Annotated in this window: 47 protein-coding genes (1 of these 47 running past the window's edge); 24 read left to right on the top strand and 23 right to left on the bottom strand. The window is 63.8% G+C overall.

Annotated elements, in window-relative coordinates:
- Positions 1-221: 221 nt before the first annotated feature.
- From LB536_RS11100 to LB536_RS11120, 5 genes are read left to right on the top strand one after another with little or no spacing between them, the layout of a single operon-like run.
- Positions 222-1,058, top strand: coding sequence for a metallophosphoesterase family protein (locus LB536_RS11100; RefSeq protein ID WP_224591905.1), 837 nt, complete (start codon positions 222-224; stop codon positions 1,056-1,058).
- A complete protein-coding gene (locus LB536_RS11105; protein ID WP_224591909.1) occupies positions 1,055-2,212 on the top strand; it encodes an ABC transporter ATP-binding protein in 1,158 nt (385 codons plus the stop codon). Before LB536_RS11100 ends, LB536_RS11105 begins: the two co-directional genes overlap by 4 nt.
- Positions 2,205-3,128 (top strand): carbohydrate ABC transporter permease, encoded by a 924-nt coding sequence (locus LB536_RS11110; protein ID WP_224591912.1) that lies wholly within the window; start codon positions 2,205-2,207, stop codon positions 3,126-3,128. Before LB536_RS11105 ends, LB536_RS11110 begins: the two co-directional genes overlap by 8 nt.
- Positions 3,125-3,955 carry a carbohydrate ABC transporter permease gene (locus LB536_RS11115; RefSeq protein WP_140759125.1) on the top strand — a complete coding sequence of 277 codons (831 nt, stop codon included), beginning with the start codon at positions 3,125-3,127 and terminating at the stop codon, positions 3,953-3,955. The genes LB536_RS11110 and LB536_RS11115 overlap by 4 nt, the downstream gene beginning before the upstream one ends.
- Positions 3,956-3,981: 26 nt before the next feature.
- Positions 3,982-5,247 (top strand): ABC transporter substrate-binding protein, encoded by a 1,266-nt coding sequence (locus LB536_RS11120; RefSeq protein WP_224591915.1) that lies wholly within the window; start codon positions 3,982-3,984, stop codon positions 5,245-5,247.
- A gap of 47 nt (positions 5,248-5,294) precedes the next feature.
- Here LB536_RS11120 and LB536_RS11125 read toward each other — a convergent pair whose 3' ends face one another.
- From LB536_RS11125 to LB536_RS11180, 12 genes are all read right to left on the bottom strand, one after another.
- Positions 5,295-6,182, bottom strand: a complete 888-nt coding sequence (locus LB536_RS11125) for an amidohydrolase family protein (protein ID WP_224591918.1) — start codon at positions 6,180-6,182, stop codon at positions 5,295-5,297.
- Entirely contained in the window at positions 6,182-7,300 is a 1,119-nt protein-coding gene (locus LB536_RS11130) for a vWA domain-containing protein (RefSeq protein ID WP_224591921.1), read from the bottom strand. Before LB536_RS11130 ends, LB536_RS11125 begins: the two co-directional genes overlap by 1 nt.
- 92 nt (positions 7,301-7,392) lie before the next feature.
- Positions 7,393-8,274, bottom strand: a complete 882-nt coding sequence (locus LB536_RS11135) for an AAA family ATPase (protein WP_224591924.1) — start codon at positions 8,272-8,274, stop codon at positions 7,393-7,395.
- Between the two features lie 9 nt (positions 8,275-8,283).
- A complete protein-coding gene (locus LB536_RS31070; RefSeq protein ID WP_263489001.1) occupies positions 8,284-9,285 on the bottom strand; it encodes a xanthine dehydrogenase family protein molybdopterin-binding subunit in 1,002 nt (333 codons plus the stop codon).
- A 1-nt stretch (position 9,286) separates the two neighbouring features.
- Complete coding sequence (locus LB536_RS31075; RefSeq protein ID WP_263489002.1) at positions 9,287-10,654, bottom strand: xanthine dehydrogenase family protein molybdopterin-binding subunit; 1,368 nt, start codon at positions 10,652-10,654, stop codon at positions 9,287-9,289.
- An 11-nt stretch (positions 10,655-10,665) separates the two neighbouring features.
- The gene (locus LB536_RS11150; protein WP_140811998.1) at positions 10,666-11,148 is read right to left on the bottom strand and encodes a (2Fe-2S)-binding protein; all 483 of its coding nucleotides are present in this window, start codon (positions 11,146-11,148) and stop codon (positions 10,666-10,668) included.
- Positions 11,149-11,202: 54 nt separating this feature from the next.
- Positions 11,203-11,991 (bottom strand): FAD binding domain-containing protein, encoded by a 789-nt coding sequence (locus LB536_RS11155; protein WP_224591926.1) that lies wholly within the window; start codon positions 11,989-11,991, stop codon positions 11,203-11,205.
- A gap of 11 nt (positions 11,992-12,002) precedes the next feature.
- Positions 12,003-12,446: an SRPBCC family protein gene (locus tag LB536_RS11160; RefSeq protein ID WP_224591929.1), complete on the bottom strand. Its 444-nt coding sequence runs from the start codon at positions 12,444-12,446 to the stop codon at positions 12,003-12,005.
- Between the two features lie 115 nt (positions 12,447-12,561).
- Positions 12,562-13,389 (bottom strand): helix-turn-helix domain-containing protein, encoded by an 828-nt coding sequence (locus LB536_RS11165; protein ID WP_224591932.1) that lies wholly within the window; start codon positions 13,387-13,389, stop codon positions 12,562-12,564.
- A 177-nt stretch (positions 13,390-13,566) separates the two neighbouring features.
- A complete protein-coding gene (locus LB536_RS11170; protein WP_224591934.1) occupies positions 13,567-14,565 on the bottom strand; it encodes an ABC transporter permease in 999 nt (332 codons plus the stop codon).
- A 52-nt stretch (positions 14,566-14,617) separates the two neighbouring features.
- A complete protein-coding gene (locus LB536_RS11175) occupies positions 14,618-15,361 on the bottom strand; it encodes an ATP-binding cassette domain-containing protein (protein WP_140759106.1) in 744 nt (247 codons plus the stop codon).
- A 120-nt stretch (positions 15,362-15,481) separates the two neighbouring features.
- Positions 15,482-15,745, bottom strand: a complete 264-nt coding sequence (locus LB536_RS11180) for a hypothetical protein (protein ID WP_140759104.1) — start codon at positions 15,743-15,745, stop codon at positions 15,482-15,484.
- A 64-nt stretch (positions 15,746-15,809) separates the two neighbouring features.
- Here LB536_RS11180 and LB536_RS11185 point away from each other — a divergent pair, with 64 nt between their 5' ends.
- Together LB536_RS11185 and LB536_RS11190 are read left to right on the top strand one after the other, a co-directional pair.
- A complete protein-coding gene (locus LB536_RS11185; protein WP_224591937.1) occupies positions 15,810-16,799 on the top strand; it encodes a sugar-binding protein in 990 nt (329 codons plus the stop codon).
- A gap of 185 nt (positions 16,800-16,984) precedes the next feature.
- The gene (locus tag LB536_RS11190; protein ID WP_140811993.1) at positions 16,985-17,767 is read left to right on the top strand and encodes a FadR/GntR family transcriptional regulator; all 783 of its coding nucleotides are present in this window, start codon (positions 16,985-16,987) and stop codon (positions 17,765-17,767) included.
- A 22-nt stretch (positions 17,768-17,789) separates the two neighbouring features.
- Here LB536_RS11190 and LB536_RS11195 read toward each other — a convergent pair whose 3' ends face one another.
- Entirely contained in the window at positions 17,790-18,728 is a 939-nt protein-coding gene (locus LB536_RS11195) for an NAD(P)-dependent oxidoreductase (RefSeq protein ID WP_224591940.1), read from the bottom strand.
- A 118-nt stretch (positions 18,729-18,846) separates the two neighbouring features.
- Between LB536_RS11195 and LB536_RS11200 the strand changes: the two genes are divergently transcribed.
- The 3 genes from LB536_RS11200 to LB536_RS11210 all read left to right on the top strand — a co-directional run bounded on the left by LB536_RS11200 (position 18,847) and on the right by LB536_RS11210 (position 21,226).
- Entirely contained in the window at positions 18,847-19,743 is an 897-nt protein-coding gene (locus LB536_RS11200) for an NAD-dependent epimerase/dehydratase family protein (protein ID WP_140811991.1), read from the top strand.
- Positions 19,744-19,844: 101 nt separating this feature from the next.
- Complete coding sequence (locus tag LB536_RS11205) at positions 19,845-20,621, top strand: FadR/GntR family transcriptional regulator (protein ID WP_140759094.1); 777 nt, start codon at positions 19,845-19,847, stop codon at positions 20,619-20,621.
- Between the two features lie 161 nt (positions 20,622-20,782).
- A complete protein-coding gene (locus tag LB536_RS11210) occupies positions 20,783-21,226 on the top strand; it encodes an SRPBCC family protein (protein ID WP_027141553.1) in 444 nt (147 codons plus the stop codon).
- 91 nt (positions 21,227-21,317) lie between these two features.
- Here the strand turns inward: LB536_RS11210 and LB536_RS11215 are convergent, their stop codons facing one another.
- The gene (locus LB536_RS11215; RefSeq protein ID WP_263489014.1) at positions 21,318-21,554 is read right to left on the bottom strand and encodes a DUF3175 domain-containing protein; all 237 of its coding nucleotides are present in this window, start codon (positions 21,552-21,554) and stop codon (positions 21,318-21,320) included.
- A gap of 226 nt (positions 21,555-21,780) precedes the next feature.
- Here LB536_RS11215 and LB536_RS11220 point away from each other — a divergent pair, with 226 nt between their 5' ends.
- The 7 genes from LB536_RS11220 to LB536_RS11250 all read left to right on the top strand — a co-directional run bounded on the left by LB536_RS11220 (position 21,781) and on the right by LB536_RS11250 (position 29,755).
- The gene (locus tag LB536_RS11220) at positions 21,781-23,010 is read left to right on the top strand and encodes an MFS transporter (protein ID WP_224591946.1); all 1,230 of its coding nucleotides are present in this window, start codon (positions 21,781-21,783) and stop codon (positions 23,008-23,010) included.
- 161 nt (positions 23,011-23,171) lie between these two features.
- Positions 23,172-24,200, top strand: a complete 1,029-nt coding sequence (locus LB536_RS11225) for a LacI family DNA-binding transcriptional regulator (protein ID WP_140759086.1) — start codon at positions 23,172-23,174, stop codon at positions 24,198-24,200.
- Between the two features lie 290 nt (positions 24,201-24,490).
- Positions 24,491-25,618 carry a sugar ABC transporter substrate-binding protein gene (locus LB536_RS11230; RefSeq protein ID WP_140759084.1) on the top strand — a complete coding sequence of 376 codons (1,128 nt, stop codon included), beginning with the start codon at positions 24,491-24,493 and terminating at the stop codon, positions 25,616-25,618.
- A 78-nt stretch (positions 25,619-25,696) separates the two neighbouring features.
- Positions 25,697-27,244: a sugar ABC transporter ATP-binding protein gene (locus LB536_RS11235; RefSeq protein ID WP_224591949.1), complete on the top strand. Its 1,548-nt coding sequence runs from the start codon at positions 25,697-25,699 to the stop codon at positions 27,242-27,244.
- Positions 27,241-28,221, top strand: coding sequence for an ABC transporter permease (locus LB536_RS11240; RefSeq protein ID WP_140759081.1), 981 nt, complete (start codon positions 27,241-27,243; stop codon positions 28,219-28,221). Before LB536_RS11235 ends, LB536_RS11240 begins: the two co-directional genes overlap by 4 nt.
- The gene (locus tag LB536_RS11245) at positions 28,218-29,204 is read left to right on the top strand and encodes an ABC transporter permease (RefSeq protein ID WP_140811984.1); all 987 of its coding nucleotides are present in this window, start codon (positions 28,218-28,220) and stop codon (positions 29,202-29,204) included. Before LB536_RS11240 ends, LB536_RS11245 begins: the two co-directional genes overlap by 4 nt.
- A 2-nt stretch (positions 29,205-29,206) precedes the next feature.
- Entirely contained in the window at positions 29,207-29,755 is a 549-nt protein-coding gene (locus LB536_RS11250; protein WP_224591953.1) for a gluconokinase, read from the top strand.
- Here the strand turns inward: LB536_RS11250 and LB536_RS11255 are convergent.
- From LB536_RS11255 to LB536_RS11265, 3 genes are all read right to left on the bottom strand, one after another.
- Positions 29,750-30,901, bottom strand: a complete 1,152-nt coding sequence (locus LB536_RS11255) for a hypothetical protein (protein WP_224591956.1) — start codon at positions 30,899-30,901, stop codon at positions 29,750-29,752. The genes LB536_RS11250 and LB536_RS11255 overlap by 6 nt on opposite strands.
- Before the next feature lie 10 nt (positions 30,902-30,911).
- Positions 30,912-31,361 (bottom strand): RrF2 family transcriptional regulator, encoded by a 450-nt coding sequence (locus LB536_RS11260; protein ID WP_140759073.1) that lies wholly within the window; start codon positions 31,359-31,361, stop codon positions 30,912-30,914.
- A gap of 252 nt (positions 31,362-31,613) precedes the next feature.
- Complete coding sequence (locus tag LB536_RS11265) at positions 31,614-32,600, bottom strand: sulfate ABC transporter substrate-binding protein (RefSeq protein ID WP_224591959.1); 987 nt, start codon at positions 32,598-32,600, stop codon at positions 31,614-31,616.
- A gap of 246 nt (positions 32,601-32,846) precedes the next feature.
- On the opposite strand from LB536_RS11265, the gene LB536_RS11270 reads away from it, so the two are divergent.
- Together LB536_RS11270 and LB536_RS11275 are read left to right on the top strand one after the other, a co-directional pair.
- Positions 32,847-33,128, top strand: a complete 282-nt coding sequence (locus tag LB536_RS11270) for a DUF1778 domain-containing protein (RefSeq protein ID WP_224591962.1) — start codon at positions 32,847-32,849, stop codon at positions 33,126-33,128.
- Positions 33,128-33,604, top strand: coding sequence for a GNAT family N-acetyltransferase (locus tag LB536_RS11275; RefSeq protein ID WP_224591965.1), 477 nt, complete (start codon positions 33,128-33,130; stop codon positions 33,602-33,604). Before LB536_RS11270 ends, LB536_RS11275 begins: the two co-directional genes overlap by 1 nt.
- A 66-nt stretch (positions 33,605-33,670) precedes the next feature.
- On the opposite strand, the gene LB536_RS11280 is transcribed toward LB536_RS11275, so the two are convergent.
- The 6 genes from LB536_RS11280 to LB536_RS11305 form a co-directional block, all read right to left on the bottom strand.
- Complete coding sequence (locus tag LB536_RS11280; protein ID WP_224591967.1) at positions 33,671-34,711, bottom strand: sulfate/molybdate ABC transporter ATP-binding protein; 1,041 nt, start codon at positions 34,709-34,711, stop codon at positions 33,671-33,673.
- A 12-nt stretch (positions 34,712-34,723) separates the two neighbouring features.
- Positions 34,724-35,608, bottom strand: a complete 885-nt coding sequence (gene cysW / locus LB536_RS11285; RefSeq protein WP_224591969.1) for a sulfate ABC transporter permease subunit CysW — start codon at positions 35,606-35,608, stop codon at positions 34,724-34,726.
- Positions 35,601-36,452, bottom strand: coding sequence for a sulfate ABC transporter permease subunit CysT (cysT, locus tag LB536_RS11290; RefSeq protein WP_140759061.1), 852 nt, complete (start codon positions 36,450-36,452; stop codon positions 35,601-35,603). The genes cysW and cysT overlap by 8 nt, the downstream gene beginning before the upstream one ends.
- Positions 36,453-36,475: 23 nt before the next feature.
- The gene (locus tag LB536_RS11295; protein WP_224591973.1) at positions 36,476-37,504 is read right to left on the bottom strand and encodes a sulfate ABC transporter substrate-binding protein; all 1,029 of its coding nucleotides are present in this window, start codon (positions 37,502-37,504) and stop codon (positions 36,476-36,478) included.
- Positions 37,505-37,914: 410 nt separating this feature from the next.
- The gene (gene pbpC / locus LB536_RS11300; protein ID WP_224591976.1) at positions 37,915-40,005 is read right to left on the bottom strand and encodes a penicillin-binding protein 1C; all 2,091 of its coding nucleotides are present in this window, start codon (positions 40,003-40,005) and stop codon (positions 37,915-37,917) included.
- Between the two features lie 173 nt (positions 40,006-40,178).
- Positions 40,179-45,677 (bottom strand): alpha-2-macroglobulin family protein, encoded by a 5,499-nt coding sequence (locus tag LB536_RS11305; protein WP_224591979.1) that lies wholly within the window; start codon positions 45,675-45,677, stop codon positions 40,179-40,181.
- A 280-nt stretch (positions 45,678-45,957) separates the two neighbouring features.
- Here LB536_RS11305 and LB536_RS11310 point away from each other — a divergent pair, with 280 nt between their 5' ends.
- From LB536_RS11310 to LB536_RS11330, 5 genes are all read left to right on the top strand, one after another.
- The gene (locus tag LB536_RS11310) at positions 45,958-47,886 is read left to right on the top strand and encodes an autotransporter assembly complex protein TamA (protein WP_224591982.1); all 1,929 of its coding nucleotides are present in this window, start codon (positions 45,958-45,960) and stop codon (positions 47,884-47,886) included.
- A 2-nt stretch (positions 47,887-47,888) separates the two neighbouring features.
- The gene (locus tag LB536_RS11315; protein ID WP_224592000.1) at positions 47,889-53,942 is read left to right on the top strand and encodes a translocation/assembly module TamB domain-containing protein; all 6,054 of its coding nucleotides are present in this window, start codon (positions 47,889-47,891) and stop codon (positions 53,940-53,942) included.
- Positions 53,943-54,194: 252 nt separating this feature from the next.
- On the top strand, positions 54,195-55,853 hold the full coding sequence (locus LB536_RS11320; protein WP_224592004.1) for an ABC transporter substrate-binding protein: 1,659 nt from the start codon (positions 54,195-54,197) through the stop codon (positions 55,851-55,853).
- A 150-nt stretch (positions 55,854-56,003) separates the two neighbouring features.
- Complete coding sequence (locus LB536_RS11325) at positions 56,004-57,038, top strand: ABC transporter permease (RefSeq protein ID WP_140811970.1); 1,035 nt, start codon at positions 56,004-56,006, stop codon at positions 57,036-57,038.
- 11 nt (positions 57,039-57,049) lie between these two features.
- On the top strand, positions 57,050-57,671 hold the 5' portion of the coding sequence (locus LB536_RS11330; protein WP_140759045.1) for an ABC transporter permease. 536 nt of this gene lie beyond the right edge of the window; the window shows 622 of its 1,158 coding nt (coding positions 1-622); the start codon lies at positions 57,050-57,052; the stop codon falls past the right edge of the window.

Here is a 57,671-nt window from a genome sequence, read left to right on the forward strand (position 1 = left end):
CGCCAACTTCATGGGCTTTGTCAAACTTGCCGCTATCGCTATCTGGCTCAGGTAGTTAAATCGTCACTACGCCCTAGGTCTAGGAGCCAGCCGGCCAATCGGCGTGGGAGGAAAATTTGTCCCCAGCCTGTTAAGGAAGTGACATGTAACGGCACTAAGGAGACCCCACGCGAAGTCGCGCCGGTGGTTCTCCGGCAGCCGGCTCTCGCAGTGGAGCCGGCATGAAAATCGTCCAGATCACCGATACCCATTTCAGTCCGACCAAGCCGCATTTCAACGGCAATTGGGAGCCGCTCGCCGCCTGGATCGCGCAAAGCGGCGCCGACCTCGTCATCCACACCGGCGACCTCAGTGTCGACGGCGCCGACAAGGACGCCGATATTAGCTTCTGCATGGAGCTGATGCGGGAAATCTCGGTCCCGATGCTGCTGGTGCCCGGCAATCACGATGTCGGCCATCTGCCCGGCTCGCTGCAGCCAGTCAATGCGGGGCGGCTCGAGCGCTGGCGCCGGTTGGTTGGCCCTGATTATTGGACGGAGGACGCCGGAAACTGGCGATTTATCGGTCTCGACAGCCTGCTGATGGGGTTCAATGATGCTGAGGAAGAGGCCCAGTTCGAATGGCTGCGTGCCGAGCTGGAAAGCCGTGGCGGCCGGCGCGCCGCGCTGTTCGCGCACAAGCCGCTGTTCATCGATGAACCTGGGGAGGGCGATACCGGTTACTGGAGTATCCGCCCGGCACAGCGGCAGCGTCTCTACGATTTGATCGCTGCCCATGATGTGGCGCTGTTTGCGAGCGGCCACCTGCACCGGGCATGGCAAGGCAAATACGAAAACACCGCTCTGGTATGGGGTCCGTCGGCGGCCTTCGTCGTCGGCGACATGGAGCGCGACATGCCGGGCGAGCGGCTGCTCGGCGCGATCGTGCATGAATTCGGCGACACAGTCATCAGCGAGATCGTCGCGATCCCCGGCATGAGCGTCCATGTCCTCGACGACGTGGTCGAGGAGGTTTATCCGCACGAGGCGCACAAGGTTCGCAGGAAGGTCGCGTCATGAGCGCGCTCTCGCTTCGCGATCTGAACAAGTCCTTTGGCGGCAATGCAGTCCTGAACGGCGTCAGCCTCGATGTGGATGCAGGCGAGTTCATTGCTTTGGTCGGTCCCTCGGGCTGCGGCAAAAGCACCTTGCTGCGCATCCTCGCCGGGCTTGATCATGCCGACAGCGGCGAGATTTTCGTCGCTGGCAAGGACATGTCGGCGGTCGCCGCGGCCGATCGCAACATCGCCATGGTGTTCCAGTCCTACGCGCTCTATCCGCATCTGACCGCCGGCCAGAACATCGCGGTTCCGCTGGCCATGAAGCGGCTGAGCCGGACGCAGCGTCTGCCGCTGGTCGGCTCGGCCCTGCCGGGTCAGAAAGAGATCCGCGCCGGAATTTCGCGGGATGTCCGCGAAATGGCGACCGTGCTCAAGATCGACCATCTGCTCGACCGCAAGCCTGGTCAGATGTCGGGCGGGCAGCGGCAGCGCGTGGCCCTGGCGCGCGCCATGGTGCGCCATCCCAGCATCTTCCTGATGGACGAACCGCTCTCCAACCTCGATGCCAATCTGCGCGTCCATGCCCGCGGCGAGATCGTCGAACTGCACCGCCGCGCCGGCGTTCCGACGCTCTATGTGACGCATGACCAGGCCGAAGCGCTTTCGATGGCCGACCGCGTCGCGGTGATGATCGGCGGCAATCTGCTGCAACTCGCCGCGCCCGAGGCGATCTACAACGATCCCGCCCATATCGAGGTCGCCCGTTTCGTCGGCCAGCCGAGGATCAACATCATACCGGCGCTCGCCGAAAACGGTCGAATCAGTTTCGAGGGCATCCGGCTGGCCTTGCTGGAGAAAGTGGCGAACGGCCCGGTCAGCCTCGGTATCCGGCCCGAATTCGTCAAACTGTCTCCCAGCGGGCGAAGCGGCCCTGCCGGACGGATCGAGCGTCTGGAATTCCTCGGGTCGGAGGTCGTTGCCTATTGCCGGCTCGACGCGACCGGCGACAAGGTCATCGCCAAGCTGGTGCCGCACGAGGCGAGGGACCTGATTGCGGGAATGCCGGTGGGTGTCCTTCTGTCACCCGAACAGGCCATGGTCTTCGGGCCGGAGGGAAAGCGGCTGCGCACGGCGAGTGCGGCGCCCGCACGCCAGGAGCCGGCCTATGTCTAGCATCGCGCTGGCGGGCAATGTCCCGAGCGCCGCGGCACTTCACCGACGCAGCGAGGACCGCACCGCCTGGCTGCTGGCGGCTCCGGCGATCGTGCTGTTGCTGCTGTTCGTGCTGCTGCCGGTGGTTGCCGTCATCTTCCTCGGCTTCACAGACTTCGAGCTCGGCTATGGTAAATTCCGCCTGGTCGGCTTCGAGAACTACGCGCATCTCCTGACCGACCGCACCTTCCGCAGATCGCTGTGGAACACATCGGTCTATACGGCGATCGTTGCGCCGGTCTCGATCGTGCTCGGCCTCGGCGTTGCCTTGCTGATCGAAGGCGAACCGCGCGCGCGCGGCTTCTTCCGCACCGTCTACTTCTTGCCGGTCGCGTCGTTGATCGTCGCCATGGCGACTGTCTGGCAATATCTTTTCCATCCGACGATCGGACCGCTCAACGCGCTGCTTGCGCTCGCCGGCATTCCCGGCCCGAACTGGCTCGGCGCCTCGAATACCGTTCTCTTCAGCCTGTCGATCATCGGCGTCTGGCAGTCGGTCGGTTTCAACATGGTGCTGTTCCTGGCGGGCCTGACGGCAATCCCGCGCGAGCTCTATGCCGCCGCTCACGTCGACGGCGCGAAATCGGCGCTCGACCGGTTCTTCCTGGTCACCTGGCCGATGCTCGGGCCGACGACGCTGTTCGTCGTCACCATCAGCATCACCAATGCGGTGAAGGTCTTCGAGACTGTGAAGATGCTGACCGACGGCGGGCCTAACAAGGCCTCCGAAGTGCTGCTGTTCACCATCTACCAGGAAGGCTTCGTCTATCTGCGCGTCGGCTATGCCTCGGCGATGACGGTGGTCTTCCTGGCTATCCTCGTCGTGCTGATGCTTCTCCAATACCGCGTGCTCGACAGGCGGGTGCATTACACATGACCAGCATTCCGGCCGGCCGCATCATCCGCTTCGCCCTGCTTTCGCTCGGCGCGCTGATGATCCTCGCGCCCTACATTTTCATGATCTCGACGGCGGGCAAGACGCAGAGCGACATCTTCACCTCGTCGCTGTCGCTCATCCCCGAGCATTTCTATTTCGCCGAGAATTTCGCCAAGGCGCTGAGCAAGGTGCCGATGGCAACGTTGCTGTGGAACGGCGTCCTTGTGTGCGCCCTCATCTTCTTCTTCCAGGTGCTGGTCGCCATTCCTTGCGCCTACGCCATGGCCAAGCTGAAGTTCCGCGCCGCCCGGCTGATGATGGTGCTCGTCATGCTCGGCCTGCTGGTGCCGATCCATGCCACGGCGCTGCCACTCTATGTCGCCTTCGACAGGATGTCGCTGCTCAACAGCTACACCGCGCTGGTCGCGCCGTTCACCATCTCGGTGTTCGCGATCTTCATGTTCCTGCAGTTCTTCCGCGCCATGCCCGACGACCTCATCCACGCGGCGCGGCTCGACGGCATGTCCGAGCTTGGGATCGTGGCGCGCGTCATCGTTCCCAACGCGTGGCCGGCAGTCACCGCCTTCGCGATCTTCTCGGTTGTCGCGCACTGGAACGATCTCTACTGGCCGCTGATCGCCGTCAGCAAGCAGGCCTACGCCACGCCACCGCTCGGCCTGATGTATTTCCGTGCCGCCGAGGCAGGCGACGACTACGGCGCGCTGATGGCCGCCACTCTGATCATCACCCTTCCACTCGTCGTCGCCTTCCTGTTCGCACAGAAGCGCTTCGTCGAAGGCATCACCATGACCGGTCTCAAAGGCTGACCGGGTCGAACCAGGAGCACCAGCATATGAAGCAACTTCCCAGGATTCTCGCAGCGGCGGCGGTCTCGCTGGCGTTCGCCCTTCCGGCCTATGCCGACACGACGCTGACGGTTCATTATCCGATGCCCGGCTTCTTCAAGAACGTGATGGACACGATCTCGAAGAAGTTCATGGAAGAAAATCCCGACATCAAGATCCAGTTCGCCAGCCCGTCCGCCACCTATGAGGAAGGTATTCAGACCATCCTTCGCCAGGCCGGCACCGACGAGATGCCCGACATCACCTTCATCGGCCTCAATCGCCTCCGCATGCTCAACGAACGCGACGTTGCCGTCGATCTTGGCCCGTTGGTCAAGAAGGAAGGCAACATGGCGGAACTCGGCTTTTCCGACGCGATCCTGAAGCTGGCGCAGGTCAACGGTAAGCAGGTCGGCCTCGCCTTCGCCACCTCGAACCCGATCATGTATTACAATGCCGACCTCATGAAAGCCGCCGGCGGCGATCCGGACAATCCGCCCAAGACCTGGGACGAGGTGATCGCGCTCGGCGGCAAGATCAAGGCGCTCGGCAATGGCGTCGACGGCATCGACTTCCGCTGGCAAGGCGACGACTGGATGTTCTCGGCGCTGCTGTTCGGCGCCGGCGGCAAGATGCTGAACGAGGACGAAAGCAAGGTCGCCTTCAACGGGCCGGAAGGCGAGAAGGCGGTGGAAATCCTGCAGCGGATGGTGAAGGAGGGCGGCATGCCGGTCTTCACCAAGCCGGCTGGCGAGCAGGCTTTCGCGGCCGGCAAGGTCGGCTTCGAATTCCAGTCCACCGGCGGGCTGGTCAACACCATCAAGAATGTCGGCGACAAGTTCACGCTGCGCACGGCCAAGATCCCGCTGATCGATCCGGCCAACGGCCATCTGCCGACCGGCGGCAACGCCGTGGTCATCCTGACCAAGGATGCCGCCAAGCAGGACGCTGCCTGGAAATTCGCGAAATTCGCCGCCGGCCCTTATGGCGCGTCGGTCGTCGTGCCCGGCACGGGCTATGTCCCCAACAATGAACTCGCGGCGAAATCGCCGGAATATCTCGGCGATTTCTACAAGAAGAACCCGCTGTTCCGGGCCGGACTCAGCCAGATGCCGCTGATGGTTCCGTGGTATGCCTTCCCGGGCACCAACGGTGTGAAGGTGACGCAGACCATCGTCGACAACCTGTCGCGGATCGTCGACCAGTCGGCGACCCCGAAGGAAGCGCTCACTGATGCGGCAAGCGACGTCGAAGGCATGCTGCCGACGCAATAAGGCCTGCCAGAGCCTCGGCGCGCCAATGGCGCGGCGACGCCGGGCGGTCAAGCTGGTCGATAGATCTTCTCCGCCGTATTCCAGAAGATATCCGCCTCGGCAGCTGGACCGTGCTTCGCCACCGCATCCCGGTGCGCCGTGATCAGTTCGGCGTGGCTGGTCCACAACTTCTCGATCGGGAAGTTTGAGCCGAACATCAGATGGTCCGCGCCCAATATTTCGATCGCGTTGTCGACGATATAGGCGATCAGCGCCGGGTCGTTGCGGTGGATGAAAGTGCCGAGGCCGGACAGCTTGGCGTAGAAGTTCGGCGCCGCCGACAGCGTGCGCAGGCCAGCTTTCCAGGCTTCCGTGGTTTCCGCGTCCGTGCCGGTCAGCATGCCGGCATGGGTGAGAATGAAATTGGTTTCGGGGTTCTCGCCGACCAGCGTCAGCCCGTCCTTCATCTGGGCAGGAAAGAGCTGCAAATCGAAGGACAGGCCATAATCCTTCAGCCGCGCCACATTGGCCCGCACCTTCGGGTCGATCACCTGATCGGCTGAGGCGGCGAAGCGGAAGGCCGGCGTCTCGTGCCAATGCAGTTGCATGCGCACACCGCGCAGCAGCGGATATTTTTTCAAGCGGTCGATCTGGGGCCTGACATCGTCCACCGTCATGTCGGTGTAGCCGACGATGGCGTGCGGCCAGCCGGTCTCGTCGGCCGTTTTCTGCAGGAAGCCGACTTCCTTCTCGAAATCCTCCTTGGCCCAGTTGGTCTGGACGTAGACCGCCTTCTCGACGCCGGCGCCTTTCTGGTCTTCGAGGAATTCCGTGATCGGATAGTCGCGGCGGATTGGCTCGTAGGGGCCAAAGATGCGCGGGACCATCGGCCCGACCAGCCAGGGCTGGTCCTGCTGGCGCCAGATGTGGAAATGCGCGTCGATGGCTTTCTGCATCAGGATACCCTTTTCCAGATTGTCGCAGCCGCCGGGGCAGGGCGGGCGAGCGACAGGATGAAATCGGTGAGGCTGTTCACCGACGAACCATCGACCAGATCGTCGAGCACTGGCAGGATGGCGCGGAGTGCCGCCGTTGCCGGCTGGAAACGCGGGTCGCCGGCCAAAGGTGTTGCCAATGACAGCCGAAAGGCGCGGGCGCTTAGCCGGCGCATCGCGGTCTCCAGTTCGGCATGGTCGCCGCGCTCCAGCGCGTCCGAGAGGATAACGATCGCTGCCCCGCGCGCGAAGGCGGAGAAACGCGGCACTGAAAGGAAGGCGAGCAGCGTCGGACCCATGCGGGTTCCGCCGTCCCAGTCGTCGACCTGGGCGGCCGCGCGCGCCAGCGCCTGCTCGCGGTCGCGGATGCGCAACGCCGTGGTGATGCGGGTCAGCCGCGTGCCGAAGGTGAAGATCTCGGCGCGGTCCGCGCCCTGCACGGCGGCATGCGCGAGCTTGAGGTAGTCAGCCGTGTGCAGCTTCATCGAGCCTGAAACGTCGATGAGGATCAGCAGCTTGCGCGGCACGGTCTGGCGGCGGCGCAACAAGGGCGAGGGGACGTCGCCATCGGCGCTGACGATTTCCCTGAGCGAGCGGCGCAGGTCGAGCTTGCCACGCGAATGGGTGCGCACCGTGCGGAAGGAGCGGCGCGCGGGCAGGGCGCTCGACAGTTGGCGGCGAAAGACGGTCAGTCTGTCGTTGTCGCGCTGGAAGTCGCGGCGGCTCAACTGCTCCAGCGCCGAAGATAGCTCACCGCCTTCCTGCCGCTGCTCGGCCTCGATACGCTCGTCGTCGGCGCCGCCATCATCCTTGATACGGGTCTCTTCGTCGGCGTCGCCTTCGACCACGGCTGACGTGTTGCCGAAAAAATGGCTCTGGAAATGCACCTCGAATTCGTCGCGTCGGTCGGGCGGCGGTGCCAGTGTGGCAAGGGCTGCTTCACGGATATCGGCCATCGAGCGGGGGCCAAGCAAGGTTACCGCCTGCATGAAGCTGGAGACTTGTTCGGGGGCGATGGCGAAACCGTAGCGGCGCAGCAGCCGGCCGAAGCCGAGGAAGGGTGCGGCGGAACGGGGCAAGCTTTTCCGCCGCCGTTCGCGCTGCCCCTCATCCGCCCCTTCGGGGCACCTTCTCCCCGTGAACGGGGAGAAGGGATTGTCAAGGTCGCGGCTCACGCCAGCGCCTCCTCGACGATGCGGCCAAGCTCCGGCGCGATGTAGGAGAGGTCTTCCTCGTCCTTGATCAGCACGCCGATGGCGCGGCGGAAGGCTTCCGGCCACGGGCTGCCGCCTTTTTCAAGAATGGTCGCCGCGTTTGCCCATTCGACCGCCTCGGCGATGCCAGGAGGCTTGGCCAGCGGGCGGGCGCGGATGGTCTGCACGGCCGCCGCCACCGCGCGTGCGGTGCCTTCAGCTACATCGCCGGCGCGCAACATGATGATGGCTGCCTCGCGTTCGGCGTCGGGGTAGCCGATCCAGTGATAGACGCAGCGGCGGCGCAGCGCCTCGGCAAGTTCGCGGGTGCGGTTGGAGGTCAGGATGACGATCGGCTGTGCCTCGGCGCGGATGGTGCCGCGCTCGGGAATGCTGATCTGGAAGTCGGAGAGGAACTCCAGCAGCAGCGCTTCGAATTCATGGTCCGAGCGGTCGATCTCGTCGACCAGCAACACGCGCTGCTGCGGCGCCTTCAATACCTGCAGCAGCGGCCGGGCGATGAGAAAGCGGTCGTCATAGATGTCGATCTCGTGCTCGCCGGCATGGCGGATGGCGAGCAGTTGGCGCTGATAGTTCCACTCGTAGAGCGCATGCGCGGCGTCGATGCCTTCGTAGCACTGCAGCCGCACCAGATCGCGGCCGAGCAACTCGGCGATCGCCTTGGCCGCTTCCGTCTTGCCGACGCCTGGCGCGCCTTCGAGCAGCAGCGGCTTGCCGAGCCGGATGGCAAGAAAGATGGCGGTGGCGAGGCTGTCGTCGGCCAGATAGCGCGAGGCGGCGAGATGCAGCGCCACCGCCTCCGGCGAGGTCGCGACAGTCTCGGTGTTCACCTCGGGCATTTCTGGCACTCAGTTCGCTTGCGCCTTCAGCGCACGCAGAATGCGCTCGGGCGTGATCGGCAGCGTGTCGATGCGCACGCCGACGGCGTCGAAGACGGCATTGGCGACCGCTGGTATTTGCGGGTTGGCGCACATCTCGCCCGGCCCCTTGGCGCCATACGGTCCGTCGGCCGAGGGACGCTCCAGCACGATGATTTCGGTCTCGGCGAGGTCGCCGGGGCCAGGCATCAGATATTGGTTGAAGTCGGTGCCGCCATGGTCGCGGTTGGGATAATAGGGCTCGGTCGTTTCGTAGAGCGCGTGGCTGATGCCCATCCAGGAGCCGCCGACCAGCTGCTGCTCGACCATTTTCGGGTTCAGCGCGCGGCCGATCTCGAAGACGTTCTTCAGGGTGAGCACCGTCACTTCGCCGGTCTCGTCGTCGACCTCCACCTCGGCCACCGTGCAGGCATGCGCGTAGCAGGTCGAGGGCTTCATCGCGCCGGTCTCTTTCTCCGGATAGGAGCGTGGAATCAAAAACATGCCGCGGCCGGAGATCGAACGGCCGCGCTTGAAATGCGCCGACAGTGCGACATCGAAGATCGAAATCGACTTCTGCGGCGCGCCCTTGACCAGTATGTTGCCTTGGCCGTCCGTTTCGAGATCCGAGGCATTCACCTCCAGTTCCTCGGCCGCCACTTCCAGCATCACCTGGCGCGCTTCCTTGGCGGCCTGGATCACGGCATTGCCGGCGCGGTGGGTGCCGCGCGAGGCGAAGGTGCCCATGCAGTGCGGGCCGGTGTCGGTGTCGGCGGTGTCGACGACGACACGGTCGGTCGGCACGCCGATCGTTTCGGCGCAGATCTGCGCCATGATCTGCTTCATGCCCTGGCCGAGATCGACCGACGACAGCGTGACCATGAAATTGCCGGTCGGTGTCGAATGCACCAACGCCTGTGTCGGGTCGCCGCCGAGGTTCATGCCGGTGGGATAGTTGATCGCGGCGACGCCGCGTCCGCGCCTGATCGCCATCTCAAGCTCCGTTCTTGTAGGAGGACATCGCCATGTATTTCTCAGCCACCGGCCAGTTTGCGGCGCGCGAGGCTTCCTGCATGCATTCGATGAGTGCCGCACCCTCCGTCGGCTGGCGATGCGCCTTCATGTCGCCGTCGCGATAGGCGTTGATGAAACGGAATTCGAGCGGGTCCATGCCGATCAGCCGCGCCAGCTTGTCCATCTGTACCTCCAGCGCGAAGTCGCCGATGGTGACGCCGAAGCCGCGCATGGCCGACGACGGCGTGCGGTTGGTGTAGACGCAGTAGGTATCGATCCAGACATTGGGGATGGTGTAGGGGCCGGGATAATGCCCGGCGCCCTTCTGCGCGCCATAGGGCGAATGGCGCGAGTAGGCGCCGGCATCGGTGTAGCCGGTGACTTTCCGGGCAACGATGCGGCCGTCCTTCATGATGCCGTCCTTGATGACGACTTTTTCGGCCGCGCGGGGCGAGGAGATCTGCATCTCCTCCTCGCGACTGTAGACAAAACAGACTGGTCGCCCGGTTAATTTTGCGCCGAGGATGGCGATCGGCTCGACGATGACATCGACCTTGCCGCCGAAACCGCCGCCGACCGTGCCGCCGACGAAATGCAGCTTGCTGCCCGGCATCTGCAGGATGATCGATGTGTTGTCGAGGGTGAAGAACATCGCCTGCGTGTTGGTGTAGCAGGTGAAGCGGTCATTGCCTTCGGGCGCCACCACGCAGCCGGTGGTCTCGGTCGGCGCATGTTCGATGGGCGAGGACTGATAGCTCTGTTCCAGCACGTGATCGGCCTGAGCAAAGCCCGCCTCGACATCGCCGAAGCGCACCTTGCGGCACGCGCCGCTGTCATAGAGGTAATAGTTCTGGCCGTGATATTCGTTGACGATGGGCGCGCCGGGCCTCAGCGCCTCCTCCATGTCGAAGACGGCCGGCAGCACCTCATAGTCGACCTTGACCTTGGCGGCGGCTTCCTGGGCGGCGCGCTCGGTTTCGGCCAGCACCGCCACGACGGCCTCGCCCCTCCAGCGCACCTTGCCGTCGGCCAGCACCGTCTCGTCCTCCGGCCCGATCTGGATCAGGATCAGAATGGTGTAGACATTGTGCGGCACATCCTTGGCCGCCAGCACCTTGACGACACCCGGATGCTTCTCCGCCTCCGAGGTGTCGATCGAGCGGATGCGGGCATGGTGGTGCGGGCTGCGCACCATCTTCAGGTGCAGCATGCCGGGGAAATTACGGTCGGCGAAAAAGGCGGTCTTGCCAGTGACGTGGCCGGGCGAATCCGAACGTGGCCGGGGCTGGCCGATCTCATGCAGACCGTCCTTGCGGACGTCGGCGAAGTAGTTCTTGCGCAGTTCCATTCCTTGGTCCCTCAGGCCGCGTTCTGCGAATTGGCGCGGCCGGCGGCGAGCACCGCCTGGATGATCGGCTCGTAGCCGGTGCAACGGCAGATGTTCCCGGACAGCGCCTCGACGACGTCCTCGCGGCTGGGATTGGGGGTGTGGTCGAGCAGCACCTTGGCGGCCATGATCATGCCCGGCGTGCAGAAGCCGCATTGCGTGGCGAATGTGTCGAGGAAAGCTCGTTGCAGCGGATGCAGCACGCCGCCTTCGGCAAGGCCCGATGTGGTGGTGATCATTGCACCGTTGCAGGTCTCGGCCAGCGTCAGGCAGGAGAGCCTCAACTCGCCGTCGATGATGACGGAGCAGGCGCCGCAGGTGCCCTGGTGGCAGCCGCCCTTCGGCGAGGTGTCGCCGATCTTGTCGCGCAAGGCGTTGAGCAGCGTCGTGCCGCTGTCGATGAATTCGGCCTTTTCAGACCCATTGAGCGTGAATTGAACCGGGACCTTTGCCATTCTTCCTCCTTGCGCGCCTGCCCCGCAGGGCAAGCGCGCGCCCCCCACGTGTGATTAGCTGAGCAGCAGCCTGCCGAGGTGGACCGGCAGGACTTCAGCGCGATACCAGGCGCTGGCGATTGGATCGGTGATGGGCGAAGTGCCGTCGCCCGCCGCTGCCAGCGCCGGTGCGATGCCATCCGGGTCGAGCGTCCTGCCGAGTAGCGCTTTTTCCGCTGCCTTGGCACGCATCGGCCGATCGGCCATGCAGCCGAGCGCGATCCGCGCCGACGACACGGTCCCGCCTCCAGCCTGTTCCAGAACGATCGCGATGCTCAGCACCGAGACCCCCTTGGGCTTGACCCGCGACACTTTGAGGAAGCGGAAGCTGCCGGCCTTCGTGAAACTGACCGACGTGACGATGGCGCGGCCATCGTCACGCCCGGCCAGGAAGGTCTCGATGGGTGTTTCTCCGTCATCGGTGCCGACCGTTGCATCGAGTGCCAGCAGGGCGACGGCGAAATCGCCATAGGGCGCCGGCGCGAACAGATTGCCGCCGACGGTCGCCATATTGCGGATCGCCGGGCCGCCGACGGCGCGGGCGGCCTTGGCAAGGGCACCGAGTTCGGGATGGCGGGCGATCTCCGCCATGGTCACCGAGGCGCCGATGCGGATCTTGCCGCCGCGGACCTTGATGGCCGACAGGGCCGGGTCGGTCGACCTGACAAGGCCGGAGACCGAGACGTCGCCTTCATTGGCCGCGCGGACGACGAGTGTACCCCCGCCGAGATAGCGCGTGCCGGCCAACTTCAGCGCGGCATTCGCGTCCTTTACCGTTGCAAAAGTCTGCAGCGCCAGCGCCATGGCCCGCTCCTTCAGTTCTGACTGGCGAAATGGCTCTTCAACGCATTGAAGCCGCCTTGAAAAACATTGGTTCCCATGCCCTCGGCCAGCTTGTCCGCTTCCTCGGGGGCCGCGTCGAAGCTGGCGGTCCACTCGGCATAGGTGCGGTCGCCGTCGGTGACGCGCCTGAGTTGCAGCGTCGCCTTGTGGTTGGTGAGCGGCTGCGGCGTTTCGAGGATGGAATAGCTGACCAGGAAATCGTCATCCGAAAAGTCGACCAGTTGTTCGCGCAGGCGGGCGCCGCTGGCCAACTGGAAGTTGCGCACGCAGCCGATCGTGTTTGCATGCTTGCCGTCCTCGATATGGCTCTCGACCATGCGCGGGTGCCAGCCCGGCAGGCCGTTGAAGTCGCGTATGCGTGCCCAGACCTTTTCGACCGGCGCGTCGATGACGCTGGAGATGGTGACTTTCGCCATGAAATGTTCCCTTCCGAATGATCGTTGCGGCAAGGGTAAGGCGCTTGATTGGGCGGCGCTTATCAATGCGTCTCGGGCGCGTATCAACCAGTCTGAAAAACAGACGGCCGCCCGGTCAGGCCGTCGCCCGCGCGGCCTCGCGGTAGAGCGTCGGCGGCACGCCGACATGATCGCGGAAGAAGCGCGAGAAATTACCCTGCGTGGTGAAGCCGAGGTTGCAGGCGACCGAGATGAGCGGCTCCCGCGACCATTGCAACTGCCGCACCGCTTCCTCCATGCGCAGCGTGTTCCAGTAGACGTTGGGCGTCAGACTGGTCTGTTCCTTGAACAGAGCGAAGAAATGCGGCCTGGACAGGCCAACGGCGCGGGCGACATCGTCGAACGAGATGCGCTCGCAGACATTGGCTTTCATCAGCTGGATCGCCTTGCGGACGCGGAAATCCTGCATCGTGTTTATGCGGCCGCGCGCCTCCCGCGGCGCCGAGGCGTCGGCGGCGTCGAGCACCGAGTCGATGAAGCGCTCGATCTCGTAATTGGCGATATCGTCGACGCTTTCATTGTCGGTGAGATGGTCGAGCAGGCTGGCGGCGGCCTGGTGCAGCCATGGCTCGAGCGCGATCGCCGCCTGTGAGAACAGCGGGGCGCTGGACGGCAGGTCGCGGCGCCGGCGCGCCCAGTCCGGGTCGATGTAGAAGGCGAGGAACAGGCCCGGCCTGCCGTCCTGGGACAGGACGTGGCTGTGCGGCTGCAGCGAGTTGATGCCGGCGGCAGTGCCCTGGCCGAGGCGGACCGTCTCGCGGCCGATGGTCATCTCGCCGGCGGTGCCTTCGAGCCAGATGATCAGATGTGCCTCGACATGGGCATGGGTGACGAAGTCGCTCGCGACATTCAGGACAGAAACATGTCCGAACCGGCCCCAGTAGAGCCTGATCGCTTCCGTCATGGGTATATCCTCCCGCAAGCGACTGGCCTCCCTTCGCTCGCAGGGGGATTGTGCGGCCGGTTTTCGGTATCCGTCAAGGTAGCGGCTGTTGGCCGCTACCAATGCAGGTCGGCTTCAGCCGATTTTCAGACTGAGGGATAGGAGAGCCGGAACGAACAACGCTCCGACGACGCGCTCTCAGTCGCTGCGCCTGAAATTGCGGATGCGGTCGAACAGAACCGCCAGCAGGATGGCGCCGCCGATGAAGGTGCCTTGCCAGAAGGCGTTGATGCCAAGCAGGCCGAGGCTGTTGCGGATCACCTCGATGAGGGCAGCACCGACGATGGCGCCGAAGGCGGTGCCGACGCCGCCGGCGAGGTTCGCGCCGCCGATGACGGTGGCGGCTATCACCTGCAGTTCCATGCCGTTGCCGAGATTGGTGGTGACGGCGCCGAGCCAGCCGGTCTCGATGATGCCGGCAATGCCGGCCGACAGCGCCGAGATCATGTAGACGGCGACCTTGATCTGGCGCACCGGGACGCCGGTCAGCGTCGCGGCGTGCTCGTTACCGCCAATGGCGAAGATATGCCGGCCGAATTTGGTCCAGCGCAGGATGAAGCCGGTGATCAGCGCCAGGATGATCATGTAGAGCACCGGATTGGCGATGCCGAACAGCCAGGCGCCGCCGCCGAGCGCCAGAAGCTTGTCGTGGTCCGGCCCGAACTGGAAGACGACGGTGTTGTTGGAGGCGACCATGGCAAGGCTGCGGGCGATCGACAGCATGCCGAGCGTGACCACGAAGGGCGGAAAGCCCAGATAGGCGATAAAAACGCCGTTGAAGGCGCCGATGACGAGCGCGGTGGCGATCGAGGCCAGAATGCCGATCTCGATCGAAAAGCCGGCATGCATGGTGACGGCGAGCACCATCGAGCACAGGCACAGCACCGAGCCGACCGACAGGTCGATGCCGCCGGTGATGATGACGAAGGTCATGCCGAGCGCGACGATGGCGACGAAGGTGATGTTGCGGGTGATGTTGTAGAGGTTCTTCGAGGTGGCGAAGGCGTCGGTGGCGAAGGACAGGAAAATACAGGCTAGGATGACGGCGATCACCACCCAGAAAGTCTGGCTGGAGAACAGGCGCGACAGGAAGCTGTGCTGCTTCTGCGCGATCGTCTGGTCAAGGGTGACTGCCATTATAGACCTTTCCTGCGCTGCCCACGCGCGGTGAAATCCGGGTTCGCCATTCTCATGCCACCTGCTCGATAGCGCCGGTGATCAGCCCGGTAACCTCCTCGGGCGAACTCAACGCGATCGCCTTGTCGGCGACCTTCCTGCCGCGCCGCATGACGATGACGCGGTCGGCGACGTCGAAGACGTCGGGCATGCGGTGGCTGATCAGTACAACGGCGATGCCCTGGTCGCGCAGATGACGGATGAGGTTCAACACTTCGGCGACCTGCCGGACCGAGATTGCCGCCGTCGGCTCGTCCATCAGCACGATCTTGGCCTGCGACAGCATGGTACGGGCGATCGCCACCGCCTGACGCTGGCCGCCCGACATCTGCTTGACGAGGTCGCGCGGGCGGGTCTCGGATTTCAACTCGGCGAAGATCTGGCCGGCGCGCTTGTACATCGAGGCATAGTCGAGGATGCGGAACGGGCCGACACCGCGGCGCAGTTCGCGGCCGAGATAGACATTGGCCGCCGCCGTCAGATTGTTGCAGAGCGCCAGGTCCTGGTGGACGATCTCGATGCCGTGCTGGCGCGCCTCGACCGGCTTGTGCAGGATCAGTTCCTTGTCGTCCATCCGCATCGTGCCATGGCTCGGCCGGAAATTGCCGGCTATCATCTTGACCAGCGTCGACTTGCCGGCGCCATTGTCGCCCATCAGGCCGACGACCTGGCCTGGTTCGATCGACAGCGACACGTCGTTGACAGCCTGGATGGCGCCGAAATGCTTCGAGATGTTGGTGAGTTCGAGAACCGCCACCAGTCTTTGCCTCCCATGCCTGGCCCATCCGCCCGCGGACAGGCGACGGCTTCCATTGGCTTTCCCCAGCTCCTCCCGAGGACAGCGATGCCGTCATTTACGCGAATGGCGTCGCGGGCGTCAATTGTCGAACAGGCAATTGTCAGACGAATAGTGCCGTGCTGTTTTTGAAAAATCCGTTTTGTAGGACAAATAGCATTGACGTTGGCGGCAAGCCGATATTAGTTGAGCGTCGGAGGAAGACGTGCCGGCTTTGACGACGCCATCGGCGACGCCACCGGCACAAAGGTTTTGGCGATCTTGCCAGTGTCGTTGCCGGGCTGGTCGCATCTGAAAATGCTTATCGGCCTGGCCGGATTGAATGAGCGCACGCGTCTCAGTCATCTCGCATCTGGCTGGTTTGTGTGGCGGGCACGCCGTGTCCGTCTGTTTCCAAGGGAGGACTGACATGAGGAAAACAGTATTGCTCGCCGCCGTCGCCGCCATGGCGTTGGGCGCCGGGCCGGCTTTGGCCAAGAAGCAACTCGTCATCGTGGTGAAAGGTCTCGACAATCCATTCTTCGAAGCCATTCACCAGGGCTGCGAAAAATGGAACAAGGAAAACGCCAGCTCGAAATATGAATGCTTCTACACCGGCCCGGCGTCGACTTCCGACGAGGCCGGCGAGGCGCAGATCGTGCAGGATATGCTGAGCAAGGCCGACACGGTGGCGATGGCGATCTCGCCGTCCAACGCACCGCTGATCGCGCAGACGATCAAGAGCGCCAATCCGACGATCCCGATCATGACCGTCGACGCCGACCTCGCCAAGGAAGACGCGGCACTGCGCAAGACCTATCTCGGCACCGACAACTATCTGATGGGCAAGAAGATCGGCGAGTACATCAAGAAGGCCAAGCCGAATGGTGGCACGATCTGCACCATCGAGGGCAATCCCGCGGCGGACAACATCCTGCGTCGCGCGCAAGGCATGCGCGACGCGCTGACTGGCAAGGAAGGCCTCAAGGCACTTGCCGGCGAAGGCGGCTGGACAGAAGTCGCCGGCTGCCCGGTGTTCACCAATGACGACGGCGCCAAGGGCGTTCAGGCGATGACCGACATCCTCGCCGCCAACCCCAAGCTCGATGCGTTCGGCATCATGGGCGGCTGGCCGCTGTTCGGCGCGCCGCAGCCCTATCGCGATCTGGTCGGACCTCTGAAGGACCGGCTGGCCAAGAACGACTTCGTCATCGGCGCCGCCGACACGATCGGCGACGAGGTGGCGATCGCCAGGGATGGCCTTGTCACCGCGCTGGTCGGCCAGCGGCCCTTCGAAATGGGCTACAAGGCGCCATCGGTGATGATCGACCTGATCGAAGGCAAGAAAGTCGACGATCCGGTGTTCACCGGTCTCGACGAATGCACCAAGGACACGGTCGACACCTGCATCCAGAAGTAGGCCGCGATTTCGGGGCGCTCGCCAACGAGCGCCCCGTTTCCTCCAATTCTTCAACGGGACGCCTTGGTTGGGGCAACGGGCTCCGGCTTTGACGCGTCCGTGGTTTGGATTTTCGGCAACGGATCGGTGCGCCGCGCGGGTTTAGATCAATGCGGGTGACGGGCGGCCGACCTATTGGAACGTGGATGCCGGACGAGAAGGCAAAAAGAAAAGCCGGCCGGGCCAAGGCGCAAGCCAGTCGCGACCCAGCAGCCGTGCGTAGGGCGGAAGCGGCGCACTTTGCCGGGTCCAGCGTCCATGCCTCGCTCGCCAGCGAGATTGGCCTCAGGATCGTGCGCGGCGACTATCCGCCTGGCAGCATCCTGCCCAACGAAGCCAAATGGGCCGAAACCTTCAATGTCAGCCGTTCGGCGGTGCGCGAGGCGATCAAGATGCTGATGGCCAAGAGCCTTTTGGCGTCGCGCCCCAAGATCGGCAGCTGGGTCGAGCCCAAGGAGCGATGGAACCTGCTCGACCGCGACGTGCTGGCTTGGTACGCGACCGCTCCGGATCGCGAGGCGTTTCTGCGCACGGTTCAGGAGTTCCGCCACATCATCGAACCGGAGGCATCCGCCTTCGCCGCCATGCGGCGCAGCGACGAGCAGATGGCCGAGATCAGCCTGGCTTGCCGCGAGATGGGCGAGGCGGCCAACCTGCCCGAGCGCATCCGTGCCGACACGCGCTTTCACCTGGCCATCCTGCGGGCCTCGGGCAACGACCTTCTGGTGCCGCTCGGCGTGCTGATCGAATCGGCGCTCGACCATCTCTTCGTCTTCACCACGCGCCAGGTCGGCGATCAGCGGCGGGCACAGAAACTGCACGAGGCGATCGAAAAGAGCATCCGCCTGCAGCGGCCAGCCGCGGCGCGTAGCGCCGTGCACAAGCTGCTCGCCGACACCGATGAGGGGATCGGAAGGGGCCGGCGGTAAGGGCCCGCCGGCGGTTCGGGTCTCAGATCGTCTGCTTCTTGCCGTCCTTCATCGGCATCAGGTCGACACCATTCACTTTGGCGATGTGCGTGGCCAGCATCGGCACGAACTGCTCGGCCGGACCGGTTGCGTGGGCGCCGGCGAAGGAGTTCTTGGTGGCGTTGCCGAGCGGGTTGGCGATGCCGGCCGCACCCGCCATCGATTCCAGATAGGTCAGGTCCTTGAAGGCGTTGGCGATGGTGAATTTGTGGGCGTCGCGATCACCTTCCAGCGTCCAGCGCATGAATGTCTGGTAGAAGCCGCAATCCATGCGGCCATTGCGGATGACGCTGTCGAAACGCGGCGGCGAGATGCCGACCTTCTCCGCCAGTGCCAATGCCTCGGAATAGATCGCGGCATAACCCAGCGAGATGAAATTGTTGAGCAGCTTCATGCGGTGGCCATCGCCGGTGTCGCCGATATGGACGATGCGGCCGGCCCAGGTGTCGATCACCGGCTTGACCCTGGCGAAGACGGCGTCGGGCGCGCCGACCATGGCGTCGAGCGTGCCTTCCCAGGCTTCCTTCGGGGTGCGGCTGAGCGGCGCGTCGACATAATCGACGCCAAGCGCGTTGAGTTCTGCCGCGAGCGACACCGTCGAGACCGGATCGGAGGTCGAGCAGTCGACGACGACCGAACCGTTCTTCAAACCCTCCTTGAGCCCGCCGGGGCCGCGAATGATGGCCTCGACCTCGCGCGAGCCGGTGACGCAAATGAAGATGATATCGGATGCCGCCGCCACGTCGCGGGAGGTCGACGCCTCATGAGCGCCTCGGCCGAGAAGATCCTCCGCCGGTTTGCGGTTCTTGCGGCCGAGAAATGTCAGGGAATACCCCTTGTCGACGATGTTCTTGGCGATGCCGTGACCCATCAGGCCAAGGCCGACAAAGCCGATCTTCTCGCTGCTGGCGGTCGTGTTCATGCTGTCTGTCCTGTCTGTGATTATCGATAATGTCGCCGCCGTTTTAGCCATATACGGTTGCAGAAAGCAATATTGTCTGACAATACACGTCAATCCTAGGACTTTCGTGGAGACCAGAATGACGAAGCGGATCATGTTCACCGGCGGCAGCGGCAAGGCTGGGCGCCACGTCGTGCAATATCTGGTGGAGCAGGGTTGCCAGGTGCTCAACATCGACACCAGGCCGCTCGACAATCCCAAGGTGCGCACGCTGATCACCGACATCACCGACAGCGGCCAGGTGTTCAACGCGCTGTCGAGCTATATGGGGCTGCACGAATTCGATCCGTCGCTGCGGCCGCAGCCGGTCGACGCCGTGGTGCATTTCGCCGCCATTCCACGCATCATGATCACGCCCGACAACGAGGTGTTCCGCATCAACGCGATGGGCACCTACAATGTCATCGAGGCCGCGGTGAAGCTCGGCATCCGCAAGGTGATCATCGCTTCCAGCGAGACGACCTACGGCCTGGTGTTCGCCAACGAGCCGCGCGACCCCACGCATTTCCCGCTCGACGAGGAGTATGACGTCGATCCGATGGACAGCTATGCGCTGTCCAAGATCGTCAACGAGAAGACGGCGCGCGCTTTCGCGCAGCGTAATGGCACGGACATCTATGCCTTGCGCATCGGCAATGTCATCGAGCCGCACGAGTATTCGCTGTTTCCGAAATGGTTCGCCGATCCGGGCTTTCGCAAACGGATCGCCTGGAGCTACATCGACGCGCGCGACCTTGGCCAGATCACGCAGCGCGCCATTGAGAAAGATGGGCTGGGCTACCAGGCGTTCAACGCCGCCAATGACGACACCTCGTCCGATCTGCCGACGGCCGAACTCCTGAAGCGGTTTTATCCCGGCGTGCCGGTCAAGGGCGAACTCGGCGAATACGAGACGCTGCTGTCGAACCGCAAGGCGCGCGACATGCTCGGCTTCCGGCCCGAGCATAGCTGGCGCAAATACGTCAAGACCGCCTGAGCGTGGTCGAATCGCGGCTGGGTTGTGCATAGAAGCCGGCTTTGCGGCCCAACGCCCGCACCGCGCTTGACAGCTTCCGTAAACCGGCCTTTTTGGAGCCCATGCGGGACGCGAGACCGAACAAGGAAAAATCGCCCAAAAAGGCTGTAGCTGTCGAGCGCCCGGTCGGTGTTCGCCGGCCCGACGCGGCGCGCATTCCCGGCTCCAGCGTGCATACGTCGCTGGCGAGCGAGATTGGTCTGCGGATCGTGCGCGGCGACTATCCGCCCGGCACCATCCTGCCCAATGAAGCCAAATGGTCGGAGACCTTCAGCGTCAGCCGGTCGGCGGTGCGCGAGGCGATCAAGATGCTGATGGCCAAGAGCCTGTTGGCATCGCGCCCCAAGATCGGCAGCTGGGTCGAACCGAAGGAACGTTGGAACCTGCTCGACCGCGATGTGCTTGCCTGGTACGCGACGTCGCCCGACCGCGAGGTGTTCCTGAGGACGGTGCAGGAATTTCGCCACATCATCGAGCCGGAAGCGACGGCCTTCGCCGCCATGCGGCGGACCGACGAGCAGATGGCCGAGATCAGCCAAGCCTGCCGCGAGATGGGCGAGGCGAAAAGTCTGCAGGAACGGACCCGCGCCGACACCCGCTTCCACCTCGCCATCCTGCGTGCCTCCGGCAACGACCTACTGGTCCCGCTCGGCGTGCTGATCGAATCCGCCTTCGATCATTTGTTCACCTACACGACCCGGGAACTCGACGATTTGCAGCTCGCCCAGAAGATGCATGAGGCAATCGAAAAGAATATCCGCCTGCAACGGCCCGATGCGGCGCGCAATGCCGTGCGCAAGCTGCTGGCCAATACCGACAACGTCATCCGTTCGCGGTAGGATTCACCGATAAGCCATTCGGCACGCGGGTGTTTCCGTCTTGCAGGCCGTCGAAGCAATTCAGGCCGGCACCGCCAAAAAATTCGAGAGCTAGTGTCGGATCGGCTGTGTGGCACCCGTCCTTGGGGTGTCGAACGGGAAACCAGCAAGGAGAATTTGACATGCCCAGCACCGTACGTCTGCACCGCGTTCTGACCACCAGCCCGGAGAAGGTCTACCGCGCGTTCCTCGAGGCCGACGCGCTTGCCAAATGGCTTCCGCCGAACGGCTTCACCTGCACGGTTCATCACTTCGAGGGCAAGGTCGGCGGCACGTTCAAGATGTCGTTCCGCAATTTTACCACCGGCGACAGCCACTCGTTCGGCGGTGAGTATGTCGAGCTCGTTGCGGGCGAACTCCTGCGCTACACCGACAGGTTCGACGATCCCAACCTGCCCGGCGAGATCGAGGTGACGGTGACGTTGAAGAAAGTGTCCGTGGGCACCGAAGTGAACATCACTCAGGCTGGCATCCCGGACGTCATTCCCGCGGAGGCCTGCTATCTCGGCTGGCAGGAATCGCTACGGAACCTGGCCAAGCTCGTCGAACCCGAGATCAAACAATAGGACGCCGGCCGGCTGGACAACCGGCACGTTCCTCACCTCGTTTTGAAGGGCTGAAGAAGCAGCTTGAGGAGCCATTGGCGGGCGAGGGTGGCTAATCCTCCTTTGGACGCCCGAATGCGGTGCGCAGTTCGTCCTTGGCGTCTTCGAGGATCTTCTTGCGCGCCGCGGGCAGGTTTTTTCCGGCCCTGTTGATGTAGAAATTCAGCATCGACATGGCGGACTGGAAGGGTTCGGCCTTGCGACGGTGGCTGTGTTCGGCCGAACGCTTGAGCGAGGCGGCGATCTTCTTGGCGTCGTCGGATTCGAAGACGTGCTCCTCGAGATCCATCGCATTGCTGTGCTCGGTCACCTCGGCCGACCATTTCTGCTTGGTGGCGGTCACGGCTGGACTCCTTTGCGGTGTTGCTGATCGGAAACTCCAGATATCGGCGTCGGTTCCCGCATTCGTATCGGCCTGGAGCCACGGATTTGCCCGCTGTGGCGCTGCTGTGCGCCGAGAATGCGTCGATAGTGGTCAAAACAGCAGCGGTTGAGACCGCCGACAGGAAACGCCTTTGACGCGAACCGACTTGAGCCGGCCCAGTCCCGGCATCGACAGTTCCTACGCCTGGATGCGCCTTGCCATCTCGATGCTGCTGGCGACGATCGGTGCGGTCGGCATGTGGGCCGTTGTCGTGGTGCTGCCGGCGGTACAGGCCGAGTTCGGCGTCGACCGCGCCGCGGCATCCATGCCCTACACCGCGACCATGGTGGGCTTCGCCGCCGGCAATGTGCTGGTCGGCCGCGCCATCGACCGCATGGGCTATTGGATCCCGGCGCTGTTCTCCTCGATCGCGCTCTCCGCCGGTCTCGTGCTCGCCGCGCTGTCGACATCGATCCTGCAATTCACCCTTGCCCAGGGGGTGCTGATCGGTGTCGGCACATCGGTGATCTTCGGGCCGCTGATCGCCGATATCTCGCACTGGTTCAATCGCCGCCGCGGCGTCGCCGTCACGGCGGCGGCGGCCGGCAACTACCTTGCCGGAGCGATCTGGCCCACGATCATGCCGACGCTGATCAAGGCAGAAGGCTGGCGCTTCACCTATGCGGGCATCGGCGTCTTCTGCCTCGTCACCATGGTGCCGCTTGTGCTGTTGCTGCGTCGCGGCGCTCCGGAAGCGACGGCCGCCGGCTCGCCCGGAAGCCGGCCGGTGCAGCCGATTCCAATGTCGCCGGCGGCAATGCAGGTCCTGCTGGTCGTCGCGGGACTGGGCTGCTGCGTGGCGATGTCGATGCCGCAAGTGCACATCGTCGCCTACTGCATGGATCTTGGCTACGGCATGGCGCATGGCGCCGACATGCTGTCCATCATGATGGCGGCGGGGGTCGTCAGCCGGCTTGCGTCCGGCTTTGTCGCCGACCGCATCGGCGGCGTCAAAACCTTGCTTATCGGCTCCGTGCTGCAATGCCTGTCATTGCTGTTCTATATCCCGTTCGACGGGCTCGCCTCGCTCTATGTCGTGTCGCTGGTCTTCGGCCTGTCGCAGGGCGGTATCGTGCCTTGCTATGCGATCATCGTGCGCGAATATCTGCCCGCCAAGGAGGCCGGCCAGCGCATCGGCATCGTGATGATGGCGACGATTTTCGGCATGGCGATCGGCGGCTGGATGTCGGGCTGGATCTACGACCTGACCGGCTCCTACGCCGCCGCGTTCCTGAACGGCATCGCCTGGAATCTGTTGAACATACTGGCGATCGGGTTGTTCATGTGGAAGGCGAGGCACAGAGCTGTCGCGGCCGCCTAAGGCGAAGGTCTGGCACAGCCATTCGGTGGCTCGGCTTGACAACAGGCAGTCACTGCGCGACGCCAAGGCGGATGGGTGCGGCAACAGGCCGGTGAGATGGCGACAGCTGGAAAGATCGCATTGGGCGCGCGGTTCGATGGCCATGCGCATGGGCCAAGGCCTTGATCAAGCCGCGCTCGCGCCGGGGCGGTGGCCGCCCAACCCTATCGGATGTGGCACACAAGGCCGGCGTCGGCGCCATCACCGTTTCCCGCGCGCTGCGCGAGCCGGAACGCGTTTCCAAGGAGTTGCGCCGCCAGATCATGGCCGCCGTCGAAGAGCTTGGCTATGTGCCGGATCCCAACGCACGCGCATTGGCCTCGGCGCGCGCCGAGGTGTTCGGTGTGCTGGTGCCCTCGCTGACCAACAATGTCTTCGCGGAGGTGGTGCGCGGCATTTATGACAGCCTGTCGGACAGCCCGTTCCGCATCCAGCTCGGCAACACGCATTATTCCGGGCTGGAGGAGGAGCGTCTGCTGCAGCTGTTTGGCTCCCAGCGGCCGGCAGCGCTGATCGTCGCCGGCATCGACCAGACGCCCACCTCGCGAAAACTGTTGGAGAATGCCGGTTGCCCGGTGGTCCAGGTGATGGAGACCGGGCCCGATCCCGTGGACATGATGGTCGGCTTTTCGCATCTCGACGGCGGCAGGACGGCGACCGAGCACCTGATCGAGGCGGGGTATCGCCGGATCGGTTTCATCGGTGCGCGCATGGACCCGCGCTCGCAGCGGCGCCTTGCTGGATACCGGGTGGCGATGGAGAAGGCCGGGCTGCTAGACCCGCGCCTGATTACCACCACGCCGGTGCTTTCCAGCGTGTCGCTTGGCCGCGAACTGTTCCGCGATGCCCTTGCCAAGATGCCGACGCTCGACGGCGTGTTCTGCAACAACGACGACATCGCGCTCGGTGTGCTGTTCGAATGCCATCGCGCTTCGATCGACGTGCCGAAGACCATCGGCATTGTCGGCTTCAACGATCTCGACATGATGCAGGTGGCTTTTCCCTCGATCACCAGTGTCCGCACCCATCGCTACGAAATCGGCAGGCGCGCGGTGGCCATGGCGCTGGCGGCAATTGGCGGCAACAGGCCAGAGCAGCGGGTCGTAGACCTCGGTTTCGAGCTGAAGCAGCGCGAGAGCACGGCACGTTGAAACATTTTAGAACCTGCTGAAATCAGCCTTTACAGACATTCTTGGTAGCGCTACCATTCGGGCCAGCGCGAAGTCGAACCGCTGTTTATTATACATAAGCGACAGCATTTTCCTTGTTTATTATTGATAATATGATACTTTCGGCGCTGCTTAAGGAAGCAACAAAGGAGGGATCAGGCCGGCGCTGGCCACCTGACATGCATGGCGAGCCAGGGTAGGAGGTGCTTGGGCGAACGTCATTGTACCGCAGCTAAACAAACAAGTCAGAACTGCAACTGGGAGGAATATCGATGATCAAGTCACTCGTTGGTGGCATCGTTGCCGCCACTGCATTCGTCATGTTGAGCTCAGCGGCGATGGCCGCAGGCCCAGAAATCGTCAAGGGGCCGGCAGCCGAGCCGGGCTGCTTCGCCCCATGGGCAGCCGATACGCAATTCTTCAAGTTCCCCAAGAAGGCCGGCCCATATCGCATTGCGCTCGCCAACGGCTATATCGCCAACACCTGGCGTATCCAGATGGTGCAGACCGCCAAGGCCTATGCCGCACAGCCGGATGTCGCCAAGAAGTTGAAGGAATTCAAGGTTGTCTCGACCGGTGAGGACGTCCCGGCGCAGATCTCCGCGATCAACAATTTCATCGATTCCGGCTTTGACGCCATCGTCGTCAACGCGCAGAACCCGACCGCCTTCGGGCCAGTCATCAAGCGCGCCAGGGAGGCCGGGGTCGTGCTGGTCGCGTTCGACAACATTCTCGACACCAAGGATGCCATCAACGTCAATGTCGACCAGAAGGGCCTTGGCGCATTGTGGGGCAAGTGGTTGGTCTCACATGTTCCGAACGGCGGAAAGGTGCTCGAAGTGCGCGGCGTCGCCGGCACTTCCGTCGACACGGACCGTCATGCCGGCATCCACGAGGTGCTCGACGGCTCGGGCAAGAAATGGGAAGTCACCGAGGTGGTCGGCAAATGGGACGACGGCGTTGCCCAGAAAGCTACGGCGGACGCGATTGCCACCAACGGACCCTTCGACGGCATCACCGGGCAGGGCGGCGACACCGGCATCGTGCAGGCGATGATGGATGCCAAGCATCCATTCGTTCCGTTCGGCGGCGAGACGGAGAACGGTTTTCGCAAGTTCTGCGCCGCACATGCCGGCGACGGCTTGAAGTGCTCTTCCGCCGGCACCGGCCCCGCCCAGGTGGCCGTGGCAATCAAGACGGCAATCGCGGCCCTCGAAGGCAATGTCGTGCCGCAATCGGTGAAGCTGCCGCTGGCCATCGTGGAGGATCCGAACTTCAAGGCAGGCCAGGATTTCTTCCCCGACCAGTCCGACAATTTCTTCGTCGGCAACTCCTTCCCGACCTGCGGCATCAATTTCAGTGCCCAGGAAATCATGGGCCAGACCAAGGAAAACCAGTAGGCTCACTGCTATCGCTGGCGCCACGGGTTAACCCGCGGCGCCAGCCCCGAAATCCCATGATTGCCCCGGGGAGGGTTGATGGACGGTGCGGCTCCACTCTTTCGCATGGAAGGCATTTCCAAGCGCTATGGCGGCGTGCGGGCACTCGAGAAGGCCGAGCTGACGGTTTCCACCGGTAGCATCCACGCCATCCTCGGTGAAAACGGCGCCGGCAAGTCGACATTGATCAAGGTCATGGCAGGTGTCGTGGCGCCCGACGAAGGCCGCATGATGCTGGATGGGCGCGAAGTGACCTTCGCTTCGCCCGGTGCGGCGAACAAGGCCGGCATCGTCTGCATCTTCCAGGAATTGTCGCTGATCCCCGAACTCAGCGTCGCCGACAATATCGTCATTTCGGATCCGCCCAAACGCTTCGGCATGATCGATCGCAAGGCGCAGCGCCGGATCGCCGAGGACGCGCTTGCCCGCGCGGGCGCCGCCGACATCCATCCGCTGGCGCTGGTCAAGGACCTGCCGCTGTCGCGCCGGCAGATGGTGGAGATCGCCAAGGCGCTGGCGCGCAAACCACGCATTCTCATCCTCGACGAGGCGACGTCGGCGCTGACGGCAGCGGATGTCGCGAAGATCTTCGGCGTGCTGAAGCGGCTGCGCTCGGAAGGGCTGGCGCTGCTCTACATCTCGCACCGCATGAACGAGATCGCCGAACTGGCCGACCATTGCACGGTGTTCCGCAATGGCCGCAATGTCGCCAGCTACAAGGCCGGCTCGAAGAGCGACAACGAGGTGGTCGAGCTGATGATCGGCCGCGAGTACAGCCATATTTTTCCGCCCAAGCCGCCGGCGGCACCGGCCAGCGCCGCCCCCAGGCTCGAGGCGCGCAAATTGTCCTGGGCCGACCGGCTGGATAGCATCTCGCTGACGGTTAGGGCAGGCGAGGTGGTCGGCCTCGGCGGGCTCGATGGCCAGGGCCAGCGCGAATTGCTGCTTGCTTTCTTCGGTGTGCTGCGTGGCCTCTCGGGCGAAGTGCTGATCGACGGCAAGCCGGCGACGATCACCAGCCCGGCGGCGGCCCGCGAGGACGGCATCGGCATGGCGCTCATCCCGGAAGACCGCAAGACCGAAGGCCTGATGCTGCCGATGACGGTGCGCGAAAACCTGTCCTTCGCCGCACTCGACCGGCTGTCCAAAGGCGGCATTATCGACCGCGCCGCCGAACAGCGGCTGATCGACGACATGGTCGGCCTTCTGGCGATCAAGACGGCGGGCCTCGATATTCCGGTTGGCGCGCTGTCGGGCGGCAACCAGCAGAAAGTAGTCATAGCCAAATGGCTGATGCGCCAGCCGCGCATCATCCTGCTCAACGATCCGACGCGCGGCATCGATGTCGGCACCAAGCAGGAAATCTATCAGCTGATGCGCAAGCTGGCGGACGCGGGCGCGGCGATCCTGTTCTATTCGACCGACTATGACGAGCTGATCGGATGCTGCGACCGGGTGCTGGTTCTCTATGACGGCGCGGTCAAACGCGAACTGGTCGGCGCCGAGATCACCGAAAGGGCGCTGATATCGAGCGCGCTTAACATCCATGGCGAGGAGAGCCCGGTGGGCCTGGGAGCGGAAGCGTGAAGGATTGGCGTTACTGGCTGGCCGAGCAGCGTGGAACATTGCTGGCGCTCGGCATCTTCATCGTCATGTTCGTCATTTACACCTCGAACCATCCGGCGGGCTTCACCGCCAATGTCGTGCAGACGGCGGCGAACAAGGGCGTGCTGCTTGCCTTCGTCGCCATGGCGCAGACGCTGGTCGTGATCACCTCCGGCATCGACCTGTCCGTCGGCATGATATTCCTGCTCACCAACTGTCTGGCCTCCTGGCTGGTGGTGGGCACGCCGATGCAGACGACGCTCGGCGTCGTCGCCGTGCTGGTGGCGGGACTTTTGTGCGGCGCGATCAACGGCGCCATCGTGATCTATGGAAGGCTGCAGCCGATCGTCGCGACCATCGCCACCGGCGCGGTCTACTACGGCATCGGCCTTTTGCTGCGGCCCTTTCCGGGCGGCTCGGTCAACGAGGATCTGGCCGATGCTATGACAGGACGTCTGTTCGATCTGGTGCCGGCAAGCCTGGTCGTGCTGCTGGCGGTCGTTCTGCTGATCTGGGTACCGTTCAGCCGCTCTGTACTCGGCCGCGCCGCCTACGCGGCCGGCTCTTCGGAAACGGCTGCCTACATGTCGGGCGTGCCGATAAGGCGCGGCAAGTTCTCCGCTTACACGCTTGCGGGGCTGCTGGCCGCGATCGGCGGACTGTTCCTGACGTTTTTCACCTATACGGGGGAGGCCGCCTATGCCAGCGGCAACGCCTATACGCTGTTCTCGATCGCGGCGGTCGTGCTGGGTGGTGTTTCGCTGTTCGGCGGCAAGGGCAGCGCCATCGGTGCCATCTTCGGCGCGCTGGCCTTCCGCACCATCGGCGACCTGTTGTTCGTCTTCGACTTCGATCCGCTCTGGCAGCCGCTGTTCCAGGGCGTTATCCTGCTGGTCGCCGTCAGCCTCGGCGCCTTCGCCCTGTTTCGGGTCCGCAACCGGCTGGAGTGGTTCCTGTGAGCGAGACGACCTTGGGCGGCATTGCCGGCCGCATGCCGAAATTCATCCGCCGCGCCGATCCGGCGGTGCTGACCGCCTTTGCCTGCATCGTGGTGCTGCTGTTGGTTGGCAGCCTCTATTCGCGCAGCTTCCTGTCGCCTGAATATCTCTTGCAGCAGCTCAAGGTGGCCTCGTTCCTCGGCGTCATCGCCACCGGCATGATGCTGGTCATCCTGCTCGGCCAGATCGACCTGTCGGTGCCGTGGTCGGTGGCGGCGGGTGCGATGATGGCCTGTGCGGCGGCCGCCTACGGCCCGGCAGGCGTGGCGCTGGCTATCCCGTTCGGCATCTTCTGCGGCGTGCTGATCGGTATCGTCAACGGCATCGGCGTCGCCTATCTGCGCATTCCCTCGATGATCATCACGCTCGCCACCAACGCTGTCGCGCAAGGGTTGATGGTGGTCTACACCGGCGGCTTCTCGCCGCAGGATTCGGCCACCGGCGCCATGCGCTACCTCGCCACTGGGTTCACCATTCCGGGTGTGCCCAATGCAGTCATCATCTGGGCGCTGATCGGGGCCGCGATGGTGTTCGTGCTGACCCGCAGCGGTTTTGGCCGCGCGGTCTATGGCATCGGCAACCGCGAGCGCGCCGCCTATCTCTCAGGCATCGACACAAGACGCGTGGTGATGATCGCCTTCGCTGTCTCCGGCGGGCTCTCCGCCTTTGGCGGCGTGCTGCTGGCGGGCTACGCCTCCAAGGCGGCGCAATCGATGGGTGACGCCTATCTACTGCCGTCGATCGCGGCCGTCGTGCTCGGCGGCACCTCGATCCTGGGCGGGCGCGGCTCCTATCTCGGCACGGTCGCCGGCGTGATCCTGATCACACTGTTGCAATCCATCCTGTCGGTCATGCAGATGCCGGAGGCGGGACGGCAGATCATCTATGGCGTCGTCATCGTCGCCATGCTCCTTCTTTACGGTCGCGCGCCGGCGAGCCGCTGACAGTGGGCGAAGACGCAGCGCAGGCGCCGACGGGCGCTTCCGGTTTGGCGCCTTCGGCCATCGTGGTGATGGGCGTTGCCGGCTGCGGCAAGTCAGCCGTCGGTATCGCGCTGGCCGACGCGCTGGGTGCCGTCTTCATCGAGGGTGACAGGCTGCATCCGCCGGAGAATGTGGCGCGTATGGCGCGTGGTGAACCGCTCACCGACCAGCTGCGCGAAGGCTGGCTCGACGCGATCGGCGAGCACATCGCGGTCTCTATCGGCAAAGGACAGGGCGTAGTTGCAGCCTGCTCGGCGCTGAAGCGCGGCTATCGCGAGCGCCTGCACGGCTTTTGCCCTGACATCACTTTCCTTTACCTGGAGATCGACCCGGCGACGGCAAGGCAGCGGGTCGCCAGCCGCAAGGGCCATTTCATGCCGGCAAGCCTGGTCGACAGCCAGTTCGCCATCCTGGAATCGCCGGGCCAAGATGAACGGGCATTGACGCTCGACGCGACGCGGCCGATCGGCGAACTCGTCGCCCAGGCAATGCGCTCGATGCGCCGGTCATGAGCTCTCCTCGAAACCGACACCGCCGCCGCCCTGAGCCTCTGTCAACCGCTCATGGCGCGACCAGGACATCATCTGCTCGGGGCACAGCTTCAGCGCCTGCAGCAGGCGGTCGCGTTTCAGCAGGATGTAGTGTGCCTGCAGGGCCAGGTTCTTGGCTCCGTCCCTGGTTGTGTCCACGGCCGGGAGCGCCGGTGCCGCCGGTACCAGTTCGGGGCTCAAGACGGCGCGGTATTCCCGGAAGGGCACCACCTCGAAAGTCGACATGGCAAACAGGGCCGTCTTGCCTCGAGCGGCGAAATTCGCCGGTGCCGAGGCAAGGTGCGTCCAGCCGCTTTCGCCCAGGGCGCTTTCGGTGAAGGTCGAGCCGGCGTGGATGGTGTTGGTCATCATCACGACGCCGTTCTGCTTCAGCATCTTTTGAATGCGGATGGTGACCTGATAGGCATCGTCACGGTCGAAGGCGATCCGGCTTTTCAGGAACCGGTTCTCGACATGAACCATTGGCGGGTTGAGGAAGCGCTGGCCGAATGCCGTCTCGGACACGCCATGCGTGTTGACGCTGACCTGATGCGCTTCGATGCCGGCCTCGTATATGGCGCGCTTGCCGATTATCGTCTGGGCGGTGAATTGATCGCACCAGAGGATCGCGCCGTGGCCGCGTTGCAGGGCTGCCTGCAAGCCCTCGAGCCCTTCCAGCCGGATCTTCGGCGTCCAACGGCCGGCGACCAGATGCGCGGCAAGTTGCATGCGGCGGCGATGGCGCGCCGTGAGCAATGCCTCGAACAGCTTGCGTGTATCGACGCCATCGCCGAGCACCGCGCGCGTTGCGGCGGCATAGAAGCGGAAATCCTTGCGCATATGGCGCTTCAACCGAAACCTGGAAGCCCAATCGCAGATCGGCGCCCACCAGCGCACCGGCAGCGCTGCCGCAACCGCGAGGTAGAAGAGGGTAACCAGGCTTTCGCGAAGGTCCCTGGTGGAGAAGTGGCGGAGCCTGCCGGGATCAGCCAGCTTGCGGCTGAAAAAGCGCACGTCCTCGGCATATCCGGGGACAAGGACGTCGGCGATGATCTCGATGCGAAAGCTGGCTGCCGATGGCCGCTTGCGGGCGGCTTTTCGGGATTTCGTAAACCTCGACAGCCTCATCCACCCGGCTCTAGATCTGGGATGTCAACTCGACCGGGAAATCGTCATTGTCGGCATCGCGCATGGCGGCGAGGCTACGGTTGTCCAGTACCTCGGCGATCGCCTGGCGCACTTCCAGCATCATGTGCCGGACCTGGCAGGTCGCCTCGTCGCAATCCTCGCAGCGCTGATACTGCGTGCGGCTGGCGCAAGGTATCGGCGCCAGCGGCCCGTCGAGCACGCGCACGACATGGCCGATCTTGATCTCGGAAGCGGGGCGGGCGAGACGATAGCCGCCTTCCTTGCCCTTGCGGCTCTGGACGAAGCCGGCGTTGCGCAATTCGCCCAGTATGGCGTCCAGGAATTTCTTCGGGATGTTGTTGGCGACGGCGATGTCGTTGACGAAGGCCAATTGGCCAAGTGGAAGACTGGATAGATGCACGAGGGCCTTCAGGCCGTATTTGCCTTTTTTCGTCAGCATGCCCGAGTCAACCCATTGAAGCCCCAACCACCCCGCATCTGGCGGTTGTTTGTGTGCAAATGATGACAACATTGCCTTCGCACACTGCCGTTTCGCGAAAACAAAGCCATTGGAGGGCAGGTTAGGCACAAACGCGTTGATTCTTTGTAACGTTTTGCACGAAGGGCGCCGAATTTGCCCTATCAGCTGCATAAACAAGGAAAGCCGGCCACCGGGCCGGCTTTCCTGATCTTTCTATCTGGACGCGGAGACTTACCGGCTGCCATAAGCCTGGTCGAGCAGGCCGCCGGCGGCGAAATGCTCCTTTTGGACCTTGTCCCAACCGCCGAAGACGTCTTCCACCGTCAACAGGCGCACGTCCGGAAAATCTGCCTTGTATTTGGCCGCGACAGCCGCGTCGCGTGCGCGCAAGCCATTGTCGGCGGCGATGCCCTGGCCCTCGGGCGTATAGAGGAAGTCGAGATAGCTCTTGGCCAGATCGCGCGTGCCATGCTCGTCGGCGACCTTGTCGACGATCGCTACCGGGAATTCCGCCAGAAGGCTGACGGAAGGCGTGACCTGCTCGAATTTGTCGTCGCCATATTCCTTGCGGATGCCGCGCGTCTCGGATTCGAAGGTGATCAGCACGTCGCCGATCTCGCGCTGCACGAAGGTGGTGGTCGCGGCGCGCCCGCCGGTGTCGAAGATCGGCACGTTGTTGAACAGCTTGGTGATGAATTCCTTCACCTTGGCGTCGTCGCCCTTGAAGGCTTCCTTGGCGTAGGCGGTGGCCGCGAGATAGGTGTAGCGCGCATTGCCCGACGTTTTCGGATTGGGGAAGATCACCTGCACGTCGTCGCGCACGAGATCGTTCCAGTCCTTGATGTGCTTGGGGTTGCCCGCGCGGACGAGAAACGAAGGCAGCGAATAGAAGGGCGAGGCGTTGTCGGGAAAATCCTTCTGCCAGTCGGCCGAGACGAGGCCCTTCTTGACCAGGAAGTCGACGTCGGTGACCTGGTTGAAGGTGACGACATCGGCACCGAGGCCTTCAGCGATGGCACGCGCCTGCGCCGACGTGCCGGCATGAGACTGGTCGATGCTCACACCCGGGTGCTTGGCGATGAAGGCCTTGTTGACCTGCACGAAGAGTTCGCGGCCGACGTCATAGGAGGCATTCAGCAGCTTGTCGGCCGACCACGCTTGGGAGGATGCGAGGAGAAGGCCGGCGGCAACGGCAACGCCGATGAAAAATCGCTTCATGAAAAGGCTCCGGATGTCATGCTCTATTACCGGACCATAGCCGGGGTGCGGCGGAGCGGCGAGGTATAGATTCAGGGCTTGGCGGCTGTTGCTAGAAAACCGTTTCCCAAACAGGCACATCGTAGGTTTTTCTTTCAAGTAGAATCATCTTTTTGAGGCCGTCCTCTTCAGTCTCTTCCGAAGAGAGGCGACAAATGGATACACATTGTGTATGCGGCATGTTATGATGAGTGAAAGGAGTCTTCCATGGCGAAAGCCGCACCCGAAACCCATGCCAAGCCTGTCAATCTGCGCATCCGAGAGGACATACGCATACTGATTGACCGTGCCGCAAAGATACGCGGGAAAACCCGCTCTGACTTCATGATCGACGCCGCTTATCGTGCGGCCGAGGATACGCTGCTCGACCAAACGTTGATCAAGGTGGATTCCGAGAGTTACCGGCATTATCTCGACATCCTCGATGAACCGCCAAGCGGGGAAGGTTTTGCACGCCTTATGAACGTGCCCAGGCCGTGGCGGGACTGATGCCGTCGGCGCCCACGCCGCTGGCCGAAGACCACGATCTCGAACTTTTCCAAAGCGGAACAGAAAGCCTCGACCAATGGCTTCGCCGTCGGGCACGGGCCAACCAGGTCAGTGGCGCATCACGTACTTATGTGATGGCGGAACGCACACGCGTTGTCGGCTACTATTGCTTGTCTTCGGGCGGGCTTGATCTGGCGGAAGCGCCCGGCATTATTCGCCGCAACATGCCAGATCCCATTCCAATGGTTGTGCTCGGACGTCTCGCGGTGGATGCAAGCTGGCAAGGGAAAGGGGTAGGCGCTGCGCTTCTGCAAGACGCCGTCCTGCGCTCCAGTCAAGCCGCGACGATCCTCAGGATTCGCGGAATTTTTGTTCACGCCATATCGGATGAAGCGAAAGCCTTTTACGAGTACTACGGCTTTGCGGCTTCCCCAAAAAATCCCATGATCTTGTTGTTGTCGTTGAAAGGCCAGTGAAAGGGTAAGCGACCGCTACTGGACCAGGATATTCCCTGGTGACGAGATTTCACAGTGGTCCGATCGCTATGCAGTCGGAAACAGCTTCCAGCGCCCAGGCCGGAACGCCACGCGGCTCTTCTGCGCCGCCGGATGACCAATCGGCAATTCTATCTCGACCCGCTGACGCTCGCCGCCGATTTCGAGCTCGACCCGCCGAGTACCCGCGACGCGGCGGCTGGCGGCCACGGTGCCGGCGATGCAGCCGCTGCAGCCGTCCAGCAGTTCGACATCGTGCGGACGGAAGTAAAGCGTCGCATCGCCCTCGGACGCGTGCGGCGCCGACAATCCGATCGGACGGTCGGCCAGCCAGATCTCGCCATTCTCGACTTTGACCGGAAGGGAGCTCGATTCGCCGATAAAGCCGTAGACGAAGGGCGAGTTCGGCGTGTCGTAGATGTCGTCGGCGGTACCGACCTGCTCGATGCGGCCCTGGCTCATAACCACGACGCGGTCGGCAAGCTCAAGCGCCTCTTCCTGATCGTGGGTGACGAAGACGGTGGTGTGGCCGGTGGCGTCATGGATTTCCCGCAGCCAGCGGCGGAGTTCCCGGCGCACCTGCGCGTCGAGCGCGCCGAACGGCTCGTCGAGCAGCAGCACCTTGGGTTCGATGGCCATGGCGCGGGCGAGCGCCACACGCTGGCGCTGGCCGCCCGAAAGCTGCGCGGGGTAGCGCTTCTCCAGCCCCGAAAGCTGGACGAGATCGAGAAGCTCGGACGCACGGCGGCGGATCTCCGCTGCCGGCGGCCGCGTCGGCCCGTGCCGCACTTTGAGGCCGAAACCGATATTGTCGGCAACCGTCATGTGGCGGAACAGGGCGTAGTGCTGGAAGACGAAACCGACATTGCGCTCCTGGATCGATTTCTGCGAAGCGTCCTCGTCACCAAAGAAGATTTTTCCACGCGTCGGACGCTCCAGCCCGGCGATCAGCCTGAGCAAGGTCGTCTTGCCGGAGCCGGACGGGCCCAGCAAAGCGATCAGTTCGCCCGACTTGATGTCGAGCGAGACATCGTGGAGCGCCGGAAAACGCTCGAATTCCTTGCGCACATTGGCAACGCGAACTTCCATGCAATGAACCTTCTAATGCCCGCGCGTCGCGGCGAGTTCGGCGCCGTAGCGCATCTCGAGCAGTGTTTTCAAGACCAGCGTGACGAGCGCCAGCCCGGCAAGCAACGAGGCGACGGCGAAGGCGCCGGCGGCGTTGTACTCGTTGTAGAGGATTTCGACATGCAGCGGCATGGTGTTGGTCAGGCCGCGTATGTGGCCCGACACCACAGAAACCGCGCCGAACTCGCCCATGGCGCGCGCATTGCACAGAAGCACGCCGTAGAGCAGGCCCCATTTGACATTGGGCAAGGTCACGTACCAGAAGGTCTGCCAGCCATTGGCGCCAAGCGAAAGGGCGGCTTCCTCGTCGCCATTGCCCTGTTCCTGCATCAGCGGGATCAGTTCGCGGGCAACGAAGGGGAAGGTGACGAAGACGGTGGCCAGCACGATGCCCGGCACTGCGAACAAGATCTGGATGCCATGTGCCTTCAGCCACTCGCCGAGCAACCCCTGAGCGCCGAACAGAAGCACGTAGACCAGACCCGAAATGACGGGCGAAACCGAGAAGGGGAGGTCGATCAGCGTGGTCAGGAAGGCTTTGCCCTTGAACTCGAACTTGGCGATCGCCCAGGCGGCCGAGATGCCGAAGACGATGTTGAGCGGTACCGAGATCGCCGCCACCAGCAAGGTCAGGCGGATAGCCGAACGCGTGTCCGCGTCGCTCAGCGATTCCAGGTAGGTGCCAACGCCCTTGGCGAAGGCTTCCTTGAAGACGATAATCAGCGGCAGCAACAGGAAGATGGCGAGAAAGACGAAGACGACGGTCATCAGCACGGCCCGTGCCGACCGGCTTTCGGTTACCGCTGCCGAGCGGCTTTCATGGAACGGTTCGTAGGATTTGATCTCGGGATCAGCCATAGCGCTTGCGGCTCCATGTCTGCACCAGATTGACGATCAACAGCATGAGGAACGACAGCGCCAGCATGATCGCCGCGGTCGCGGTCGCCGCCGGGTAATTGTATTCCTCGAGCCGGATGACGATCAAAAGCGGCGCGATCTCGGATTTGTAGGGCAGGTTGCCGGCAATGAAGATCACCGAGCCGTATTCGCCGACGCCGCGCGCGAAGGCGAGCGAGAAACCGGTGATGATGGCCGGCGCCAGGCCCGGAAACAGCACGCGGGTGATGATCTGGAAGCGGCTGGCGCCAAGCGTGGCGGCGGCTTCCTCAACTTCCTTGTCGATCTCTTCCATGATCGGCTGCACGGTGCGCACGACGAAGGGCAGGCCGATGAAGATCAGCGCGATGACGATGCCCAGCGGCGTGTAGGCGACCTTGATGCCGAGCGGCATCAGCAATTTGCCGATCCAGCCGTTCGGTGCATAGAGCGTGGTCAGCGCGATGCCGGCCACCGCCGTCGGCAGCGCGAACGGCAGGTCGACCATGGCATCGACGATACGGCGGCCTGGAAAGCGGTAACGCACCAGCACCCAGGCGACGAGCGTGCCGAAAACGACATTGACGGCAGCCGCGATGAAAGCTGTGCCGAAGCTGATTTCCAGTGCGTTAAGCGTACGGCGGTCGGTGGCGATGGCCCAGAAATCGGTCCAGCCGAGGGCAGCCGAGCGCCAGATCAGCCCGGATAGGGGAATGAGGATGATGAGGGTGAGGTAGGCAAGCGAGAAGCCGAGCGTCAATCCGAAACCCGGAATGACGCTCGGCTGTCTGAACCGCCACCCTGCCTGCGCGGGTGCTATGGTCATGTCGTCCCGATCTGGATTTTAGCTCACTGGGCCGGCTTGTAGATCTGGTCGAATATACCACCGTCGCCGAAATGGTAAGGCTGCGCCTTCTTCCAGCCGCCGAAAAGCGGGTCGTCGATGGTGATCAACTTGATAGGCGGCAGCTTGGCCAGATCTTCCGGCGGAACCAGTTCGGGCTTGGACGGCCGGTAGTGGTTCTTGGCGATGATAGTCTGACCTTCCTTGGAATAGAGGTAGCTCAGATAGGCCTCGGCCACCTTGCGCGTGCCTTTGGCGTCGACGTTCGCATCGACCACGGCCACCGGCGGTTCGGCCAGGATCGAGGTCGGCGGATAGACGACGTCGAAATTGTCGGCGCCAAACTCGTCGAGCGCCAGATAGGCATCGTTTTCCCAGGCGATCAGCACGTCGCCGAGGCCTTTTTGCGCGAAGGTCACGGTCGAGCCGCGCGCGCCGGTGTCGAGCACGGGAGCATTGGCGTAGAGCTTGCCGACGAATTCCTTGGTCTTGGCCTCGTCGCCGCCATCATTGGCATTCGCATAGGCCCAGGCCGCGAGATAGTTCCAGCGCGCGCCGCCCGAGGTCTTGGGATTGGGCGTGATCACCTGCGTGCCGTCCTTGACCAGGTCGTTCCAGTCGTGGATGCCCTTGGGATTGCCCTTGCGGACAAGGAAGATGATCGTCGAGGTGTAAGGCGCTGAATTGTTTTCGAATTTGGTGCGCCAGTCGGGATTGATCTTCTTGGACTTGGAGACGATGGCGTTGATGTCGCCTTCCAGCGCCAGCGTCACCACATCGGCGTCCAGACCATCGATCACGGCGCGGGCCTGGGCGCCAGATCCGCCATGTGACTGCTGAATGGTCACCGTCTCGCCGGTCTCTGTCTTCCAATGCGCGGCGAAGGCCTCGTCATAGGCCTTGTAGAGCTCGCGCGTCGGATCGTAGGACACGTTGAGAATGGTGGTGTCGGCAAACGCGAAACCGAGCGTGCCGAACTGGACAGATGTGGCGACCAGTGCGCCGAGCAGTTTCCGGAAATGAGGTTTGGTCATTTCTGCCTCCGTTGAACCCGCGCCAAATCTACCAAATTGATAGAAATAAGATGCATTGAATGTTGCCTTTTTTGTCCTCCTGGAGAAAATCTTCGGCGACCTGCCTCGGCGTCGGGAAATATTTTCCTCGCGGCCGCCCCGCGCCGGGTCGGCCCGCCAACCGGCCCATCTAGGGTTGCGAGGTTGCCGGGCAAGGGCAGGTTTACCCGGCGGTCACCGGAAAATCGAAGCGCTGCCGGCAGGAAGGGGATCGGCGAAGGCAGCGAAAGAGATTGTCACAACCAGCGCTGCCGCAACTAACGCTACCGACAATCGAGGATTGCGCGAAGTGCCTCGGACAGGCATGGGCGAGTATCCTGATTATCCGCTGACCTCATCGAAAGCTAATTCTATGAATCGCCTGTCCCACTCTATTCAACGAAAACTTTCACACTCGCCGCCCGTCCAGCTGCGTCGATAACGGTCAGCGTCGAGTAACCCGCGCCGTCGGGCTGCCATGTCGCGGTGCGACGGCGGTCGAGGCCGATGAGCGGCTTGCCGTTGGCCAGCCAGCGGAACGGCGCGCGACCGCCTTGCAATTTCAGCACCAATGGCGAGGCGTCGGCCGAGTTGGTGGCGAGATCGACGCGGGCGCCATCCGGCGGGAAAATGATGGTCGGCGCGGGTTCGGTCGGCGTCGCCTGCACCAGGCCATCCGCGCCGGCGCCGAAGCGGGCAAGCGTCACGGGCAGTTCCTCGCGCTTGGGGGTGAAGGCGCCAGGCGGCTTGCCTGGCAGCGGCACGGTTGCCAGGCCAGAGCGGACAAAGCCTTCGAACAGGATCGGGGCGGCCGAGACATAGCCCGAGAGGCCCGGCACCGCGCCGGCATCGGGCCGGCCGACCCAGACACCCAGCACGTAGCGGCCGTCGAAGCCGACCGACCAGGCGTCACGGTAGCCGTACGAGGTGCCGGTCTTGTAGGCAATGCCACGTTGCAAGGCGCCTTCGGGCGGCTTCACACCGGACAAAATGTCGATGATCTGCCAGTTGGCCTGATCGTTGAGGATGGTGGTGGTCGAACTCACGGCATTGGCCGGCTCGGTGCCGTCATGCAGCGAGTGCGTCTTGCCGCCATTGGCGAGCCCTGTGTAGAGCTGGACGAGGTCGCGCAGCGTGACGCCGACGCCGCCGAGGCCGATGGCCAGGCCCGGCGCTTCGTTGACCGGCAGGATCGGGTTGACGCCGCCCTGGCGGAAGCGCGCGGTCAGCCGCGCCGGGCCGACCGCGTCGAGCACGCGGATCGCCGGCACGTTGAGCGACAGTTGCAGCGCCTGACGGATGCTGACATCGCCCTGATAGCCCATGTCGAAATTCTTCGGCCTATAGCCACCGAAATCGACCGGACTGTCCTCGATCAACGTTTCCTGCGCCACCAGTCCCTGCTCGAAAGCGAGGCCGTAGATGAACGGCTTCAACGTCGAGCCGGGCGAGCGCACGACCTTGGTCATGTCGATCCAGCCGGAACGGCTGGAATCGAAGAAATTGGCCGAGCCGACTTCGCCCAGAATGTCGCCGGTGCGTGCGTCGGCCAGCACCATGGCGACGGACAGACGCGGCCCGAGCTTTGTCGCTGCGTCGCGCGCTACCTGTTCCAGTCCCTGCTGGACGCTTTTGCGGATGGTCAGCTTGAGCGGCTGACCGGGAACGGCCCTGGGCAGCATCGCATAAGCGGCATGCGCGGCAAGCGCCGGCAAGGTACGGCGCAGCCCCGACACATCGTCGAGTGCCGCGCGTGCCGCCTCGCGTTCGCCGATCAGGCCTGACGAGACCATGCGGCTCAGCACACGATCGCGCGCTGCATGGGCGATCTGGAGATTGCGGTCAGGCCGGCGCTTCTCCGGCAATTGCGGGAGAGCGACGAGAAGCGCGGCCTCTGAAACCGTCAGCCGCTTCGGTTCCTTGCCGAAATAGGCGAGCGAAGCGGCGCGCACGCCTTCCAGATTGCCGCCATAGGGCGCCAGCGTCAGGTAGCGCTCGAGGATCTCGCGTTTGGACAGCCGCCGCTCGATCTGGATGGCGCGCAACATCTGCTTGATCTTGGAGCCGACGCTGCGGCTCTCGCGCGGCTCGATCAGGCGGGCGAGTTGCATCGACAGGGTCGAGCCGCCGGAAACGATATGGCCGCTGGTGGCGAACTGGCCGGCGGCGCGGGCCAGCGCCAGCACATCGACGCCCTCATGGTCCCAGAAGCGCTTGTCCTCATAGGTGACCAGCATGTCGACAAACTGCTTGTCGACCTGGTCGAGCCGGGTTTCGAGCCGCCAGTAACCGTCCGGCGTGGCGAAGGCGCGCAGCAACTGGCCGTCGCGGTCCTGGACTTCGGTGGAGACGGTGAGCGTCGCCGGCAATGGTGGCGGAAAAGCGCGGTCGAGTTCCCAGAGGGAAGCGACGGAAAGGGCAAGGACGCCGGCGCAGGAAGCCAGCGTTATGGCTGCACGGCGAAGGAATTTTCTGGAGAGCATGGTGCCGCCCCTCATCCGCCTGCCGGCACCTTCTCCCCGTATAGTGACGGGGAGAAGGGACCTGTCGCGGCGGTCGACGCTAGCCCCTTTCTCCCCGTCACTATACGGGGAGAAATGCCCGGCAGGGCAATGAGGGGCAGCGCAAGGCTCACGTTCATATCCGCCAAGGCACCTTACGGCGCCTTGATCTCCATCATGCCGGTGGCGGTGCGGGCCGAATATTGCGGCCGGTACATGTCCTCAACCGTTGCCGCCGGATGGGCGTAGGTGCCCGGCGTCACGGCGCGCACGACATAGGCGAGCGTCAGATTGTGGTCGTGGTCGCCGTCGGCTGGGTTGAACGCCGCGACGAACCGGTCGTCGCGGAATTCGAGATGGGCGGCGTCGGTCTGTGCCAGCCAGGAGAAGTTCGACAGCTGGGCGCTGGAGACCAGGCCGGGATTGTCGATCTCGAAGCCGGCCGGCAACAGGTCGGTGACCAGCAGGCGCGACGGCCAGCTGTTCCGCTCGGTGACCTTGAGCACGACGACATAGCGTTCGTTCTGGGTTGCCTCCGTCACATTGGCTTCGGTGCCGTCGAGCTTGTAGTAGGTGCGGCTGATGGTGAAACCATCGCCACCGGCCGGCAAAGGCTGGATCGGCGAGGCCACGGTGGTGACGACGGCCTGCAGCGGAGTCTTGCCGGTGTTGGCGACTTCGAGCGGGCTGTCGACCAGGTCGGAGCCGTTGACCTGGTTGGAATAGCCGCCGGAATGCGGCGCGCCATTGACGGTCAACGCGATCGAATCATTGCCCTCCTTCAGCGCACGCGCCGCCAGCAGCATCCAGGAATCGTCCTGGGTGCTGGTCCAGCGGACTTCGGCGCGTTTCCTAGTCACCAGCTTGATCAGCTCGGGCACGATCGTCGATGCCGGCTTCGATTCCGCCGCCAGCGACAGCATCGCCGCGCCGTCACGCAACGACGAGCCGTAGTCGGAGCGGTACCAGTCGTAGTCGGTGCTCGATTTGGCGAGTTGCAGCGCGGTCTTGAACGTCGCCTCCGAACGCTGTGTGTCGCCATAGAGCGCCAGGCTCGCCGCGAGCTGGGCGACGGCCATCGGGCTCGAGAAGGCTTCGAGCTGGGTGTCTGCGTAATAGCGCAGGTCGCCGATCGAGGCCTTCTTGTTGCGGGCCAGCACGTAGAGGGCGTAAGCGATCTCGCTGCCGCGGTCCTGTACGCTCTGGTCGTAACCGAGCGAGTTCTGCAGGTTGTTCAGGGCCTGGTTCATCGCCAGGCTCGGCACGTCGTATTTCTGCTCGCGCGCCCTGGTCAGGAACTCGCTGACATAGGCGTCGAGCCACAAATCGCCGGAGCCTGGACCCCACAGACCGAAGCTGCCGCTCGAGGACTGGTAGCTCAGGACCTTGTAGATCGCGTCCTGGACGCGGCCGTGCAGGTCAGGGTCGTTTTCCATGCCGACGCCCGATGCCATCTCGTTGACGTAGAGAAGCGGCATGGCACGGCTGGTGGTCTGCTCGGCGCAACCATAGGGGTAGCGATCGAGCGTCATCAGCAGTGAAGGCACGTCGAAGGCCGCCGCCTGCGAAACGCCGACGCTGACCGAAGCGCCTTCAAGCAGGCTTGCCGCCAGCAGTTCCTTGTCGACGCGCAGCGCGCCGCCATTGCCCTTGAGGTCGACCACAAGGCGCGTGGTGACCGGCAATTGGGCCGGGCGCACAGGCACATAGAGCGTCTGTTCGACCTTGGTGCCATCGGCGTGCGCCAGCTTGATGGTGAGCGAAGCATTGCCCGCCGTCCTTGCGATCAGCGGCACGGTCAAGGTCTGGCGCTTGCCCTGGGCGAGCGTCAGCTTCTGCGGCAGGGGCTTGTCGCCTGTCGACAGGTCGCCCGTCGTATCGATCGACAGCGCGTAGTCGCCGGCGGGGCCGTCGGTGTCGGCGACGTCCAGCCGCATGACGGCGTTGTCGCCAGGCGCCAGGAAGCGCGGCAGGCCGGCGGTGATCACTATGGGATCACGCACGATCACGTCCGACTGGGCATGGCCGACCGCTTCCTTGGTCCAGGCGACAGCCATGACGCGCACGGCGCCGTTGAACTGCGGAATGTCGAAGTCGATCCGTGCCTTGCCGTCGGCATCGAGCTGGACGATGCCGGAGAAGAAGGCGACCAGCTTTTCGGTTGGCGGGCTGCCTTGCGCCTGCATGTTGGCGCCGTCACCGCCGGTCCTGAGCTTGCCGGTGGTGCCCAGCGAGCCGTCGATCAGGCGGCCATAGATGTCGCGGATCTCCATGCCCAGCATGCGCTGGCCGAAGAACCAATTCTCCGGGTCCGGCGCCTTGTAGTTGGTCAAGTTGAGGATGCCGACATCGACGGCGGCAACCATGACATAGGCGTTTGTGCCCGGCTGCACGCCGGCCACGGAAACCGGGATCGACAGCTGCTGGCGCGGCACGGTCTTGTCCGGCGGCGTGAGCGTGACGGCAAGCTTCTTGGCGCCCGGATCGACCGTCAGCCATTTCACGCCGATTGCGCGGGCGGGCATGCGTGTCTGCTGCGCATCGCCCGGCCGGAACAGGGTTGCCGTTACATAGGCGCCGGCGCCCCAGTCGTCTCCGACCGGGATGTCGACGGTGCTGCCGCCGGCCGGCACGGTCGCCGTGATGGTCTTCAGCAGCTTGTCGGAGCCGATGTTGATCAGAAGCTCGCCGGCAAAATGCGGCGAGATTTTCAGCTTGGCCACTTCGCCCGCGGCATAGTTATCCTTGTCGAGGGCAATCTCCAGGCCGTCAGGCGTTTCGGTGGTGGTCGAGGCGACATACCAGCCGGCGTCGAACTCGTAGCTGGTCGCCGGTCCCTCGGGGTCCGATGTCTCGACTTCGAGCCTGTACTGGCCCCAGTCGACAGGTACCGAGACCGTGGCGTCGCCATCGGCGTTGAGGTCGATCTGGCCGTTGGCGATCGATTTGGTCAAGCTCACCGGCTCGTAGTTCCAGGAGTTGTTGGAGCGGTACCACTGATAATTGCGTTCGACTTTGACCAGCGTCCACTGCGCGCCCTTCAGCGCCTCTCGCTTGCCATCGGGATCGACGGCGATCAGGCTGAACTTGGCCGTGCCGCCCTGCGGCACTTCACCGTCGGCGAAGTCCGGACGGATGCCGATCATGTGGCCTTGCGGGCGGATGCCGATGTTGAGTGAGCGCTCGATGGCGCGGCCGCCGGTTTCGCGCATGCGCACCGTCACCTTGCCGTCGACCAGCTTAGTGGTCGACGGCAACTGGTCGACGGTAACAGGGAAGGTCGCCTTGCCGTCATCGCCAACCACCGGCAGATCGGTGAGCGGCGTGACCGTGGGCTCCGCCGACTGTTCGTCGGCGAGGCCGAAGGAAAAGTTGGGGAAGCGGTCCCAGTCGCGGGACGTCGACAGCGTCAATTCGCCTTCCAGCGCCAGGCCCGCCGCCGGCGCGCCATAGAGGAAACGGCCGTCGATGTCGATGTTGGCGGTTTCGCCCCGCGCAATCTCGTGCTTGTCGGCCTTGATGTCGAATTCGATGCGATCCGGCACGAAGTCCTCGACCAGGAACATCTGGCTGGCAACCTCCGGCTGCTTGGGGTCGGTGTAGATCGACACCGACCATGTGCCGCGCATGGCGTTGGGTTCGAGCGGCAGGTCGACGGCGTGGCCGCCGGCCGAGGCGCCGTCGCTGACGATGCGGCGGTCCTCGACGCCATCGGGACGCGAGAAGATGAATGTCAGCGGCAGGTTCTCGACCGCCTTGGCGGCGCCGTCGCGGGCAAGGGCGGCGACATGGACGTCCTCGCCGGCGCGGTAGATGCCGCGCTCGGTCCAGGCATAGACGTCGAGCGCGCCCGGTGCGGCGCGTCCGGTGACGCCACGGTCGGACAGGTCGAAGCCGGCCTTGGCCATGTCGAGGAAGACAAAATCATTGTCGCCCTGCTTTGCCATCAGCACGGCCGGCACCATGCCGCCGTCACCGCGCGTCAGGCCGGGATTGAAGACGGCATGGCCGTTCGCATCCGACGTCGCGGTGCCGAGGATCTCGTTGTTGCGGGCAACCAGCGTCAGTTCGGCTCCGGCAATCGGCTTGGCGCTGCCCAGCGAACGGGCAAAGACATTGAGCCCGTCCTGGCCGGTATAGGTCGACAGGCCGATGTCGGAGACGACGAACCACTGCGTGGCCAGCGAACCGTAGTCGTCACTCTTGTCGTTGACGGCCTTGGCGGTCAGCACATAGACGCCGGGCTTGCGCTGCGGCAGCGCTTCGTCGACCGGGAAGGAGGTGGTGACTTCCTTGTTGAGGTCGTTGACGATGTCGAGCTGGCCGTGCCAGACCGGCGCGCCCATCTGCTCGGAAATGTTGGAGATGTCATAGCCATCGAGCTGGTGCAGGAACTGGTAACCCGACAGAAGCTGCGCCAGCGAACGGTCGCCGATGCGGTAGAGCTTCATCTCGGCGCCATTCATGTTGACGGTGACGATCGGGATGCCGCGGCGCGCGCCTGCCGGCAGCACGAAGCTGTCGCCGGTGAAGCGGGCGGACGGCGCGCGATCCTGCACATAGATCGACAGCACCACGGGGGCGGCGGTCACTTCGCCGATCGCGGCCGGCAGGCCGGCGCGGAAGGTCACGTCATAGTGCTGGCCGTGTTCGAGCCCTTCGACGCAGATCTGCTTGTCCTTGGCCTCGACGCCCTTCGGCGGCGCGTTGTCGACGGTGACGAACTGCGAGTAATCGACGCCGGTCTTGACCAGATCCTCGGAGAATTGCGCACAGATGCGCGGCGCGCTGGTGTCGGCATCGACAGAGTGATCGATGACACGGAACCCCTTGCGGGCCTTGAGATCGGCATACTCGGCCTGGACCGCGGGCGAACTTTCCAGCGCAAGGCTGGCTTCAAAGGCCTGCAGCGCCGGACGGTAGAGATCGCGCTTGTCGAGACCATTGCCGAGCAGCGCCAGCACTTCGGCGCGTGTCTTGGTGGTGCGCAGCAGTTTATAGGCGTTGAAGGCGGCTGAGGTGCCGTTCGTCGGCAAGGTAGACGCCTCGGAGGTGTTCGCGGCAGGCTGCACGGCCAGCGTTTCGCGCGCCAGCTTGAGCCAGAGCTGGCCATCGTCCGGCATGACCGAGACCGCGGCCTCGTATTTCCGCATGGCGGAGCGATGGTCGCCAGCCAATACGGCCTGTTCGGCGGCATTTGTAAGAGCCGCCATGCCCTCGGTCGGCTTGTCAAAGGCCGGCCCGAGCAGCTTGCTGCGGTATTGCTGGGCCTGGTCGGCCATCCAGTTGGGGAAGAAGGCGAGTTCGGGCGGCGCGCCGATATCGGGATCGCCGTCGATGTTGACGACCTTGCCGGCGATCGCGCCGTTGAAGGATTTCAATTGGTTATAGTCGGATTTGATAAAGCACCATTTGGCCTTGGTGTTGTAGGTGAAGGCGCGGCAGGCCGGATCGCCGAGACATGTCGTCTTGCACTGGTCGAGCGTGACGTTCTGGTCCGACCTGAGGTCGAAACCGAAATAGTCGGAATTGTCGGTCGTTGCGATGCGCCGGGCCTCGGCCGCTTGCGCGACGCCGTTCCAGGCTAAGGCGGTGGCCCAGGCGAAGAAGAGAAGGACGAGAATCGACAGACCACGAGCCGCGCGCATTGCCATAACACCCCTCCAGACAATTGCAGACGTCCGGGCATGATCAAGCTTCAGTCGGGCTTGTCAACGCGCGAACGCGGCAGGTGCCGCCCGCCAACGGTTTATTTTCCGGCCAAGGACCGGTATGCGACAGTAACCTCCATAGGACAGGGGATCACGCATTCTTGCGGAAACGCAGAAGGTGTGAATTCCAAGCCCGTCCTATTTCAGACAATTGGATTGTGGCCCCTTTACGAGCGCTTCAGAACTTCATTCCAATTTTAGGTTTACGAATTAGGTTGTCTTAATGCCGGCGTATGAAGAGCAGATGTCACGAGGGACCGCGCCAAGGCGCGTGCTTCCGCGCGCCCTGCTTTTGGCCATGATGTGCGGGACGGCGCTGCTTTGCGAATCGAGGCACGCGGCCGCGTTCGAGCTTTTCGGCATCAAGCTGTGGGGGTCGTCTAAAGACGAGGACGCTGACATTGTCGATCCCCTGCGCTACGCGGTGACCATCTCCGCACCCGATGCCGACAAGGATCTCGTCAAGAAGCTCGAAAATGCCTCGGCGCTGAAGGGCGACGAGGACCGGCCGGTTTCGGGCTCGCTCGGGCTGATGACCAAGGCGCGCAGCGACCGCGAACAGCTGGTGGCGGCGCTTTATGCCGATGCCCGCTATGAAGGCGTCGTCACCATCACCATCGACGGCAAGCCGCTCGACGAACTGCCGCCGGACGCCGAATTCAAGGGTCCGCAGCCCATTCCAGTGGCGATCACCATCTCGGCCGGCCCCAAATTCACCCTTGGCAATATCAGGCTGGAGGGCGACGCGGCGGGGCTGATGAGCGCCGATTACGGCCTGATATCAGGTGGCGACGCCGGATCGGGCGCGGTGCTCAAGGCCGAGGCGCTGATCGTGCGGACGCTGATGGAGCAGGGCAGGCCCCTGGCCAAGGTGACCGACCGGCAGATCGTCGCCGACCATGCCACATCGACGCTCGACGTGACGCTGACGGTCGCAGCCGGGCCGGTCGCCGGCTATGGCGCGACCACCGTGGAAGGCACCGAGAAGGTCGACCGCGACTTCACAGAATACATGACCGGGCTGAAGCGCGGCAAGCAATACTCGCCACAGGAGATCAGCGACGCGCGCGACAGGCTGCTGGCGCTCGAGGTCTTCAACAGCGTGACCTTCAAGGAAGCCGACAAGCTCGACGCCGACGGCAACATCCCGATCGGCGTCCAGGTCAGCGAGCGCAAGCCGCGCTATTACGGCCTCGGCGGCACCTTCTCGAACACCGAGGGGCTTGGCCTGGAAGGTTACTGGGGCCATCGCAACCTGTTTGGCCGTGCCGAAAAGCTGCGCATCGACGGCGCCATCAGCGGCATCGGCAGCAACAATCTGTCCGAACTGAACTACAATGCCGGCATCATGTTCGAGAAGCCCGGCGTGATCGGGCCGGCGTCGAAGTTCTTCGCCAGCGTCAAGACCGTGCTCGAGCATCCGGACGCCTATGACCATTTCTCGGTCAAGGGCAGCGCCGGCCTGTCCTATGAACTCGACAAGAAGCAGACCGTATCGGCCGAGGTCGCGCTCGACTATTCACGCATCCACGACGCCTTCGGCAAGCACACCTACCTGATCGCCAGCGTTCCGCTGCAATATGTCTATGACAACAGGGACAGCAGGTTGAACCCGACCAAGGGCTTCAGGGTGCTCGCCTATGCCGAGCCGAGCTACGACATATTGAGTGGTGCCACCTTCCTCAAGCTGAAGGGCGAGGGCTCGGCCTATCAGTCGCTGGACACCGCGTCGAAGTTCGTGCTGGCGGAACGCGTCACAGTCGGCTCGATCGTCGGCACCGGGCTGCAGAACGTTCCGGCCGACCGGCGCTTCTATTCCGGCGGCGGCGGTTCGGTGCGCGGCTATGCCTATCAGGGCATAGGTCCGAAGGATTTCACCGGCCAGCCGATCGGCGGCCTCTCCTTCTTCGAAACCTCGGTGGAGATGCGTATCGCCGTCACCGACACGATCGGCATCGTGCCCTTCATCGATGCCGGTACGGTATCGACCAGGTCGGTTCCCAACTTCTCCGACGTCAAGGTCGGCGCCGGCGTCGGGCTGCGCTATGTCACGCCGTTCGGACCGCTGCGCATCGACGCGGCCGTGCCGCTCAACCGGGATCCCGGCGACCCGCATTTCGGCATTTATGCCGGCATTGGCCAGGCATTTTGACGATGAAGACGGTCTGGCGCATCCTTCGCATTGTCCTTTACACCCTGCTGATCGTGGTCGCGGGTGCGATCGGCGCGCTGGTCGTGCTGACCAAGACCGAGCGCGGGCGCGACAACCTCGCCGGCATCATTTCGCGGCTGGCCTCGAGCGACGACCGAAAGGTCACCGTCAGCGGCATCGACGGCATCTGGTCGGGTAATCTCAGCGTCGACCATGTCGTGCTGGAGGATCGCGAAGGCGCCTGGCTGGTGGCGCGCAAGGTGGCCGTCGACTGGTCACCCACGGCGCTGCTGTCGAAAAGCTTCAGCGCCGACCGCATCGCGGCCGAACGCATCGAACTGGCGCGCCTGCCGGTGGCCGGCACGCGGCCGCCGGCGCAAAGGGGCACGACGCTGCCGGTCTCCATCGACATCAAGCAGATCGACCTGCCGGAAATCGCGCTTGGCGAGCAGCTGGCCGGCAGCGGCATCGCCGAGCTCGCGGCCAACGGAATGCTCAAGGCCGATGCCGCGCCACTGGCGGTCCAGACGGTGCTCAACGTCACCCGCCGCGACGGCAAACAGGGCAATGTCGACGCCAAGATCCATTTCGCACCCGCCGACAACAAGCTGGACCTCGACCTCAAGGCGTCGGAACCGGCCGGCGGCATCATTGCGAACCTGCTCAAGCTGCAGGATACGCCACCGGTCGACATCGTGGTTTCGGGCAGCGGGCCGCTTGCCAACTGGAGTGGCGTCGGCACCTTCCTCGTCGACCATCGGATCGTCACCCAACTCACCGGCCGGCACCAACTCACCGACAAGGGCAATCATGTCGAGGCGAAGGGCGACGGTGATTTTGCGCGCTTCCTGCCGGAAAACCTGAAGTCGCTGTTCGCCGGCAAGACCAGCTTCGATGTCGCGGGCACCGCCACATCCGCTGGCGGCATCAGCATCGACCGGGCCAGCATCGAGAGCGATGCGGTGCACGGCACCGCCTCCGGCATTGCCGATCCTGCCGGCGCCAGCGACCTGTCGGTCGAACTCGCCGCCAAGGGCCCGCCCGTGGTGATCAGCGTCGGCAGCAAGGCGCAGCCGATCACGCTCGCGATCAAGAACGCCACCGCGCGCGCCTTCGGCGACGGCAAGGCGCCGATCGTCGACATCGGCGCCTCGTTCGTTTCGATCGTCGTCGGCGGCACGCGGCTGGACGATCTGGCGGCGCAGATCCATTCCGATGGTTTCGATATCCAGAATCGCGCCGGCCCGGTTGCCGTCAAGCTGGAGGCGGGCGGCCTGAAAACCGACGTCGCGACGTTGGCGCCGCTGATCACCGGCAAGGTCAACGTCGATCTGGCCGGTTCAATCAGCAAGGACGCCATTATTGCCATCGATCAAGGTACGCTGCGCTCCGATGCGCTCAATGCGTCGCTGACGGCGACGGTAGCGCTCGCCGACATGTCGATGCAGCTCAAAATGAACGCCGATGCCGTGGCGACCGCGTTCCCGCAGCAGATCGCCTCGGTGCTCGGCGGGCGGGTAAAATTCTCGGCCACCGCATCGCGCGATCCGCAAGGTTCCTTCGCCGCGAATTCCATCGAACTCACTTCGGGATCGCTCAGCGCCAGCGGTACGGCCAGCATGCAAGGCACGGACATCCAGGCCGACATCAAGGGCAAATTGGGTGACGTTTCGGTGTTGTCGCCGACGGTCGGCGTGCCGGTTGCCGGCGGGGTCGATTTCGCGCTGTCGGCCACCGGCGCGATCACCGCGCCGGATTTCACTGTTAGCGCCGACAGCGACAGCCTGACCGCTTCGGGCCGCACGGTGAAGGCCATCAAGCTGACCGCGAGCGGCAAGGCCGACATAACGAACCCTTCCGCCAACGTCTCGCTGACCGGTGCCGTCAACGACCAGCCGCTCGACCTCAGGGCGGCACTGTTGACCAGCGAGGGCAAGCGTTCGATCAACGGCTTCCTTGTTTCGCTGGGCGACAACAAGGTCTCAGGTGATCTGGCGCTCGACGACAAGTTCATGCCCTTGGGCACGTTGACGCTCGCCGCGCCTGCCATCGACCAGTTGGCCGCGCTCGCCGGCCAGGCGGTGACCGGCGACATCAACGGCACCATCCTGTTCGCCAAGGATGGCGACGCGCCTTCCATTGCCATCGATGCCAAGAGCACGTCTGTCGCGCGCGGCGAGGTGAAGGCCAAGGCGATCGCCATCAATGCGCTGGTCGCCAATTATCTCAAGGCGCCGGCGATCTCGGGCACCATCAAGGCCGATGCGGTCACTTCGGGAAGCACCGAAATCGGCGGCATCGGCGTCGATCTCAAGCGCGACGGCGACTGGACCAATTTCACCGGCGGCGCCACGATCGCGGGCATTCCGGCGACCGCTGCCGGTCGGGTGAAGATCGCCGAGGGCACCACCAGCGTCGAGATCGCCTCGGGCGAAGCCACCATTCGCGGCATCAGGGCGGCGATTGCCGAACCGTCGGCTCTGACCATCGCCGACGGCACGGCCAAGATCGACAAGCTGGCGCTCGATATTGGCGGCGGCAAGGTGGCGCTGTCGGGCAGCGCCGGCGAGACGCTCGATCTTGCGGCACAGGTTTCCGCTTTGCCTGCCGCCCTTGCCAATGCGTTTTTGCCGGGCCTGGATGCCGCGGGAACGCTTGACGGTATCGCTGAAGTGAGCGGAGCGCCGGCGTCTCCCGACATCCGGTTCAACGCGAAACTGGCCGGCGCCGAGACCAGCCAGACGCGACAGGCAGGGCTCGGACCGCTCGCCGTCGATGCGGTCGGCAGCTACACGATTGCCGGCGGCGTCGCGGTCGACCATGCCACCCTCTCCGGCGACAAGGTCTCCGGCCAGGCCGCCGGCACCATCAACCCGAATGGGGCCAACGATTTCGCGATCGATCTGACCTCGTCCGGCCCCAGCCTGCCGCTGACGGTCGGAAGCGCCGAGAGTCCGGTCAAGATCGAGGTCCGATCAGTGTCGGCAAAAATTGCGGGTGAAAGCACGCATGCCCGGCTGGGCCTTTCCGCGATCCTGCCCTCGGTCGTCACCAACCCTGCGAAGGTGGACGGACTTACCCTGACGCTGCACTCGGATGCGTTCGATCTTAGGAATCGCGCCGGGCCGGTTTCCGGAACGGTGTCGGTGGACAAGGTTGGGCTCGACAATCCAACGATCGCGCCACTCATGGCGGGCAAGGTCACGGCGGCGCTCAACGCCCGGCTGAGCGCCGACGCCGTCGCCATCGACAGCGGCTCGCTGAAAAGCGATGCCCTCAGCAGCCAGGTCGCCGGCCAGGTATCGCTGCGTGACGGTGCCATCGACCTCAACCTGAAGGCGGATGCGCCATCATCGGCCTTGCCAGCGGCGGCACGCGGCATGCTTGGCGACCGCGCCGAGATAAGCGCCACGCTGAAGCGCGAGCCCAACGGCAATCTCAACCTGGGTGGATTGAAACTGACTTCGGGCGCGCTGAGCGCCGACGGGCAGGCAAGCCTTGCCGAAAACAAAGTGACCGCCGACATCAGGGGGACGCTAAGCGACATCTCGCCATTGTCGAAGGATGCCAGGGGCGCCATAGCTTTCGCGCTCAGCGCGCAAGGGCCGACCATGGCACCGGACCTGTCGCTTACCGTCAACAGCGACAAGCTCTCGGTGGCATCGCGCGAGATCACCGGATTGAAGCTCACCGCCACCGGCAAGGCCGATGCCGCCAACCCGGCGGCCAATGTGCAGCTCACCGGCATTGTCGCCGGCCAGGCGCTGCAGGGGAGTGCCGTGCTGGCAACCGCCGGCGGCAAGAGCGCCATCAACGGCCTGCTTCTGTCGCTGGGCAAAAACAGGATCTCCGGCGATCTGGCACTGGACGACAAGTTCGTGCCTGAAGGCTCCATCTCGCTCGACCTGCCCGATATCGGCCCGCTCGCCGCGCTGGCGTTGGAAAAGGCGGAAGGCGACGTGCGCGGCACGATCGCCTTCTCCAGGAAAGGCGCGGCACCCCAAGTCGCCATCAAGGCGGCTACCGCCTCGATCACGCGTGGCGATCTCCAGGCGAAAGCCGTTTCCATCGATGCGCTGATCGCCAACTATCTCGGCGCGCCAGTCATCTCCGGCAAGATCCGAGCCGACACCGTCACATCGGGCGGCACCGTGATCAGCGGCATCGATGTCGACCTCAAGCGCGATGGCGACTGGACCGGCTTCTCCGGCGGCGCGACGGTCAAGGGCATTCCGGCCAAGGCGGCGGGCCGCGTGAAGGTGGCCGGCGGCACCACCACCATCGAGCTCGCTTCGGGGCAGGCGACCGTCCAGGGAATCAAGGCGGCCATCGCCCAGGCCTCGACCGTCAGCATCGCCAACGGCACGACGACGCTGGACAGGCTGGTGCTCAACCTTGGCGGCGGCACCGCGACGGTAACCGGCAAGGTCGGGCAGGCGCTCGACATCAATGCTGTGCTGGCGCGCGTGCCGATGTCGCTCGCCAACAGTTTCTCGCCCGGGCTCGATGCCGCGGGTTCCATCTCCGGCACGGTGAAGATGACTGGCGCACCAGCGAGCCCCGCCGTTGCCTTCAACATAGACGCGGCCGGCGTGCAGACATCGCAGACCCGGGGCGCGGGCGTCGGCGCGGTCAGTGTTTCCTCGTCCGGCACCTTTGCTGGCAACAAGCTGGCCTTCAACGCCAATATCAGCGACGGGGCTGGCCTTGGCCTCAAGGGCGGCGGCACGGTGACGACAGCGGGCACGCCGGCGCTGGCGCTCGACTTCAACGGTGCCGCGCCATTCGGCCTGCTCAGTGAGAAGCTTGCCGCACAGGGCCTGTCGTTGACCGGCAATGCCAACGTCAATGTTCAGGTGCGCGGTCCGGCGACATCGCCCGTGATCGGCGGCAGCGTCAAAACCTCGGGCGCGCGGCTGGTCGACGCACGCTCGGGCCTTGCCGTCAACGATATCGCGGCCGATGTCTCGATAGGCAACGGCGTCGCCAGGATCAATCGGTTGACCGGAACGCTGTCGACGCGCGGCAGCCTGTCGGCCAGCGGTACGGTCGGCATCAATCCGGCGCAAGGGTTCCCGGCCGACCTGTCGATCAAGCTCACCGATGGCCGCTACACGGATGGACGCGTGGTGACCGCCAACCTTGGCGGCGACCTGACGATCAAGGGGCCTCTGACTTCGGCACCGTCGATTGCCGGCACAGTCAATCTGGCCAAGACCGTCATCACGGTTCCAGACAAACTGCCGGGCTCGCTCTCGGCGCTCGACGTCAAGCACAAGAATGCGCCCGGCCCGGTCAGGGCGCAGGACAAGGCGCTGCGCCCGGCGACGACCAGCGGCAAGAGCGGCGGCAGCGGTCTTGCGCTCGACGTCACGGTCAATGCGCCGAACCAGATCTTCATCCAGGGCAGGGGTGTCGACGCCGAACTCGGCGGCTCGCTCAAACTGACCGGCCCAGCCTCGTCGCCGCAAGCCGTCGGCACCTTCACCTTGCAGCGCGGCCGGCTGTCGATCCTTGGCAAGCGGCTGACCTTCACCGAAGGCACGGTCGGGTTCTCCGGCTCGCTGGTGCCCTATCTCAACCTGACCGCGACGACGACCACGACCGGCGCAACCGTCACCATCGTGGTCTCGGGCGAGGCGACCAATCCGAAATTCACCTTCAGTTCGGTGCCGGCGCTGCCGGAAGATGAAGTGCTGGCGCAACTGATCTTCGGGCGGTCGATGTCGAACCTTTCGCCGCTGCAGATCGCGCAGCTGGCCGAAGCGGCCGGGCAACTGGCTGGTGTCGGCGGCTCTACGTCGCTGCTGGAGAATCTGCGCGGCGCCATTGGCGTCGACGATCTCGACGTCACCACCGATGAGAAGGGTGGCACAGCGGTCTCGGCCGGCAAGTACCTGAACGACCGCACCTATGTGACGATCCAGAAGGGCGACAAGCCGGGTTCAGGCAAGGCGACCATCGACCTCAATGTCGGGCGCGGCGTCAAATTGCGCGGTGAGGCGACGGATGCCGGCGAAGCCAAGGGCGGCATATTTTACGAGAAGGAATACTGAGGGTCTGGCCCTCGTCATGGCCGCAACTGGCGCTGTCGTAACCGGTGCGAATGTCTCAGTTTAATCGCCAAAAGAGATTTTGGCGAAATCTGGGCGCACTAGCAATTTTGCGCCAAGACTGTCGCTATCGCGCGAACCGCTCCCCTCCCAAAGTTGCACATTCGCTAACATGTTCCCAATCCACGCCGTCTTTGACATCATGGCCCGGATGCGGAATGTTAATCGGCGGAAAGCCAACAATGGGAGTTAGTCATGACAATCTATAAGAGCAACGGCGACAGCGTTCCGGATCACATCCTGGCGATGGCCGAAGAAGCCAAGTCGGGCAAGGTCGATCGCCGCGAATTCCTCGCGCTCGCCAGCATCTTCGGCGCGTCGACGGCCATGGCCTACGGCCTGCTCGGCCTAGCCGCTCCGACCCCGGCCAAGGCCGAGGACGTCAAGGGCAAGAAGGGCGGCGTGCTGAAGGTGGCGATGTCGATCAAGGATCCCAAGGATCCGCGCACGGCGGATTGGTCGGAAATTGCCAATGCCGAGCGCCAGGCGCTCGAGCCGCTGGTGAAATACACCAAGGAGTACACCTTCGCGCCCTATCTCCTGGCAAGCTGGGACATCAACGACGACGCCACCGAATACACACTGCATGTGCGGCCGGGCGTCGAATGGAACAACGGCGACAAGTTCACAGCCGATGACGTGGTCTACAATTTCACCCGCTGGGCTGACAAGAACGCAGCAGGCAACTCGATGCCGGGACGCCTTGGCAGCCTCGTCGACGAGAAGACCAAGAAGTTGCGCGAAGGGTCCGTGGTCAAGGTCGACGACATGACCGTCAAGTTGAAGCTGTCGAAGCCCGACATCGCCATCATCCCGAACCTGTGCGACTATCCCGGCCTCGTCGTCCACAAGACCTTCGATGAGAAGGGCGCGAACTTCAAGAACTGCCCGATCGGCACCGGTCCGTTCGAGCTCGTCTCCTATGATGTCGGCCAGAAGGTGGTCTACAAGCGCCGCACGACCGGCAAGTGGTGGCAGGGCGAGGCCTTCCTCGATGGCGTCGAGTTCATCGACTATGGCACCGATCCGGCCGCGACGGTTTCGGCCTTCGAATCGGGCGAAGTGCAGACCAACCACGAAACCACGGCCGATTACGTCAAGATCATCGAAGGCGTCGGCGCGCCGGCATCGGAAGTCGTGACCGCGGCAACCGTGGTCTCTCGCTTCAACGTCAATGCCAAGCCCTATGGCGACCAGAAGGTGCGGCAGGCGATGTGTCTTGCCGTGGACAATTCGGTGGTGCTGCAGCTCGGCTACGGCAATGCCGGCACGCCGGCCGAAAACCACCATGTCGCGCCGATCCATCCGGAATATGTCGAACTGCCGAAGATCAAGCGCGACATGGCCAAGGCCAAGCAGATGCTGACGGAAGCCGGCGTGATCGATTTCGAGCACGAGCTGATCAGCAATGACGAGGACTACCACAAGAACACCACCGACGCGATCGCGGCCCAGCTGCGCGAGGCCGGTATCAAGGTGAAGCGCACCGTGCTGCCGAGCTCGACCTTCTGGAACGACTGGACGAAGTACCCGTTCTCGGAGACCAACTGGAACATGCGTCCGCTTGGCATCCAGGTCATTGCCATCGCCTACCGCTCCGGCGAAGCCTGGAACGAGACGGCCTATGCCAATCCGGACTTCGACAAGAAGGTCAACGAGGCACTCGGCATCGCCGATGCGGAGAAGCGCAAGGTGGTGATGAAGGACATCGAGACGATGCTGCAGGAGTCCGGCATCATCATCCAGCCTTACTGGCGCAAGCTCTACATCAACATCAAGCCCGAGGTGAAGAACCACTCGATGCACCCCACCTACGAGCACGACTTCGGCAAGGTCTGGCTCGATCAGGCGTGACCCACAGCTTGACGGATACGAGGGGCCATTGGCCCCTCGTATTCGCAGGATCGTCGCCGTTGCACTGGATGCAGCGGCGGCGTGACGTCACAAGGTTTTCGAAACAGGGTTGACCATATCTGACCCCAACCCGGCCGGCAGGGGGGCACAATGTTCTCATTCATCATCAGACGCATCGGCACTATTCTGCTCACGATGCTGTGCCTGACGCTGGTCGTTTTCTTCCTCGTCAATCTCGAACCCAATCTTAAGAAGCTGGCGATCAGCCAGACCGAAATGCACACATCGGCCGAGCAGCTCGAAAGCTGGCTGGTCAATCACGGCTACCGCCAGAACTTCTTCGTCCGCTACGGCCAGTGGCTCGGCGTCTTGCCCAAGCAGCCGATCACGGATCCGGCGACCGGGAAGACGACGCAGCGTTTCTCCTTCTGCAACGACCCGACGGTGCCGACATTCACCGGCGTCATCGAGGGTGATTTTGGCTGTTCGACCAAGTTCAAGACCACGGTTGGGGCCAAGTTGTTCCCGGCGCTCGGCGCCACCGGCATCCTGATGTTCTGGGTGCTGGCGGTGATGGTGCCGGTTTCGCTGCTGATCGGCATTCTTGCCGGTATGCGCGAGGGCTCGCGCACCGACCGCGTGCTGTCGGTCGCCTCGATCGCCTCGACGGCGACACCTGAATATGTGTCGGGCGTCATCTTCACCGTCGTCTTCGCCTCCTGGCTCGGCTGGCTGAACGGTTCCGCCGCCTCGGCAAGCCAGGGCATCACTTTCTACAATTTCACGCTGCCGGTGATCACCCTGGCGATCTACGGCATCGGCTACATCGCGCGCATGACGCGCGCCTCGATGGTCGAGGTGATGACGCAGCAATATATCCGCACGGCACGCCTGAAGGGGCTTTCCTTCAAAAGCGTGGTGGTCAAGCACGCGCTGCGCAACGCGTTGATCGCCCCGTTCACCGTGATCATGCTGCAGTTCCCCTGGCTGCTCACCGGCGTCGTCATCGTCGAGGTGATGTTCCGCTACCAGGGCTTCGGCTATACGCTGGTCGAGGCCGCCGGCAACAACGACATCGATCTTCTGCTCGGCTGTTCGCTGGTCTCGGTGTTCATCGTCTTGATCACCCAGCTCATTTCCGACGTCGGCTACGCGTTCCTCAATCCGCGCATCCGCGTTCAGTAGGGAGAAGGCGCATGCAAGCTCAATATATCGGCGCCTCCACCATCATCCTCGAAGTGCTTTGGCGCTTCTGGCCGGTTTGGGTCGCGCTCGCCATCGTCATGGGCGCGAGCTTTCTCTACAAGAAGAAGCTGGCCCTCTATGGCCAGCTGTTCGACAGCGGCGTCGGCATGGCGGGCGTCTTCATCTGCCTGTTCTGGCTGTTCACGGCGATCTTCGCCTCGACCATCTCGCCTTTCGATCCGCTCGGCCAGATCCCGATCATGAAGGACACGCTACCCGGCGCCATCGAACCGCAATCGGGGCTCGTCTATCTCTTCGGCGGCGACAAGCTGGCGCGCGACGTGTTCTCGCGCATGGTCTATGGCAGCCAGATCGTGCTGATCATCGCGCCCGCCGCGACGGGTTTCGCGCTGATGGTCGGCATCACGCTCGGCCTGCCGGCCGGCTATTACGGCGGCAAGATCGATTCCGTCCTGTCGTTCCTGGCCAACCTGGTGCTGGCTTTCCCGGTGATTCTGCTGTTCTACCTGCTGGTGACGCCGGGCATCATGGACACGCCAATCCCCTATGCGCTGGCGGGTGTCTTCTTCCTGTTTCCGATCATCTTTTTCAGCGTGCTGTTCTGGACCCGCT

Origin of the sequence: Mesorhizobium sp. ES1-3, assembly GCF_020164795.1 — a bacterium.
Classification (GTDB): Bacteria; Pseudomonadota; Alphaproteobacteria; order Rhizobiales; family Rhizobiaceae; genus Mesorhizobium.

What these genes read in the sequence shown, in the direction of transcription:
- LB536_RS11100 (WP_224591905.1), top strand. Translation starts at nt 222, where the DNA reads ATGAAAATCGTCCAGATCACCGATACCCATTTCAGTCCGACCAAGCCG.
- LB536_RS11105 (WP_224591909.1), top strand. Translation starts at nt 1,055, where the DNA reads ATGAGCGCGCTCTCGCTTCGCGATCTGAACAAGTCCTTTGGCGGCAAT.
- LB536_RS11110 (WP_224591912.1), top strand. Translation starts at nt 2,205, where the DNA reads ATGTCTAGCATCGCGCTGGCGGGCAATGTCCCGAGCGCCGCGGCACTT.
- LB536_RS11115 (WP_140759125.1), top strand. Translation starts at nt 3,125, where the DNA reads ATGACCAGCATTCCGGCCGGCCGCATCATCCGCTTCGCCCTGCTTTCG.
- LB536_RS11120 (WP_224591915.1), top strand. Translation starts at nt 3,982, where the DNA reads ATGAAGCAACTTCCCAGGATTCTCGCAGCGGCGGCGGTCTCGCTGGCG.
- LB536_RS11125 (WP_224591918.1), bottom strand. Translation starts at nt 6,182, where the DNA reads ATGCAGAAAGCCATCGACGCGCATTTCCACATCTGGCGCCAGCAGGAC.
- LB536_RS11135 (WP_224591924.1), bottom strand. Translation starts at nt 8,274, where the DNA reads ATGCCCGAGGTGAACACCGAGACTGTCGCGACCTCGCCGGAGGCGGTG.
- LB536_RS31070 (WP_263489001.1), bottom strand. Translation starts at nt 9,285, where the DNA reads ATGGCGATCAGGCGCGGACGCGGCGTCGCCGCGATCAACTATCCCACC.
- LB536_RS31075 (WP_263489002.1), bottom strand. Translation starts at nt 10,654, where the DNA reads ATGGAACTGCGCAAGAACTACTTCGCCGACGTCCGCAAGGACGGTCTG.
- LB536_RS11150 (WP_140811998.1), bottom strand. Translation starts at nt 11,148, where the DNA reads ATGGCAAAGGTCCCGGTTCAATTCACGCTCAATGGGTCTGAAAAGGCC.
- LB536_RS11155 (WP_224591926.1), bottom strand. Translation starts at nt 11,991, where the DNA reads ATGGCGCTGGCGCTGCAGACTTTTGCAACGGTAAAGGACGCGAATGCC.
- LB536_RS11160 (WP_224591929.1), bottom strand. Translation starts at nt 12,446, where the DNA reads ATGGCGAAAGTCACCATCTCCAGCGTCATCGACGCGCCGGTCGAAAAG.
- LB536_RS11165 (WP_224591932.1), bottom strand. Translation starts at nt 13,389, where the DNA reads ATGACGGAAGCGATCAGGCTCTACTGGGGCCGGTTCGGACATGTTTCT.
- LB536_RS11170 (WP_224591934.1), bottom strand. Translation starts at nt 14,565, where the DNA reads ATGGCAGTCACCCTTGACCAGACGATCGCGCAGAAGCAGCACAGCTTC.
- LB536_RS11180 (WP_140759104.1), bottom strand. Translation starts at nt 15,745, where the DNA reads ATGACTGAGACGCGTGCGCTCATTCAATCCGGCCAGGCCGATAAGCAT.
- LB536_RS11185 (WP_224591937.1), top strand. Translation starts at nt 15,810, where the DNA reads ATGAGGAAAACAGTATTGCTCGCCGCCGTCGCCGCCATGGCGTTGGGC.
- LB536_RS11190 (WP_140811993.1), top strand. Translation starts at nt 16,985, where the DNA reads ATGCCGGACGAGAAGGCAAAAAGAAAAGCCGGCCGGGCCAAGGCGCAA.
- LB536_RS11195 (WP_224591940.1), bottom strand. Translation starts at nt 18,728, where the DNA reads ATGAACACGACCGCCAGCAGCGAGAAGATCGGCTTTGTCGGCCTTGGC.
- LB536_RS11200 (WP_140811991.1), top strand. Translation starts at nt 18,847, where the DNA reads ATGACGAAGCGGATCATGTTCACCGGCGGCAGCGGCAAGGCTGGGCGC.
- LB536_RS11205 (WP_140759094.1), top strand. Translation starts at nt 19,845, where the DNA reads ATGCGGGACGCGAGACCGAACAAGGAAAAATCGCCCAAAAAGGCTGTA.
- LB536_RS11210 (WP_027141553.1), top strand. Translation starts at nt 20,783, where the DNA reads ATGCCCAGCACCGTACGTCTGCACCGCGTTCTGACCACCAGCCCGGAG.
- LB536_RS11215 (WP_263489014.1), bottom strand. Translation starts at nt 21,554, where the DNA reads ATGGATCTCGAGGAGCACGTCTTCGAATCCGACGACGCCAAGAAGATC.
- LB536_RS11230 (WP_140759084.1), top strand. Translation starts at nt 24,491, where the DNA reads ATGATCAAGTCACTCGTTGGTGGCATCGTTGCCGCCACTGCATTCGTC.
- LB536_RS11235 (WP_224591949.1), top strand. Translation starts at nt 25,697, where the DNA reads ATGGACGGTGCGGCTCCACTCTTTCGCATGGAAGGCATTTCCAAGCGC.
- LB536_RS11255 (WP_224591956.1), bottom strand. Translation starts at nt 30,901, where the DNA reads ATGAGGCTGTCGAGGTTTACGAAATCCCGAAAAGCCGCCCGCAAGCGG.
- LB536_RS11260 (WP_140759073.1), bottom strand. Translation starts at nt 31,361, where the DNA reads ATGCTGACGAAAAAAGGCAAATACGGCCTGAAGGCCCTCGTGCATCTA.
- LB536_RS11265 (WP_224591959.1), bottom strand. Translation starts at nt 32,600, where the DNA reads ATGAAGCGATTTTTCATCGGCGTTGCCGTTGCCGCCGGCCTTCTCCTC.
- LB536_RS11270 (WP_224591962.1), top strand. Translation starts at nt 32,847, where the DNA reads ATGGCGAAAGCCGCACCCGAAACCCATGCCAAGCCTGTCAATCTGCGC.
- LB536_RS11275 (WP_224591965.1), top strand. Translation starts at nt 33,128, where the DNA reads ATGCCGTCGGCGCCCACGCCGCTGGCCGAAGACCACGATCTCGAACTT.
- LB536_RS11280 (WP_224591967.1), bottom strand. Translation starts at nt 34,711, where the DNA reads ATGGAAGTTCGCGTTGCCAATGTGCGCAAGGAATTCGAGCGTTTTCCG.
- cysW (WP_224591969.1), bottom strand. Translation starts at nt 35,608, where the DNA reads ATGGCTGATCCCGAGATCAAATCCTACGAACCGTTCCATGAAAGCCGC.
- cysT (WP_140759061.1), bottom strand. Translation starts at nt 36,452, where the DNA reads ATGACCATAGCACCCGCGCAGGCAGGGTGGCGGTTCAGACAGCCGAGC.
- LB536_RS11295 (WP_224591973.1), bottom strand. Translation starts at nt 37,504, where the DNA reads ATGACCAAACCTCATTTCCGGAAACTGCTCGGCGCACTGGTCGCCACA.
- pbpC (WP_224591976.1), bottom strand. Translation starts at nt 40,005, where the DNA reads ATGCTCTCCAGAAAATTCCTTCGCCGTGCAGCCATAACGCTGGCTTCC.
- LB536_RS11305 (WP_224591979.1), bottom strand. Translation starts at nt 45,677, where the DNA reads ATGGCAATGCGCGCGGCTCGTGGTCTGTCGATTCTCGTCCTTCTCTTC.
- LB536_RS11310 (WP_224591982.1), top strand. Translation starts at nt 45,958, where the DNA reads ATGCCGGCGTATGAAGAGCAGATGTCACGAGGGACCGCGCCAAGGCGC.
- LB536_RS11315 (WP_224592000.1), top strand. Translation starts at nt 47,889, where the DNA reads ATGAAGACGGTCTGGCGCATCCTTCGCATTGTCCTTTACACCCTGCTG.
- LB536_RS11320 (WP_224592004.1), top strand. Translation starts at nt 54,195, where the DNA reads ATGACAATCTATAAGAGCAACGGCGACAGCGTTCCGGATCACATCCTG.
- LB536_RS11325 (WP_140811970.1), top strand. Translation starts at nt 56,004, where the DNA reads ATGTTCTCATTCATCATCAGACGCATCGGCACTATTCTGCTCACGATG.